Origin of the sequence: Paeniglutamicibacter gangotriensis Lz1y (assembly GCF_000348945.1) — a bacterium.
Taxonomy (GTDB): Bacteria; Actinomycetota; Actinomycetes; order Actinomycetales; family Micrococcaceae; genus Paeniglutamicibacter; species Paeniglutamicibacter gangotriensis.
The window spans coordinates 1-57,671 of the sequence record NZ_AOCK01000002.1; the positions used below are offsets into that span (position 1 = coordinate 1).

49 protein-coding genes and 3 pseudogenes (1 of these 52 running past the window's edge) are annotated in these 57,671 nt (G+C 58.6%); 33 read left to right on the forward strand and 19 right to left on the reverse strand.

The features are described 5' to 3' along the window. A pseudogene (locus ADIAG_RS03030) lies at positions 1-226 on the reverse strand (IS1634 family transposase); the annotation flags it as partial. Between the two features lie 31 nt (positions 227-257). Further along, positions 258-569, reverse strand: a pseudogene (locus tag ADIAG_RS03035) (IS3 family transposase); the annotation flags it as partial. 157 nt (positions 570-726) lie between these two features. Between ADIAG_RS03035 and ADIAG_RS03040 the strand changes: the two are divergent. From ADIAG_RS03040 to ADIAG_RS22340, 4 genes are read left to right on the forward strand one after another with little or no spacing between them, the layout of a single operon-like run. After that, a complete protein-coding gene (locus tag ADIAG_RS03040) occupies positions 727-1,929 on the forward strand; it encodes a tyrosine-type recombinase/integrase (protein ID WP_007269830.1) in 1,203 nt (400 codons plus the stop codon). A gap of 23 nt (positions 1,930-1,952) precedes the next feature. Continuing rightward, a complete protein-coding gene (locus tag ADIAG_RS03045; RefSeq protein ID WP_200859358.1) occupies positions 1,953-2,888 on the forward strand; it encodes a tyrosine-type recombinase/integrase in 936 nt (311 codons plus the stop codon). Further along, the gene (locus ADIAG_RS22335; protein WP_007269832.1) at positions 2,885-3,502 is read left to right on the forward strand and encodes a tyrosine-type recombinase/integrase; all 618 of its coding nucleotides are present in this window, start codon (positions 2,885-2,887) and stop codon (positions 3,500-3,502) included. The genes ADIAG_RS03045 and ADIAG_RS22335 overlap by 4 nt, the downstream gene beginning before the upstream one ends. Before the next feature lie 7 nt (positions 3,503-3,509). Then, entirely contained in the window at positions 3,510-3,923 is a 414-nt protein-coding gene (locus ADIAG_RS22340) for a tyrosine-type recombinase/integrase (protein ID WP_200859359.1), read from the forward strand. Here ADIAG_RS22340 and ADIAG_RS22600 read toward each other — a convergent pair. Together ADIAG_RS22600 and ADIAG_RS03070 are read right to left on the reverse strand one after the other, a co-directional pair. Continuing rightward, entirely contained in the window at positions 3,883-4,602 is a 720-nt protein-coding gene (locus ADIAG_RS22600; protein ID WP_007269834.1) for a DDE-type integrase/transposase/recombinase, read from the reverse strand. The two genes, ADIAG_RS22340 and ADIAG_RS22600, sit on opposite strands and share 41 nt — an antisense overlap. A 17-nt stretch (positions 4,603-4,619) precedes the next feature. Continuing rightward, positions 4,620-4,910, reverse strand: a complete 291-nt coding sequence (locus tag ADIAG_RS03070) for an IS3 family transposase (RefSeq protein ID WP_007269835.1) — start codon at positions 4,908-4,910, stop codon at positions 4,620-4,622. Positions 4,911-5,580: 670 nt separating this feature from the next. Between ADIAG_RS03070 and ADIAG_RS03080 the strand changes: the two genes are divergently transcribed. After that, positions 5,581-6,963: an O-antigen ligase family protein gene (locus ADIAG_RS03080; RefSeq protein WP_161623926.1), complete on the forward strand. Its 1,383-nt coding sequence runs from the start codon at positions 5,581-5,583 to the stop codon at positions 6,961-6,963. Positions 6,964-7,311: 348 nt separating this feature from the next. On the opposite strand, the gene ADIAG_RS03085 is transcribed toward ADIAG_RS03080, so the two are convergent. The 3 genes from ADIAG_RS03085 to ADIAG_RS03095 form a co-directional block, all read right to left on the reverse strand. Continuing rightward, the gene (locus ADIAG_RS03085) at positions 7,312-8,175 is read right to left on the reverse strand and encodes an ATP-grasp fold amidoligase family protein (protein ID WP_007269838.1); all 864 of its coding nucleotides are present in this window, start codon (positions 8,173-8,175) and stop codon (positions 7,312-7,314) included. A gap of 498 nt (positions 8,176-8,673) precedes the next feature. Next, positions 8,674-10,209, reverse strand: coding sequence for an NAD(P)H-hydrate dehydratase (locus tag ADIAG_RS03090; RefSeq protein ID WP_043473182.1), 1,536 nt, complete (start codon positions 10,207-10,209; stop codon positions 8,674-8,676). A gap of 75 nt (positions 10,210-10,284) precedes the next feature. Continuing rightward, a complete protein-coding gene (locus tag ADIAG_RS03095; protein WP_043473185.1) occupies positions 10,285-10,635 on the reverse strand; it encodes a holo-ACP synthase in 351 nt (116 codons plus the stop codon). Positions 10,636-10,791: 156 nt separating this feature from the next. Here ADIAG_RS03095 and ADIAG_RS03100 point away from each other — a divergent pair, with 156 nt between their 5' ends. After that, entirely contained in the window at positions 10,792-11,355 is a 564-nt protein-coding gene (locus ADIAG_RS03100; RefSeq protein WP_007269841.1) for a mycothiol transferase, read from the forward strand. 99 nt (positions 11,356-11,454) lie between these two features. On the opposite strand, the gene glmS is transcribed toward ADIAG_RS03100, so the two are convergent. Beyond that, the gene (gene glmS / locus ADIAG_RS03105; protein WP_043473187.1) at positions 11,455-13,326 is read right to left on the reverse strand and encodes a glutamine--fructose-6-phosphate transaminase (isomerizing); all 1,872 of its coding nucleotides are present in this window, start codon (positions 13,324-13,326) and stop codon (positions 11,455-11,457) included. Positions 13,327-13,475: 149 nt separating this feature from the next. On the opposite strand from glmS, the gene coaA reads away from it, so the two are divergent. The 7 genes from coaA (at position 13,476) to tsaD (ending at position 19,167) form a co-directional block, all read left to right on the forward strand. Beyond that, positions 13,476-14,435, forward strand: a complete 960-nt coding sequence (coaA, locus tag ADIAG_RS03110; protein ID WP_007269844.1) for a type I pantothenate kinase — start codon at positions 13,476-13,478, stop codon at positions 14,433-14,435. 93 nt (positions 14,436-14,528) lie between these two features. Next, on the forward strand, positions 14,529-14,927 hold the full coding sequence (mscL, locus tag ADIAG_RS03115) for a large conductance mechanosensitive channel protein MscL (protein ID WP_043473190.1): 399 nt from the start codon (positions 14,529-14,531) through the stop codon (positions 14,925-14,927). A gap of 226 nt (positions 14,928-15,153) precedes the next feature. After that, complete coding sequence (alr, locus tag ADIAG_RS03120; protein WP_007269846.1) at positions 15,154-16,299, forward strand: alanine racemase; 1,146 nt, start codon at positions 15,154-15,156, stop codon at positions 16,297-16,299. Further along, positions 16,283-16,840, forward strand: a complete 558-nt coding sequence (gene tsaE, locus ADIAG_RS03125) for a tRNA (adenosine(37)-N6)-threonylcarbamoyltransferase complex ATPase subunit type 1 TsaE (RefSeq protein WP_007269847.1) — start codon at positions 16,283-16,285, stop codon at positions 16,838-16,840. The genes alr and tsaE overlap by 17 nt, the downstream gene beginning before the upstream one ends. Before the next feature lie 16 nt (positions 16,841-16,856). Further along, positions 16,857-17,528 carry a tRNA (adenosine(37)-N6)-threonylcarbamoyltransferase complex dimerization subunit type 1 TsaB gene (gene tsaB, locus ADIAG_RS03130; RefSeq protein ID WP_007269848.1) on the forward strand — a complete coding sequence of 224 codons (672 nt, stop codon included), beginning with the start codon at positions 16,857-16,859 and terminating at the stop codon, positions 17,526-17,528. Beyond that, positions 17,525-18,046, forward strand: coding sequence for a GNAT family N-acetyltransferase (locus ADIAG_RS03135; protein ID WP_007269849.1), 522 nt, complete (start codon positions 17,525-17,527; stop codon positions 18,044-18,046). Before tsaB ends, ADIAG_RS03135 begins: the two co-directional genes overlap by 4 nt. A 47-nt stretch (positions 18,047-18,093) precedes the next feature. Continuing rightward, entirely contained in the window at positions 18,094-19,167 is a 1,074-nt protein-coding gene (tsaD, locus tag ADIAG_RS03140; protein WP_007269850.1) for a tRNA (adenosine(37)-N6)-threonylcarbamoyltransferase complex transferase subunit TsaD, read from the forward strand. Between the two features lie 94 nt (positions 19,168-19,261). On the opposite strand, the gene ADIAG_RS03145 is transcribed toward tsaD, so the two are convergent. Both ADIAG_RS03145 and ADIAG_RS03150 read right to left on the reverse strand, forming a co-directional pair. After that, a complete protein-coding gene (locus ADIAG_RS03145; RefSeq protein ID WP_007269851.1) occupies positions 19,262-20,404 on the reverse strand; it encodes a glutamate--cysteine ligase in 1,143 nt (380 codons plus the stop codon). Positions 20,405-20,566: 162 nt separating this feature from the next. Continuing rightward, positions 20,567-21,832 carry a THUMP-like domain-containing protein gene (locus tag ADIAG_RS03150; protein ID WP_007269852.1) on the reverse strand — a complete coding sequence of 422 codons (1,266 nt, stop codon included), beginning with the start codon at positions 21,830-21,832 and terminating at the stop codon, positions 20,567-20,569. 402 nt (positions 21,833-22,234) lie between these two features. Between ADIAG_RS03150 and ADIAG_RS03155 the strand changes: the two genes are divergently transcribed. The 9 genes from ADIAG_RS03155 to ADIAG_RS21285 all read left to right on the forward strand — a co-directional run bounded on the left by ADIAG_RS03155 (position 22,235) and on the right by ADIAG_RS21285 (position 33,798). Beyond that, positions 22,235-24,121, forward strand: a complete 1,887-nt coding sequence (locus ADIAG_RS03155) for a polysaccharide biosynthesis protein (RefSeq protein ID WP_152426029.1) — start codon at positions 22,235-22,237, stop codon at positions 24,119-24,121. 57 nt (positions 24,122-24,178) lie between these two features. After that, positions 24,179-26,050: a GNAT family N-acetyltransferase gene (locus ADIAG_RS20690; RefSeq protein ID WP_161623927.1), complete on the forward strand. Its 1,872-nt coding sequence runs from the start codon at positions 24,179-24,181 to the stop codon at positions 26,048-26,050. Then, a complete protein-coding gene (locus tag ADIAG_RS03170; RefSeq protein ID WP_007269855.1) occupies positions 26,050-27,213 on the forward strand; it encodes a DegT/DnrJ/EryC1/StrS family aminotransferase in 1,164 nt (387 codons plus the stop codon). Before ADIAG_RS20690 ends, ADIAG_RS03170 begins: the two co-directional genes overlap by 1 nt. Then, entirely contained in the window at positions 27,210-27,815 is a 606-nt protein-coding gene (locus ADIAG_RS20695) for a sugar transferase (protein WP_007269856.1), read from the forward strand. Before ADIAG_RS03170 ends, ADIAG_RS20695 begins: the two co-directional genes overlap by 4 nt. Before the next feature lie 7 nt (positions 27,816-27,822). Next, on the forward strand, positions 27,823-28,881 hold the full coding sequence (locus tag ADIAG_RS03175) for a polysaccharide biosynthesis protein (RefSeq protein ID WP_043473373.1): 1,059 nt from the start codon (positions 27,823-27,825) through the stop codon (positions 28,879-28,881). Continuing rightward, positions 28,878-29,978, forward strand: coding sequence for a polysaccharide biosynthesis C-terminal domain-containing protein (locus tag ADIAG_RS03180; RefSeq protein ID WP_043473376.1), 1,101 nt, complete (start codon positions 28,878-28,880; stop codon positions 29,976-29,978). Before ADIAG_RS03175 ends, ADIAG_RS03180 begins: the two co-directional genes overlap by 4 nt. Further along, positions 29,975-31,120 (forward strand): non-hydrolyzing UDP-N-acetylglucosamine 2-epimerase, encoded by a 1,146-nt coding sequence (wecB, locus tag ADIAG_RS03185; protein WP_007269859.1) that lies wholly within the window; start codon positions 29,975-29,977, stop codon positions 31,118-31,120. The genes ADIAG_RS03180 and wecB overlap by 4 nt, the downstream gene beginning before the upstream one ends. Positions 31,121-31,621: 501 nt before the next feature. Beyond that, on the forward strand, positions 31,622-32,566 hold the full coding sequence (locus tag ADIAG_RS20700) for a glycosyltransferase (protein WP_161623928.1): 945 nt from the start codon (positions 31,622-31,624) through the stop codon (positions 32,564-32,566). Positions 32,567-32,772: 206 nt separating this feature from the next. Further along, complete coding sequence (locus tag ADIAG_RS21285) at positions 32,773-33,798, forward strand: MATE family efflux transporter (protein WP_152426030.1); 1,026 nt, start codon at positions 32,773-32,775, stop codon at positions 33,796-33,798. Positions 33,799-34,275: 477 nt separating this feature from the next. On the opposite strand, the gene ADIAG_RS20705 is transcribed toward ADIAG_RS21285, so the two are convergent. The 3 genes and pseudogenes from ADIAG_RS20705 to ADIAG_RS03205 all read right to left on the reverse strand — a co-directional run bounded on the left by ADIAG_RS20705 (position 34,276) and on the right by ADIAG_RS03205 (position 36,762). Beyond that, positions 34,276-34,875: an arsenate reductase/protein-tyrosine-phosphatase family protein gene (locus tag ADIAG_RS20705; RefSeq protein ID WP_007269862.1), complete on the reverse strand. Its 600-nt coding sequence runs from the start codon at positions 34,873-34,875 to the stop codon at positions 34,276-34,278. 111 nt (positions 34,876-34,986) lie between these two features. Then, positions 34,987-36,237 (reverse strand): annotated as a pseudogene (locus ADIAG_RS20710) (IS30 family transposase). A 330-nt stretch (positions 36,238-36,567) separates the two neighbouring features. After that, on the reverse strand, positions 36,568-36,762 hold the full coding sequence (locus ADIAG_RS03205; RefSeq protein WP_007269866.1) for a helix-turn-helix domain-containing protein: 195 nt from the start codon (positions 36,760-36,762) through the stop codon (positions 36,568-36,570). A gap of 277 nt (positions 36,763-37,039) precedes the next feature. Here ADIAG_RS03205 and ADIAG_RS03215 point away from each other — a divergent pair, with 277 nt between their 5' ends. Together ADIAG_RS03215 and ADIAG_RS03220 are read left to right on the forward strand one after the other, a co-directional pair. Beyond that, complete coding sequence (locus ADIAG_RS03215) at positions 37,040-38,038, forward strand: putative transposase (RefSeq protein WP_007269867.1); 999 nt, start codon at positions 37,040-37,042, stop codon at positions 38,036-38,038. A 181-nt stretch (positions 38,039-38,219) separates the two neighbouring features. Beyond that, positions 38,220-39,857 (forward strand): polysaccharide biosynthesis tyrosine autokinase, encoded by a 1,638-nt coding sequence (locus ADIAG_RS03220; protein ID WP_007269868.1) that lies wholly within the window; start codon positions 38,220-38,222, stop codon positions 39,855-39,857. A 161-nt stretch (positions 39,858-40,018) separates the two neighbouring features. On the opposite strand, the gene ADIAG_RS03225 is transcribed toward ADIAG_RS03220, so the two are convergent. Continuing rightward, complete coding sequence (locus tag ADIAG_RS03225) at positions 40,019-40,864, reverse strand: GDSL-type esterase/lipase family protein (RefSeq protein WP_007269869.1); 846 nt, start codon at positions 40,862-40,864, stop codon at positions 40,019-40,021. Positions 40,865-41,441: 577 nt separating this feature from the next. Between ADIAG_RS03225 and ADIAG_RS03230 the strand changes: the two genes are divergently transcribed. From ADIAG_RS03230 to ADIAG_RS21290, 4 genes are all read left to right on the forward strand, one after another. Beyond that, entirely contained in the window at positions 41,442-42,314 is an 873-nt protein-coding gene (locus ADIAG_RS03230) for a hypothetical protein (protein WP_152426032.1), read from the forward strand. A gap of 362 nt (positions 42,315-42,676) precedes the next feature. Continuing rightward, on the forward strand, positions 42,677-42,994 hold the full coding sequence (locus ADIAG_RS19880) for a transposase family protein (RefSeq protein WP_007269871.1): 318 nt from the start codon (positions 42,677-42,679) through the stop codon (positions 42,992-42,994). 47 nt (positions 42,995-43,041) lie between these two features. Further along, entirely contained in the window at positions 43,042-43,818 is a 777-nt protein-coding gene (locus ADIAG_RS03235) for an ISAs1 family transposase (protein WP_152426033.1), read from the forward strand. A 67-nt stretch (positions 43,819-43,885) separates the two neighbouring features. Further along, entirely contained in the window at positions 43,886-44,899 is a 1,014-nt protein-coding gene (locus ADIAG_RS21290; RefSeq protein WP_007269873.1) for a DUF2971 domain-containing protein, read from the forward strand. A 578-nt stretch (positions 44,900-45,477) separates the two neighbouring features. Here ADIAG_RS21290 and ADIAG_RS03240 read toward each other — a convergent pair. Further along, positions 45,478-45,768, reverse strand: a complete 291-nt coding sequence (locus ADIAG_RS03240) for a hypothetical protein (protein ID WP_152426034.1) — start codon at positions 45,766-45,768, stop codon at positions 45,478-45,480. A 693-nt stretch (positions 45,769-46,461) separates the two neighbouring features. Between ADIAG_RS03240 and ADIAG_RS03245 the strand changes: the two genes are divergently transcribed. From ADIAG_RS03245 to guaB, 5 genes are all read left to right on the forward strand, one after another. After that, the gene (locus ADIAG_RS03245; RefSeq protein ID WP_235045818.1) at positions 46,462-46,665 is read left to right on the forward strand and encodes a carbon storage regulator; all 204 of its coding nucleotides are present in this window, start codon (positions 46,462-46,464) and stop codon (positions 46,663-46,665) included. 178 nt (positions 46,666-46,843) lie between these two features. After that, on the forward strand, positions 46,844-47,140 hold the full coding sequence (groES, locus tag ADIAG_RS03250; protein WP_007269876.1) for a co-chaperone GroES: 297 nt from the start codon (positions 46,844-46,846) through the stop codon (positions 47,138-47,140). A 60-nt stretch (positions 47,141-47,200) separates the two neighbouring features. Beyond that, entirely contained in the window at positions 47,201-48,814 is a 1,614-nt protein-coding gene (groL, locus tag ADIAG_RS03255; RefSeq protein ID WP_007269877.1) for a chaperonin GroEL, read from the forward strand. A gap of 235 nt (positions 48,815-49,049) precedes the next feature. Beyond that, positions 49,050-51,152 carry an acyltransferase family protein gene (locus ADIAG_RS03260; protein ID WP_007269878.1) on the forward strand — a complete coding sequence of 701 codons (2,103 nt, stop codon included), beginning with the start codon at positions 49,050-49,052 and terminating at the stop codon, positions 51,150-51,152. Positions 51,153-51,291: 139 nt separating this feature from the next. Continuing rightward, on the forward strand, positions 51,292-52,797 hold the full coding sequence (gene guaB / locus ADIAG_RS03265) for an IMP dehydrogenase (protein ID WP_007269879.1): 1,506 nt from the start codon (positions 51,292-51,294) through the stop codon (positions 52,795-52,797). 651 nt (positions 52,798-53,448) lie between these two features. Here the strand turns inward: guaB and ADIAG_RS03270 are convergent. From ADIAG_RS03270 to ADIAG_RS03285, 4 genes are all read right to left on the reverse strand, one after another. Beyond that, the gene (locus tag ADIAG_RS03270; RefSeq protein ID WP_051059809.1) at positions 53,449-53,940 is read right to left on the reverse strand and encodes a VanZ family protein; all 492 of its coding nucleotides are present in this window, start codon (positions 53,938-53,940) and stop codon (positions 53,449-53,451) included. Between the two features lie 521 nt (positions 53,941-54,461). Further along, positions 54,462-55,994, reverse strand: coding sequence for a putative bifunctional diguanylate cyclase/phosphodiesterase (locus ADIAG_RS03275; protein WP_043473220.1), 1,533 nt, complete (start codon positions 55,992-55,994; stop codon positions 54,462-54,464). Continuing rightward, entirely contained in the window at positions 55,987-56,448 is a 462-nt protein-coding gene (locus ADIAG_RS03280; protein ID WP_007269882.1) for an STAS domain-containing protein, read from the reverse strand. Before ADIAG_RS03280 ends, ADIAG_RS03275 begins: the two co-directional genes overlap by 8 nt. A gap of 2 nt (positions 56,449-56,450) precedes the next feature. Next, a protein-coding gene (locus ADIAG_RS03285; RefSeq protein WP_043473223.1) for a glycosyltransferase family 2 protein crosses the window boundary here: on the reverse strand, positions 56,451-57,671 show its 3' portion. The gene runs 1,056 nt beyond the window's last position; the window shows 1,221 of its 2,277 coding nt (coding positions 1,057-2,277); its start codon lies beyond the right edge, outside the window; its stop codon occupies positions 56,451-56,453.

Below are 57,671 nucleotides of genomic sequence, written 5' to 3' on the forward strand. Positions count from 1 at the left end.
AGATCTTCTCCACGTTGACCAGGGACTTATAGGTCCGCACGGCCTCGGGCGCGTCCATGGCATCACTGGGGAGGTTGGTGCGGACGACATAGATCCCGTCCAAGTCGGCCTCCCGTTTGATGGATTCGGTGTTGCGGGCGTAGGCGAATGTTTCGTCGGTGATGGTGAGGTTGAAGTGCTTGGCCATGTTGTAGGTACCGACGATTCTCCCGACTGCGCTCGTCAAGTTTTTGAGACAGTTTGATTGATTTTTCTTCTTACGCCGCTATCGGCGTGGGCAGGTTCTGGTATTCGGCCAGGGCCCTGGCCGGAGGCAATCCCTGGTTGTTACTGTGCGGCCGACGCCTGTTGTACCAAGACTCGATGTATTCCATGACCGCCGTCCGGGCGGACAGATGGTTCGGAAAATTGTAGTGGTGATACATCTCCGTCTTGAGGTGGGAAAAGAAATTCTCGGCCACGGAATTGTCCCAACAAACACCGGTCAATCCCATCGACTGGGTGACATTGTTCCCGGCGCACCACTTCTGGAAATCTCCGGAGGTGTATTGCGCGCCACGATCGGAATTAAGCCGAATTCGGCTTAATAGCGATTATGCCGAGGAAACCGTTAAGCCGAGTTTGGCGAGTTGTTCCTTGTGATCCCGGGGCTGGTCGCCTATTCCTCGGCTTAACGTTCCGGCCTAATCTGAGGTGTATCCATGCTCCTAACGGAAGGACAAGGCAATGGATACGACAGTTACGGCCATCGGAGATGTCGTTGTGGCAGCGTTGGAAGACGCTGGCTACATGCGCTCCACGATCGGCCAATATCGCAAGTCCATCAAGTGGCTCGGCGTCCTGGCCGAGGACCAATACGGCCAATACACACTCACCTTGGGCAAGAAGTTAGCCTCCATGACCATCAGCCCCCGGAGTGGCAAATACAGTGCCCAGCGTCATTTCGATTATGGCCGGCTGGTGTGTTTGTTCGACTCGTACATACTCACCGGCACCGTGGATCTGTCCATGCGGCCCCGTGCATTTCAGAAGGAAAAGCCCAACAGTCCGGAATTTTCAGGGCTGCTGGATTCATGGTCTCAAGACTTGGAGCAAAGGGGCCTGGCACCTGCCACGCAAACCTGTTTTGGCGGGTTGGCTTGCGAGTACTTGCTGTTTCTAGAATCTGACGGAGTCTCCTCATGGGATGCGGCCGACGGGGCCAGCGTCCTGGGATTCCTTGAATCCCTGCGTGACCGGTGGGCTGCAACGAGCATGTGGTCGGCAGTTTCAAGCTTCCGCCCATTCCTGAAATTCACGCAGCGAACCGATCTGCTCGATGCGCTGGCATTGGCCCGCACCAAACGACACCATGGCATCATTCCCATGATCGATTCCGAAGTAGAACGGCAAGTTGTTGACGCTTGCCAACACGGTTCAGTCTCGGCCCGGGATGCAGCGATTACCCTGCTCTGCCTGAGCACTGGCCTGCGCGCATGCGATATCCATAGCCTGCAGTTGACGGATATTCATTGGCGGGAGGGCACGATTGGGCTGGTGCAGCAAAAGACGGGCAACCCGTTAACGCTGCCGCTACTACCTTTGGTCCTCACCAAGCTTGCGCAATACGTGCTCGAGGATCGGCCCGATTCCGATGCCCATGAAGTGTTTTTGAGGCTGAAGGCCCCACACGTTGCCTTGAGTGATCATGCGTCGATCTACGTGATCGTCAACAAGGTATTCCACTCTTCGGGAATGGAAGATGTGAGGGTTGGAACGAGGTCCCTTCGCTACAACGCGGCGTCCAAATTGTTGCAGGCGGGAACCGCATTGCCCACGATTTCAGCGATCTTGGGCCATGCCCACAGCGACTCGACCAATGTGTATTTGAGCGTGGACACCGAACGGCTACGCTCCTGCATTCTTCCTTTGCCGGGAGCTAGATTGTGATGGGCAGGTTTGAATTCACCAGTGTGTTCTCCCCGGAACTACGGCTGTTTCTTGCGTTCAAGGAAAGCATGGGTTGCAACGGCGCATCACGCATCTACTACCTGAGAAGTTTTGATGCATACTGCACGGAACATAACGTGCGCTCTTTTGACCGGGAAGCCATCGAAAGTTGGGTGCGCTTCAAGAAGTCATCCCAACCAGGGTCCAGCCCGTCGTGGATGTCATACATCAGGGATCTCGGCCGTTGGATGCGCACCCACGAAAACCCCGACGCGTATGTGCTTGCCGAATCCTGGAAAAGCGAGTTTTACCGCCCTCATCCCTATTTGTTGAGTCGCAAGGAAATCGATGCTTTCTTCGGATCCGCTGCGGATCTTCAGATCGCTTCTCCGTGGCGGTGGCAGTCCGTAGCGTTCTTTGGGCTGATGCAGTCGTGCGGGCTACGGACCTGCGAAGCCCGAAGGCTTCAGCTCCAAGATGTCGACCTCACCGCAGGGTTCATCGACGTCTTATGGTCCAAGGGCAACCGGAGCCGGCGATTGCCACTGAATGATCAGCTCATCGATGTCCTTGCCGATTGCGACAGGATATCCCGGCAGCAATTCGGGCAACACCGTTCCGCTTTCTTTGTCTCCTTGACCGCAGCGCCGGTAGATCCGGCCACAACCGGTGTCATGTTCAACAGGATCTGGAACCAGGCAGGCTTGCCGTTACCCCTCGGTGGGAAGCAACCTCATCCATACTCTTTTCGACATCACTTTGCCTACGCGAACATCGAACGGTGGATGGCCGAGGGCCGGGATATCAACGCGATGATGCCCTACCTTTCCCGCTATATGGGGCATGCAACGCTGGACAGCACGTTTTACTACATTCACACATCACCGGACTTCATGGATGGGTACGCAACACTCGTGAAGGAAGGCCAAGGAATGATTCCCGAGGTGGGATTCGCATGAAACGCACGCCGCAAGAACCAACATCCAACTTCTGGGGCTACGCCCGGAACTACCTTCATGACTATCTGCCCAACGTGAGGGCCATGGCGCCACGCAGCATCGAGTCCTACCGCATCAGCCTGGAAAACTACGTCAACTACCTGGTCACTGAGCAACATGTTCACCGCCAAGACATCAGCTTCGATCACTTCGAGCGGCAATTCTTGAAATCATGGCTGGCCTGGATGCAACAGGCCAAGAAATACCAGCCCGCCACCATCGGATTGCGCCTGAGCGCGGTCAAAGCCTTCCTACGGTTCGCCTCCGCTGAAGACCTGACAATGGTCGCGGTTTATCAAGCAGCCAAAAACATCAAGGCCCCGGCCCAACCGCGCAAACCCATCGAATACCTGCAGGAGAACGAGACAACAGCAGTTCTCGCTGCTTTCGACGGCAAGGACTTGAAGTCACGCAGGAACCGCATGCTGCTGATCCTGCTCTACGACAGCGGCGCTCGCGTCGGTGAGATCCCGAGGCTCACCCTTGATGATCTGAAGCTGGAAAAGCCAGCCCATCTGACCTTGACCGGTAAAGGAGCCAAGAGCCGTACCGTGCCCTTGAGAGAAAACGGTTGAGCATCTCATGGTCTATCTGGATGAGTTCCATGCGCGAAGCGCAGCTCATCGCGCAAATTTCCCCTTGTTCTATAGCTGGCACCGTGGACAAGCGATTGCTCTTTCCAGCGATACGGTTGCCGCAGTGCTCAAGAAAGCCGGAACGCTTGGCCGTCAACACTGTCCCTCAATTCCAGGGAACCTTCACTGCCACATGTTGCGGAAGACCAAGGCCATGGACCTCTACAAGCAAGGTATCCCGTTGCCGCTCATCATGCAGCTGCTCGGGCACGAAAGCATGAGCACCACCTCAGCGTTCTATGCCTTTGCGACCCTCGACATGATGCGAGCAGCCATGATTGCCGCCACGCCGGCAATCAGCGAGGCAAACACCGAGCTGTTCAGCGAAGACAAGCTTCGACTGCTCTATTCGCTGAAATAGCAAAAGCGTTAAGCCGCGGAATGGGTTGGAAACCCCTGAGCCATAAGGGGTGACTTCCCAAGCTCGGCTTAACGTTTTTCTCGGCATAATCGCTATGGAAAATTACGCCGTCGGCGGCCAGCCTCCCATGCGTCCGGGCCATGGCCATCGCGTCAATGATCAACGGCGTACGCATGTTCGAGGACATGGACCAACCGACGACCATGCGCGTGGCCAAATCGATCACCGTGGCCAGATACAGCCACCCTGAGCCCGTCTTGAGGTACGTAATATCGCCCACCATCCGGGTCCCGGGAACCACGGCGGTGAAATCGCGTTTCCCGTGTTCGTCGAGCATGTGGTTCCTGATGTGTTCGGTCCGCGCCTCGGGGTCATTGACCGTGGTCGTCTTCCAGGCCCGCATCCGCCGGGATCTGAGCCCGCACTCGTTCATGATGGACCCCACGGTCCCCGCCGCGACCTTGATGCCCTGGTTGTTGAGGATCTTGGTCAGCTGGTCACGCCCGGCCATCTGCTCGCTGTTCTCGAACTCCCGCTGGACGGCCACACTGAGTTCCGCGTGCCGGGACGCGGTCGGCGTCAACCCGGCCGGCTGCGCCCACCGGTAAAACGAGGCCCGGGAAACCCCGAGCCGCTGGCACATCCACGCGATCGGAAAATTGGCCTTCTGTTGCCACATAAAAGCGAAGTAATCCGCTACAGATGCTTCGCGGCAAAGAAGGCGCTGGCTTTTCCCAAGAATTCATTTTCCTTCTTCAACGCTGCGTTCTCGGCCTGCAGGGCCCTGTATTTGGCCCACTCCACTGGGCCCGGCTCATCTGCCCCGGCGCCCGGATGCTCAGTCTTCCAAGCCCTCACCCAATTACCAAGGGTTCCATCCTTGATACCCAACTCCGCGGAAACATCTGCCAGGGAACGACCCGAGGAAATAACCAGTTCAACGGCACCGGCCTTGAACTCTTCACTGAAACTACGACGATCTGACATGAAGCAAATTCTCCTAGACCCTGTCTCAGATCACCATACGGGCGCACTACACCAGCAATGTTGCCACATCACTGGTAGTCGGAGGACCGAACATCACCGAGGGCGCGTCAAGGCCCATGCGGTTCGACACTACGCCGACCATGCTGGCGATCGCGGGGGTCAATAGGAACTTCCTCGACATTCCAGTGCCGGGAACCGGATACCTGCAATTGGATGCGGCAATCATGCTCAAGCTGCCAACATCATCCACGCCGCTATACGCCGACATCCAGGGCCAGTTTGCCATTGGACCCCGCCCCTCGGCCGGCGGTTCAGTCCCCGTCCATGGCCAATCGACGTTTGCCCAGCAAATCTCGAAGCACTCCACGGACGTTGGGTGCCGGGTGACCCTCAACCTGTCCGGCTGGTATTTCGTAGATGCACCGAAGCCTGTCAGGGTGCAAGTGCAAGTGCAATTGGCGAAGCGTGCGGGAACCTCAGCTAGGGGTCCAAGCCCAGCGGCTACACATGGCGGCTATCTGGCACCCAACCTCAGGTGTTGCCACCCGCCCGCTGGTTACGACCACCCTCTAACCAACATGTCTGCATGGGCCTCAGCAAATGGCGTGATGCCATGAGTGCCGTAGTCACGCAATGACCACGGCGGATGGGGTGGCCATATACTAAGACGGTGACTGCCAACAAGCCGCTACTGACGCTGATCATTGTAATCGCAGTGATTACTCCGATTGCCGTGGCCAATCCCTCCGCCACGATGATGGTGTTTCTCGGCATCGCCGGCATCGCCCTGCTGTATTTCTTAGGCGACTGGTGGCGGCGCGTCTGGGTGATGACGCTCATCGCGCTTATGGCTGGCGTGTCCCACATCGAGGCCATTGCTTCATACGGCAGCCTGGCTAAGATTGCTGCCCTCGGCGTTTTGGCGGTGACCACGTGGCTGACCACACGGCGGATAAGGCCCGTCAAACCGAAAAGTATCCATAAGGCCATACTCCGGGCGTTGGCATTTACCGCCGTGTTTGCGGCTGTGTCTACGGTCTGGTCCGAAAGCAAAATGGAAACCGCTATGCAGGCTGTCACCTTCGCGGTCTTTGTCTACATCATGAATCGGCTCAGTCGCAGACGGTGGCGATTTGCCGGAAAGCTCGGGCACGATATTGGAGCGACCTACGGTGTAGGGCTCTTGTTCGTCGTTATCGGACTAGCTATGGCAGCGACGAATTCCGGGGACGCGATCCTCTGGTACAACGGACGTCATCAGGGTTTCTTCAACAACCCGAACCAGCTCGCCATGATCGCTGCACTCACTTTCACTCTGGGTATCGGATACGCCGCTTACCGAAAGTCCTGGATTGTGTGGCTGACTCTCGCGGCGCCGCTGGCCGCCATCGCGTTCTCGGGGTCGCGGACCTCCCTGGTGGCCGCCGGCATTGCGGTTTTGTGGATCATCGTTCGCGGCAGCTTCCATCGAATCCTTTGGGCTTCCATACTTGGGACGGCGTCAATCTTGATCGCACTGCTGATGAGCGCGGATCCGTTCAGCGCCACGGTTGAAAGATTTTCTGAGAATGAGGGAGGTGATGTTCTCAACCAGAGGACGGACATTTGGGATCACGTTTTCGTGACCCTCGAAACTCATGGCATGGGTATTGGCTGGGCAGCGACGCCCACGTTCTTGGAAGCGGAATCCTCTGTGGGGCTGAACCCAACTGTTCTGAACTCTGCCCACAACTCCTACGTTCAAATGTTGTTCGAGCTCGGATGGCTGGCCGTGCCGCTTGCGCTGTTCTTCGTTGGGCTTCTGATCGCAGTTGCGTTCAGAACGCCCGTGCGAGGGCTGGATGTTGGCTTGACTGCAACCGCTGTCGTCGGATCTCTTATCCATTTGAGCGAGTCGGCGATCTTCGGGTTTGGGCAGCCCTACCCGTACATGTTCTGGATAGCGGTCGTTGGGGCTGTCGCCCCATTGGTCCGGCCACCAGGCGAGCTGGTCACGAAAACTGTCATAGAGCCACCGAAGCTCACTTCGCGGCTACGAGCAGAAGCCGAATAGTGGTCAATGTGAAGGCCCTCGCCGATTGGCGGGGGCCTTCATCGTACCCAGCCAACCCACCTATCTGCCGGATAAGTTTGGCGGGGAAATCGTTGGGGAAGGAATCGGGAACGGAAAATACTCTGCGGCTAGCGGACGTGCAGCAGTCATCCGCTGGGCAGGCCCGGCAGGCAAGCCCGTGTTCAAGCCCGCTGACTCCAGGCACCTGTCATTCCACAGCCTGGGCAGGCGCGGACGGCGTCGTGCCGCACCCACCCTCCTGACCACCAATGGCGGGCAAGTCCTCAGACAAACAGGGCTTGCCCGCCAGCCTTGGTGAGGGCCGGCTCCGCTAGTTAGCCTCTCGGTTCAGACCTTAGAGCTCAGTGGCAGCGTCCAAAAAGATCCAAGCCACTTGTCGAACTCGTCGTCGCTATACCGACCCATCCCGCCCGTTGGGTAGGGGGGGATCTCCCCGAAATAGATCCCATCCGGGACGTCATAGAGATCAACCCGGATGAAGTCATACCCTGCCCCGATTTCGGTGGCAATTCGAAGCATCTCTTCGAGACGGTCTGGTCGGGGGGCTGGCGGCGCAAGTTGCGCCAGCCCCTGCGTCACCTCCAGTGGCTCCCATTCGGGCGTGTAGAACCTGCGCCGAACACCATCAAATCGGGGGGTGTCAGTTTGGACTAGGCGGACGGTTCCGTCGAATACGAAGAATCGAAGGTCGTTGGGTGAATCCCCGTTCGGTGTGGGGATCCTCCTCTCCAGAAAGTAGCCTGGTTCGGATTGGCCGTAGGCCCACTCTCCCTGAACTTTATACTGATCCATTTGCTTCCACTGCGAAACCGACTCAACACTGACATTGGACGAGCGCAGGGGGCCTGACCCAAAGGCTAGGTAGCCCGAACCCTCGCGGGGCTTCAACACCCATTCGCAGCCCCAGTCAACGTCGAGAATGTCGGCGATCCCCTCGCCTTGCCAGATCGTTTCGGGGACCTTCGCCGAGCTGGCACTCGTTGCGTGCGCTTTCATCGCAAGCTTGTCACCGCCGATAGCGATGATCTGCCTTCGGTCATGCAGAACGCGCCACTGGATCTTGTCGAGGAAAGTTACCGGGTGCTTCGCGATTGGGCGGCGAAAATAGCGAAAGTACAGCAATTCGCGTCGCAGCCGAAGAGGCAACCTGGAGACGACGATGCTGCCAGCCTTCTTCACATGCCGGTTCATCGGGGCTCCACCCCAAGTAGTTGGGCCTCAACCAAGGAGGCTTCTCCAGCTTCCACTCGTAGATGAGAATGGCCCTGCCAGCGGTCAGAATGATCAAGCCAGGTGGCCAAGCGGCCCACGGCTCTTTGAATGGACGCGAGAATCCGCATGCGAGTAGTCATGGAATAACCCTACCAAGGTAACGATCTGCCTAGATTGTGCATTCAACGAGTACATGTGGATAGGCCAATGCTGGGCCGAAGTGCCCTCGATGAAGCGAGAGTGAATCGACGTCGTCAAGTTTTGAGATCGTGTCGAAGTGTTCGGGATGCCGTGCCGCACCAGCTATCGCGCGGCCTCACGTCCCACCCGACATCGAAACGGGCCGATACATAAGTTGGAGCATTGGCGCCAGTCGAGGACGGCAGGTGAGATGATTTCCGTTGGAAAGCTATGAGCGAATATTTGCCACGTCGTGCGCGGCCCAACCCGGTAGAGGTTGAACGGGGGAATAGGGCGTTAGAGTCCCAGGTCCCGTGCCGCACGTGGGAGCTCAACAAGAAGATCCACGGCGCTGATCGTTCCCTCGTCCGCGGCCAAAGCGCCGGCGTGGGCGTGGATTAATGCTGCGGCCGCGGCAAGATCGGTCAGCCTGTGCATGTGGGCGGCGATGTCGGCTGCGGCCGAGGTAGTCGGGAGGTTCGCGGCAGCCAACAAGGTGCCCAAGATTCCGGTCAGGACGTCCCCGCTGCCGGCCGTGGCCAGATCCGGGGTGGCTGCATGCACTATCAAGGCGTACCCGTCCGGCGCGGTGCAGATGGTCGCCGAGCCCTTGAGCAGGACCACGCAATCGTAGGCCACGGCCGCCCAACGGGCCCAACGGATCGGATCCGCGGCGATGTCCCGGGAGCTGACTCGCACCCCAGCCTTGGCCAACAGCGCGTTAAGTTCCCCGGCGTGTGGGGTGAGGATGCGCAGCTGGTGGTGTTCGCCGGGCTCCAGCATGGCAAGCGCACCGGCGTCGATGACGCAGGGATTGTTGGCCGAGAGGATCTGGTTGAGGTGCGTGCGGGTCTCGGCGGTGTCTTCCAGGCCGGGACCGATAGCCCAGGCCCCGATCTTGGTGGCGCCTTCGCGCTCGTTGCGGCGGTTGCGTGCCAGCAGGAGGGTGAGTTCCTCGCCCTCCAAGGGGACGGCTTCGGGAACCTGAGTGGTCAATGCCGTGGCCACGTTGGCTGGAACCATGGTGCGCAGCAGGCCCAATCCGGTGGACACTGCGGCTCTGGCGCTGAGTACCGCGGCGCCAGGGTACTTTGCTGATCCTGCCAGCAGGCCCAGCACCCCACGCTGGTACTTGTGCTTGCCCGCAGCGGACCAATCCTGGGCGCGGTCAAGCAGCAGCGACAGGTCATCGCCCTGCACCACCCAAGCCTCCGGCTCGGGCAGGTGCCCTGCAAGACCCAAATCGGTGACCTGAATGCGCCCGGAGACCAGGTGCCCGGAGCCCACGACCAAACCGGTCTTCAAGGCACCAAAGGTGACGGTCCGATCGGCAGGAATCACCGAATCGACGGCGGCCCCGGTGTCGGCGTTGACGCCGCTGGGAACATCGCAGGCCAGCACCGGGATATCGCGGGGGATGACTGGAAGCTGCACACCGGGACGCAGCCCGGTGCCGTATGCGGCATCAATGAGCAGATCGCAACCCTCGAGCAGCCCCTCTAAGCGCTTGGCGGCCGCGGTACGGCCTCCGGCGCGTGCCAGGGCCGCGAGCCCTTCTGGGTGTGCTTGGGAAGCGAGCAAGACCGCGGTGACCGCTACTCCGCGCTTGGCCAAGGCAGCCAAAGCAAATAGTCCGTCCCCGCCGTTATTTCCCGGACCGACTAAGGCCACCACCCGGGAACCATAGAGTCGCCCGGCATGTTCCTTGAGCATCAGTACCGCCTGATGCGCGAGCGCAGCGGCGGCCCGTCGCATCAAACCCAGGTCTGTGGCATCGGCCAAAAGCTGGAGCTCTGCATCTCGAACGTGGGAACCTGCATAGACGGGGATCATCTTCTCAGAATACCCAACAGGGCACGCTATTTCCTGCAGCATCGGGGGCGAGGTGCGTCCCGATCTGCCGATGACCTAGCGTTCGGCCACGACCATGGCCGTGGCCAGATCTCCGTCGTGGCTCATGGACAGGTGCCAATGCACCACGCCCTTGCGCTGTGCAGCTTCGGCCACCGATCCGTCGAGTACCACGTAGGGGTCGCCCGCGGCATCCTTCTGGATCCAGCAATGCTGCCAGTTCATCCCCGATGGAGCACCCAGTGCCTTGGCAATGGCTTCCTTGGCGGCAAAACGTGCCGCTAGGGATCGGACATGCAAGTCACGCTCGGTAGGAACAAAAAGTCGTTCACGCAGCGCCGGGGTGCGCTTCAGCTGTGCCTTGAAACGAGACACCAGAACCACATCAACACCAATTCCCACGATCATGCCTTCGAGTTTATCGTGCAATGTGTGCGCTCCCGGAGCCACCTGCCAAATAACCCCGTCATTCTGTGGTTCGGCTCTGGTCGGTGACGCGCACAGGTCGTACGATTCAAAGACCCACCCGCAGGTGTGCACTCCAGGCAGCGAAAGGCAGCAACCATGAACGAAAACCCGCCAGATGAGCGCTCATGGGCGATCGCGCTGCTGCGTGATGGCTTCACCAGGGTGCATGAAGGCATCGAAGGGCTGCTGGCTGAGGCCGATCCGCGGATGCTGGGATTCCGCACCGGTCCCAATTCCAACTCCGCGGCCTGGCTGCTCTGGCACCTGACCCGCGTCCAGGACGACCACTTCGCGCACCTGGTGCATGCGTTGGACCCCGGGTCGTCCACCGAGCAACGCTGGATCGAGGGCGACTGGGTTTCACGCTTCGACCTGCCCTACTCCCGGTTGGACACCGGTTACGGGCACACCAGTGAGCAAGTCGCGGCCATCGGGATGCCCGGGACCGGGAACCTGCGTGGCTACCATCAAGACGTCCACGAGGAAACGCTCAAGGTCTTAGGCTCGTTGTCCGAAGCAGACCTGGGCGTGGTCATCGACACGCACTGGGATCCTGCGATCACGGTGGCCATGCGGCTGATCAGCGTCTTGGAGGACACCACCTCGCACCTGGGCCAGGCCGAGTTCCTGCGTGGCGTGTATGCAGATCTCGGACACTGAAAACCCGATCTTCACTTAACTCCGAAGCGGCGCCGGTGCCCACCCGCAAAGGGGTAAGCACCGGCGCCGCCGGATGGTGAAGCGTTTGCGGGCCGGGTCCTACTCGACGGTGACCGACTTGGCTAGGTTGCGCGGCTGATCGACGTCCAGCCCCTTGGCCGTGGCCAATTCGCAGGCGAAGAGCTGCAGCGGCACGGTTGCAAGCAGCGGCATCAACAGGACCGGGGTCTCCGGAACGTAGAAAACGAACTCGGCGAACTCGCGTACCGACTCGTCGCCTTCCTCGGCGATGACCAGGGTCTTGGCGCCGCGGGCGCGGACCTCTTGGATGTTGGATACGACCTTGGAGTGCAGCGAATCGCGGCCACGCGGCGAGGGGACAACCACAAAGACGGGCTTGTCCTGTTCGATCAAGGCGATCGGTCCGTGCTTCAGCTCGCCGGCGGCAAAGCCTTCGGCGTGGATGTAGGCGATCTCCTTGAGCTTCAGGGCGCCTTCCATGGCTACCGGGTAGCCCACGTGGCGGCCCAGGAAGAGCACCGATTCGGTGTCCTTCATGGAGCGTGCAAGCTCCTTGATATCCTCGGCGCGGTCCAGGATGTCCTGGATCTTCGCAGGGATTTTACCCAGGTCCGCCAGGATGTCCTTGATCTGGCCGCTGAACAGGTTCCCGCGCAACTGACCCAGGTACAGGCCCAGGAGGTAGGTGGCGGTGATCTGTGCCAGGAATGCCTTGGTGGAGGCGACGGCGATTTCCGGACCGGCGTGGGTGTAGAGCACTGCATCGGATTCGCGCGGGATGGTGGAGCCGTTGGTGTTGCAGATGGACAGGGTCTTGGCGCCCTGTTCCTTCGCGTAGCGCACGGCCATGAGCGTGTCCATGGTTTCGCCGGACTGCGAGATCGAGACGACCAGGGTGTTGGAGTCAACGATCGGGTCGCGGTAGCGGAACTCGTGGCTCAGCTCGACCTCGACCGGGATACGGCACCAGTTCTCGATGGCGTACTTGGCAACGGATCCGCCGTAGGCAGAGGTGCCGCAGGCCAGCACAACGATCTTGGTGACCGAGGCAAGCTCCTCGGGGGTGATGCGCAGCTCGTCGAGGGTCAGGCGGCCAAAGGCGTCGGAGCGGCCAAGCAGGGTGTCTGCCACGGCGGCGGGCTGGTCGAAGATTTCCTTTTCCATGAAGGAATCGAAGCCGCCCTTTTCGGCGCTTGCTGCGTCCCAGTCGACGTGGAATTCCTTGCCCTCGGCGGGGTTGCCGTGGAAATCTGTGATGCTGTGGGCATCGGGGGTGATGGTGACGATCTGGTCTTGGCCCAGTTCCACCGCACGGCGGGTGAAGTCGATGAAGCCCGAAACATCGGAACCCAGGAAGTTTTCCCCGTCGCCCAGACCCAGGACCAGCGGAGAGTTGCGGCGGGCTGCCACAACAACGCCGGGGTGATCGGCGTGCACGGCCAGCAAGGTGAAGGCACCTTCGAGCTGGCAGGCGGTCAATTCCATGGAGCGGGTGAGGTTGCCCTCGCCGGCACCGCGGTAGATGGAGCCAAGTAGCTCCGCGGCGACCTCGGTGTCGGTATCGGAGATGAATTCAACGCCGTCGGCGCGCAGCTTGGCCTTGAGCTCGGCAAAGTTCTCGATGATGCCGTTGTGGATCATGGCCAGGTTGCCCTCGTCGGCGAGATGAGGGTGGGCGTTGGCGTCGGTTGGTCCACCGTGGGTGGCCCAACGCGTGTGTCCGATGCCGGTCAAGGCTGCGGGCAACGGATCTGATTCAAGCGCCCCGACAAGGTTGGCCAGCTTGCCGGCCTTCTTGCGCGAGTCGATGCCGGAGTCCGTGACAACAGCCAATCCGGCCGAGTCATAGCCCCGATACTCCAGACGCCGAAGCCCCTCGAGAATCACATCGAGCGCGCCATGATTGGCCGCGCGTCCAGCATTACCTACGTATCCAACAATTCCACACATGAAAAAAAGAGTACCGCGCTGCAGGGGGCCACCGATACATTATTGCCCCTCGATGGGCATAAAAATTTTGTGGGCATAAACATAGCCCCAAAGCATGGCCAAAACATGAAGTTTGGGAATATAGGTGGGTTGTTGGCACAATTCAAGACGTGAATGGACAGCGCGCGGTCGACTACAGTGCAACACCCTTTGTCGAATTGGACCGCCAGACATGGGCAAGACTGTCCAACGAGCTTAAGCAACCACTCGACGAAGCGGACCTCCGCAGGCTCAGCGGCCTCGGTGAACAGCTCAACCTTGCGGAAGTCCGCGAGGTCTATTTGCCGTTGTCGAGGCTTTTGAACTTGTACGTCCAGGGTGCAGCCTCCTTGCACCAGGCGACCAATACGTTCCTGGGTGAAAAGACCCGCAGGACTCCCTTTGTGATCGGTGTGGCAGGCTCCGTGGCGGTGGGAAAATCCACGACCGCACGCGTGCTCCAAGAGCTGCTGCGCCGCTGGCCAGACACCCCGGATGTCCAGCTGATCACCACCGATGGGTTCCTGTATCCAAATGCGGATCTGGAGAAGCGTGGCATCATGCACCGCAAGGGCTTTCCTGAATCCTATGACCGCCGCCGGTTGCTGCGCTTTGTCTCGGAGGTGAAATCCGGGGCCCCGGAGGTCCGTGCCCCCTGGTATTCGCACCTGAGCTACGACATCGTGCCGGGCAAAGAAGTGGTGGTCCGTTCGCCCCAGGTCCTGATCGTCGAGGGGCTCAATGTCCTGCAGCCGGCTCGTGCCCGGCTCGACGGCACTGCCGGTCTGGCCTTGAGCGACTTCTTTGATTTCTCCGTCTATGTCGATGCCCGCACCTCGGACATCGAGGAGTGGTACATCCGCCGCTTCATGAAGCTTCGCTCGGGCGCATTCTCTGACCCCGCGTCATATTTCCACCGCTATGCCTCCCTCAGTGATGATGAGGCCAGGGAAACCGCTCACGGAATCTGGAAGCGGATCAACGAGCCCAATTTGCGTGAAAACGTGATTCCCACCCGCGGCCGGGCCCAGCTGGTACTGAGCAAATCTGCCGACCATTCGATCCGCCGCATGCTACTGCGCAAGATCTAGAATCAAAATGCGATCGGTGAACGGTTAGAAAACTTTTTGAAAACACCGGTTCATTACCTATTGACCAGTGTCATTGTGTGCAAAGCTTGGCTCATGCTCAAAGGATTCAGAGATTTTATTATGCAGGGCAACGTTGTTGACCTTGCTGTTGCCGTTGTCATTGGTGCCGCTTTTGGTGCCGTGATCAATTCATTGGTTGAGAACATTCTCATGCCACTGATTGCAGCCCTGGTGGGTGCGCCGAACTTCGACAACTTCCTCCTGCTCACCCTCGGTGACGGAGTGGAAATCAAGTTCGGTGTATTCCTGACCGTTCTGGTGAACTTCATCCTGATCGCGGCTGCCATCTACTTCATCGTCATTGTGCCGATGAAGAAGCTCACCGAAATGCGCCAGGCACGCTTGGGCATCGAAGAGCCCGAAGAAGAAATCGACCCGCAGGTAGCCCTGCTGGCCGAGATCCGCGACGAACTGCGCAACCGCACAGTCTAATTCGCAACGCACCTTAGAGTGCGATTACCAACAGTGCCCCGGTAGCCCGATCCGATGATCGGACACCGGGGCGTTGTCATGTCCGGGGGGGGTCTTGTCGACCGCGGGACCCCGGTGTGAAGGTGTGCCAATGGGACAAGCAGCACCCAGAGGATGGGATGATGGGTGGGTGAGTGCACAATCAATCCCTCAAACCCAAACGACACCCCATATTCCGGCGGAGACAATGACGTCATCCTGGGAACGGCGTGCCGTGATCGATCTGGCCAACATCCGCGAAAACGTGAAACGGGTCGGCGAGCTCGTCGCCCCGGCAGCGATCATGGGCGTCGTCAAAGCCGATGGCTACGGGCACGGGGCAATCGCCGTGGGCCGGGCCGCTGTGCAGGCCGGTGCAACGTGGCTGGGCTGCGCCCACGTCACCGAGGCCCTGAAAATACGCGATGCCGGGATCGAGGTTCCCATGCTCGCCTGGCTGCACACCCTGGACACCCCTTTTGCCCAGGCAATCTCCGCCAACATCGATCTGGCGGTCTCGGGCTGGGAACTTGACCACGTGGCCAGGGCCGCCCAAGAAGCAGCTCAACCGGCACGTGTGCACCTGAAGATCGACACCGGCCTCGGACGCAACGGCAGTGCTCCGGCCGATTGGGAAACCCTGCTGGATCGCGCCTCGAGCTACCAGGACGAGGGCCTGATGCGTGTGGTGGGGGTGTTCTCCCACCTGGCGGTGGCCGACGAACCCGAACGCCCGGAAACGGACGAGCAGCTCGAGGCCTTCAACCAGGCGGTTGCGCTCGCCGAAGATGCCGGCTTCGACCTCGAGGTCCGACACATCGCCAATACCCCGGCGATCCTGAGCAGACCCGACTCCCACTACGACCTGGTCCGCCTGGGCCTGGGCATGTACGGGATGAGTCCCTTCGTCGGCGAAGAGCCCGAACGCTATGGACTTCGCCCGGCCATGACCCTGACCAGCCGGATTGCGAACGTGAAAAAGGTTCCCGCCGGCTCCGGGGTGGGCTATGGCCTGCGGTACCACACCAGCGAGGAGACCTATCTGGGACTGGTCCCGATGGGTTACGCCGACGGCATCCCGCGCAGCGCGCTTAATGCCCCGGTGAGCATCAACGGGAAGACCTATCTGGTGCGCGGCACCATTGCCATGGATCAGTTCGTGGTGGATCTGGGACCGGACATCGATGTCGAGGCCATGCTGGGTTCCGAGGTCATCCTCTTTGGCCAGGGCGGCCCTTCCATCACCGAATGGGCCGATGCGGCAGGGACCATCAACTACGAAATCGCCACCCGGGTATCGCCACGGGTCCCACGCCGGTGCGTGGAAGGCACCTGGGGTGAATCGGGTGAGTGAAGCCAACCTCGCCGTTGAGCTGGCGATCGAAGATATCTCCGGCACCCGTGGCTTCGCCCGACGCCTCGGCACCATCATGAAGCGCGGGGATCTGGTGGTGCTCACCGGAGAGCTCGGCGCAGGAAAAACGACCTTTACCCAGGGCCTGGGAGTGGGCCTGGGAGTGCGGGAAGGCATCATCTCGCCCACCTTCGTGATCTCCCGTATCCACCCGGCTCTGGGCGACGGTCCCGATCTGGTGCATGTGGACGCCTACCGGTTATCCAGTGCCGCCGAGCTCGAGGATCTGGACCTGGAGGCAAGCATGGGTGATTCCGTCACGGTGGTGGAATGGGGAGCCGGCAAGGTCGAGGCGTTGAGCGACTCGCGCCTCGAGATCGTGCTGCTGCGCCCCGGCGCGGTGGAAAACGACCAGGAGCTGGTCTTCGACTTCGAATCCGGCGACGACGACGAGCCACGCACCATCCAGCTCGCGGCGGTTGGCCCACGCTGGGTCAACGACCCGGCACTGGCCCAACTGCTCAACGACTTCACAAGCTAAAGGAAAAGGCACCACCATGCTGCTACTGGCCATCGACACCTCAGCCAACGCCTCCACGGCGCTGCTGCGCTCCCGTGGCACGGTGATCGAGGTGCTCGGATCCTGCACCTCCGAGCGCGGAAACGACCACTCCGAGGTCTTGGCCTCAGCCATCGAATCGCTGCTGGCCGATGCGTCAGGGCAACGGCCCGAGGCAATTGCCGTGGGCGTGGGCCCCGGCCCGTTCACCGGGCTGCGCGTGGGCCTGGCCACTGCCCGCACCCTGGGCTTCGCCTGGGACGTGCCGGTCCACGGGGTGGTGAGCCTGGATGCCATCGCCCTTGAAGCTGCGGCGGATAACCCCGAAACGGATTTCGTCGTGGCCATCGATGCACGGCGCAAGGAACTGTACTGGGCACGTTATTCCTCCTCCGGACTGCTGATGGATGGCCCGCACGTGAGCGTGGCCGAAGAACTTCCCGCCCTGCCGGTGTACGGGGCAGGCGCAGGGCTCTACGCCGAGAGGCTGGTCGCTAGCGGCGCCACGGTCGTTGCGGAATTCGCCGACGCGCACCCCGGCGCCGTGGCGCTGGGCACCCGGGCATTACGCGCCCTGGCCAGCGGCGAAGCGCTGGAAGGCACCGAACCGCTGTACCTGCGCGAATCCGATGCAAAGGTGCCAGCGGTGATGAAGGGCAAGCTGCTATGAGCCGACACGAGGCCAATCCGGCCCCCGCAGGATTCCTCGTCCGTGACATGCTGCTCTCCGACATCGATGAGGTCTGGGAGCTGGAGAAGGCATTGTTCCCGGCTGATGCGTGGCCGCGGGAGATGTTTGTGGGCGAACTGGAACTGGCCGACACCCGCAGCTATTGGGTGGTGCTGAAGGACGGCAAGACCGTGGGCTATTGCGGCTTGATGTGCGTGTTGCCGTTGGCCGATGTGCAGACCATTGCCGTGAACCCGGCGCAGGAGGGCCACGGAATCGGCACACATCTGCTGCGCCTGATGATCAATGCGGCGCAAGAGAGCAACGCCACCGACCTGTTGCTGGAGGTCAGGGAGGACAACCCCCGGGCCCGGGGCTGTATGAACGCCATGGATTCGAATCCATCCACCGCCGTGCCGGGTACTACCGCGACGGTGTGGATGCGATCATCATGCGCAAGACGCTCGCCACTGCTCAGTAGGCGGGTGTGCCGGGGAAGATGCGGGGGACCGGACTAGATCGTCCGCTTCGCCCAAACGGGGGCAGAAGCCCTAAAATTGGTTCCATGTCCCTTTCTGCACCGCTTGTTCTTGGCATTGAATCCTCCTGTGATGAAACCGGGGTGGGTATCGTGCGCGGCACCGAGCTCTTGGTCAACGCCGTGGCCTCCTCCATGGAAGAGCATGTGCGCTTTGGCGGGGTCATCCCCGAGATCGCTTCGCGGGCACATTTGGACGCCTTCGTCCCCACGCTGTCGGCCGCACTCAAAGAGGCGGGGGTGTCCCTGGCGCAGATTGATGCGATCGCGGTGACCAGCGGCCCGGGCCTCTCCGGAGCGTTGATGGTCGGAGTGTCGGCGGCCAAGGCATTGGCACTGGCCACGGGCAAGCCGCTGTACGGGATCAACCACTTGGTGGCCCACGTGGGCGTGGGCGTGCTGGATGGGGGCGCCCTGCCCGAGAACCTGGGGGCCCTGCTGGTTTCCGGCGGGCACACCGAGATCCTGCAGGTTAATTCGCTCACCTCGGATGTGCGGCTGCTGGGTGCCACCATCGACGACGCCGCGGGGGAGGCCTACGACAAGGTCGCCCGGCTGCTGGGACTGGGTTACCCGGGAGGTCCGGTGATCGATGCCCTGGCCAAGGAGGGGGACCCCAAGGCCATCCGCTTCCCGCGCGGACTGACGCTGCCCAAGTTCATCGGGACCGCGCAGGAGCCGGGCAAACACCGCCACGACTTCTCCTTCTCCGGGCTCAAGACCGCTGTGGCACGCTGCGTGGAGCAGTACCAGAAGCGTGGCGAAGAGGTGCCGGTGGCAGATATTGCCGCAAGCTTCCAAGAAGCGGTGGTGGACGTGATCACCGCCAAGGCTGTGCGCGCCTGCACCGAGCACGGATTGAATAACCTACTGCTCGGCGGCGGGGTGGCGGCCAACTCGCGGCTGCGCGAGTTGTTGGCGGCCCGCTGTGCATCGGCGGGCATCACCCTGCGGGTTCCACCGCGCAACCTGTGCACCGATAACGGTGCGATGGTTGCCGCCCTGGGCTCGCAACTCGTCTCCGCAGGCGTCGCACCGACCGGCTTGGGATTCTCCACCGACTCCGGGCAACCGGTGAGCTTGGTATCACTTCTCGCCTAGGAAAACCAAAAAAGCCTTGACGCGAAAAGGGGGGTGGACGGGATTTTTCCCCTCCACCCCCCTTTTTTTCGCTTCGGAGCTGTTGTTTGCCCCCTCAGGCTCGGTGCATGCGGCGGACGTTGTCCTTCACGATCTCGTGGAGGTTGCCGTTGTGTGCCGCGGCGATCTTGTGCTGCCACTGGTAGCCTGCACCGCCGCTGATGATGCGTTCTACATCGGCGAGTTCGGCGCTGCAACCCAACTTCTCGGCCACCGGGGCCAGACGAACGAGCTCCTGGAGTAGGTGGTCGGTGACCAGCATTTCGTCGCCCGCGGCGTTGAGGATGATGATGGCCTCCATGCCGTAGCGCGCGGCGCGCCATTTGTTCTCTGTGCGGAACCACGGCGGCATCACATCGATGGTGCCGCCGTTATCCAGGGTCGTGGACATGTCGTCGACCAGGCATTGGGTCAGCGCCGCGATCGCACCGATGTCCTGCAGCGAGGACAACCCGTCGGAGATGCGCATCTCCACGGTGCCGAAACGCGGGACCGGTCGCACATCCCACCGAATTTCGGAAATATCGTCGATGACGCCGGTATGCATCATGTCCGCCACATAGGCTTCGTAGTCCTCCCACTGCTCAAAGTGGTACGGCACCCCGGCGGTGGGCAGTTGCTGGAACATCAGGGCGCGGTGCGAGGCGTAGCCGGTGTCCTCACCGCCCCAGTAAGGGCTGGAGGCGCTGAGTGCCTGGAAGTGGGCCTGGTAATTGATCAGCCCGTCGACGATCGGCAGGGCCTTATCGCGTGAGTCGAGCCCCACGTGGACATGCACCCCGTAGATGACCATCTGCTGTCCCCACCATTGGGTCCGGTCGATCATCTTGGCGTAGCGGTCCTTGTCGGTGACCGGCTGCAACTTCGGGGGAGCGAACGGGTGGGAACCGGCGCAGTACAGGTCCACCTCCATGGGGTCGGTGACCTCGCGGACGGCAACCAGATTCTCGTGTAATTCGGCCTTGGCCTCGGCCACGGTCTCGCACACGCCGGTGACGATTTCGACGGTGTTCAGCAGCAGCTCCTGCTTCACATGAGGATGCTCATCATCAACGCCCAAGGACCCATGGTTGATATTGAGCTGGGCCAACACCTCGTTGGCCACCGATCGAAGGTCCGAAGTGTGCCGGTCAACCAGCGCGACTTCCCACTCCACACCAAGCGTGGACTGGCGTGATGATGCGAAATCAATGTGCATCAGACCTCCATGTTTCCGGCAGCAAGCCACCCCTATCAAATACTTTCAGCCAGTCTATCGAGCTAAACAAGGTCATTGGTGCCATGGGTGGGAGGCCGGGGCGCTGGCCCGTGCTGTTGCCGGAAGCCTGTGTGCCGCCCCCGGGTGCCCGCGGCCGGGGGATCAGACGACGGGTTCGACCTCGATGGCCAGGCGGGTGTCGCCCACGCGGGTGAGGATCAGAGTGGCCTTCTTTTTCGCGTCGCGTCCGTTCCCGGCCAAGAGGATCTTGCGCAACTCCTCCGGTGTGACGTCCATGCCGCGCTTCTTGATGTCAAGCACCCCGATGCCCTGGGCCTTGACCCACGAGCGCAGGTTCTTCACATGGTAGGGGTGGACCGCCACGACCCTGTAGGCCTTGGCCAGCGGTGTCTTCACCGGATCCTTGGTGCTGAAATAGGCAATGTGCGGGTCAATCAGGTGGCCGCCGGTGATTTTGAGCAGCTCATCGATGAGCCCGGAGCGGATCACCGCGCCGTCGGGCTCGTGGATGTATTCCTCGATTTTCCCCACCGGAACATCCCCGCGCAGGGCCGCGTGCGGGTCGAAATCCACGGTGCTGCTCACCTCGGTGGCCCCATGGGCTTCGATGACCAAGGCCGCACGTCGGATTCCGGGGCGGGCCAGCGGCCCGAACCACAGTGCCGCTTCAACCACATCCCCATTGATCGAGACCCATTGGATTTCGCAATTGGCAGGCAGCGCATCGTGGGGGATACCCGGACCCATCTTCACCCCGACGGCCAACCCACGGTCGGCCAGCGACTCGACGAAGGACAGCGGCGGAGAAAAAGCCTCCGGGTCGAAGATCCGCGACGTGCCGGAGGTGTCCGTGGTGCGGCGGGCCGGATCGAGCCAGACTCCATCGAAACCGGTCAAATCGAACTCGGTCGCATCCATGTTTACGACCTTGGCGGTCGGCCAAGGCATGAGGTTCAAGGTGGCGGCAGCTGCGGTGGTTTCATCCATTTCCACGGCCGTCACCTCGATCTCGGCACTGGCAAGCGCGAGCGAATCGGCGCCAATGCCGCAGCCGAGGTCGGCGACCTTCGTGATGCCCGCCCGGGTGTAGCGCTGGGCATGCAAACCGGCGAGCTTGAGGCGTGTGGCCTGTTCGAGGCCGGCCTGGGTGAAGACCATGGTGTCGGCGAAGGGGCCGAACTTGGTGCGGGCCTTGAAGCGCAGCTCGCTCTGCTGCACCACTGCTGTCACCAGATCGGTGGGGTGCCCGGCCTTGCGCAAACTGAGGTTCAGTTGCAGGGCCGCTTCCTTGGTGCCGGCCGAGGACGGATCCACGGAGTTCAACAGCGTCCAACCCGCGGGGGAGAGGATATGGGCGAGGTGTGATGTCGCGGCCGATTGGCCGGCGTCGGAAGAGGAGGAAGCCATGGGATCAAGCCTAGCCGCGGGTACGGACTTTCCGACGCATCATCTGGCTCGCGCGGGCGTTGGCTGTCGGCAAGTACGTAGGGCGGAAACATCGAGCAAAAAAGTCGCTACGCAATATTTGGGCGGGTTATCGATTGGCTCAGAATCTACACGATGAAATATATTCAGTGCGGGCTTCATGGAATGACAGCTAAATTCCAAGAAGCATTTCTGGTGAGCTATGTTGTGCGGGAGTGAAAGCACCCAACGGTGACAAAACAGATGCAAGCGTCATTTGGGCTAATTTCGACCACCCGATTTTCAAACTGACGTCACGGTTGATATTGTGACCTTGTTCGTGGGAACTACTTTCTCAGGAGCTACGACCCCACATGGGGTCGGTACTGCTGGGGGAAGATAAAAGTGGATTCAGAATCAGCGCGCGCCCGCAAGACGGCGGAGCCGGATGCAGCACGGTGGAGCCCACCACAATCGAGTCGACACCGAGATCGAAGTCGACAGGTCGTCTTTGATCTGTTGGCGTGGGTCATCGCACTCTACCTCGGGACGATCTTCCGCTATGAACTGCGGTTGAATGAAGTCGGATTCGTTCAGATACTTGTTGTTGGACTCTGCGCAGCGGCGCTGCATTTGATCCTGGCTTGGATGCTCGCGCTTTACAGCGGCAAATTCACCTACGGCACATTTGATGAGATCAGGGTGCTTGTATACGCGGTGCTACTAGGGGGCTCAATTGTCACCCTGCTAATGTTCGCATTCGGAAACTACTGGGATGTGCCGCGAAGCATCGGACTTATCGGCACGCCGATTGCGCTCCTGTTCATGTGCGGTATTCGATACGTCCAGCGCATCGCCAGTGAACGGCATATGAGGCCCGACGAGACCGCGCTTCCCACCATTATTTACGGTGCGGGTTATTTGGGCGAAACGCTGGTGCGTAGGATGCTCACGGACTCCAACACCGCGTACCGCCCCGTGGCCTTGATTGATGACGACCCTGCCAAGTCCAACCTTCAGATTCGCGGTGTACCGGTCAGGGGAGGACTTGATTCCCTGGCCGAAGTCGCTGGCAAGACCGGCGCCGTGGAACTGATCATTGCTATCAACTATGCGAATGCAGCACTTGTCCGATTGATCTCAGACACAGCGACTGAAGCCGGCCTCAACGTGATGGTGATGCCACCACTAATCGACGTATTGGCAGGTAAGACGAAGCTTTCGGATCTTCGAGACCTCTCTATCGAGGACCTCATTGGCCGGCACCCCGTTGACACCGAAGTCGAATCCATCGCAGGTTACCTGGCCGGAAAACGAGTCTTGGTCACCGGAGCCGGAGGTTCCATCGGTTCGGAACTTTGTTTGCAAATAAGCAAGTTCGCTCCTTCTGAACTGATCATGCTGGATCGCGATGAGACTGGCCTTCAAGGCGCTCAACTCAGGACCGCTGGGCACGGGCTCCTACATACGCGCGATGTGGTGCTTGCTGATATCCGTGACACAGAAGCGTTACAGAAGATTTTCGAAGAGCGCCGCCCGGATGTCGTATTTCATGCTGCTGCACTTAAGCATCTTCCGATGTTGGAGCAGTATCCGGACGAAGCTTGGAAAACGAACGTTCTCGGAACACTAAATGTTCTTCGTGCTGCACAAGCCGCAGATGTCGAGACGTTTGTAAACATCTCAACTGACAAGGCAGCGAATCCCACCAGCGTTCTTGGCCATTCGAAACGAGTCGCCGAAAAGCTAACAGCATGGATGGCCGAAGAAACCGGGAAACCTTATCTTTCGGTCAGGTTCGGGAATGTCATTGGTAGCAGGGGATCCATGTTGCCGACATTTCGTTCCCTAATCGAGGCGGGCGGACCCCTCACGGTGACTCATCCTGATATCACGCGATACTTCATGACCATTCCTGAAGCCTGTCAACTAGTGGTTCAGGCCGGAGGAATCGGGCGAGCAGGGGAAGTGCTCATCTTAGATATGGGCGAGCCAGTGAAAATTCTCGATGTAGCCCAGCGCATGATTGAAATGTCGGGCAAAGACATCGAAATTGTGTTCACTGGGATGCGGGAGGGCGAAAAGCTCCACGAGGAGCTCATTGGTTACGGGGAATCGGATAGTCGTCCCTTCCATCCGCAGATCTCCCATGCCGACGTCAGCTCGATACCTCCGGAACTGGTTACCAAGTCTTCGTGGGGGCTACGTCTTCACACGGACTATTCCACCGGAAGAGAGCCTAACGCCGACGTGGGTCGAAGCACGCTATCTGGTGTGGATGCTGGTGAGTAGCAGCGTCTGCACTACGATTTCCATCTCAACCATCCCAAATGCGACGAAAGGTTCTCGGTGAAGATCGGTATTCTGAGCCAATGGTATGACCCCGAGCCGGGCCCGGCAGCGCTACCCGGTGTCCTTGCGCGGGAGCTTGCTCGTCGCGGACACGAAGTTAAGGTGTTGACGGGATTTCCGAACTATCCCACTGGACAGCTTGCTGAGGGCTATCGAATAAAACCACGCATGGTGGAGAACTTGGATGGCGTTGAGGTGACTCGTACCGCGCTGATCCCGAACCACAGCCAGTCGGGCATCGGACGAATTTTGAATTATGGATCGTTTGGAATCACAGCGGCGATACTAGGCGATCGTGCCTTGAAGGATATCGATGTTCTGTGGGTCAATTATTCACCAATCACGGTTGCACTACCTATGTTCGTTCAAAGGGCTCGACGCACACCAGTAGTTTGCGAAGTGGCAGATTTATGGCCGGATACCATGTTGGTGGCGGGCCTGACTGGTGCCAGCCGTCTAACTACTGTCACTGAGCCTCTTTTGCATGTATGGACCAACGCTATGTACCGCGCCTCACGGTATGTGGTACATATTGCTCCAAGTGTGGGGAGCGTTCTTCAAGCACGTGGAGTACCGATCGAAAAAATCCGCTTTATTCCGAAACCTGCGGAGGAACAGCACTTCCATCGCAATGGAAAATCTTTGCGAGCTGAGATGGGAATAGATGATAAAGACATCGTAATTCTCTATGCCGGTGCAATGGGAGCCGCGCAGGATCTGTCGAGTCTAGTTTCCGCCGTAGGCCTGACTCGGGATTCTCGGCTTAGATTGATCTTGGTCGGCTCTGGGACAGAAGAAGCCACGTTGAAGACCCTTGCCGCGGACGATCCGCGTGTGATGTTCCTGGGACGTCGGCCTATGGACCAAATGGCAGATTTGCTTGCAACGGCGGATGCAGCGTACATCGGCTTGGCTGCTCACCCGCTGTCGCGCATGACAATGCCAAGCAAAACGCAAACTATCCTTGCAGCAGGGAAGGCGTCCATTGTCGCAGCTGAAGGTGATGTGGCAGATGTAATCGCAGGAGCAGGAGCAGGTTACGTTGCTGCAAGCGGGGATCCGCAAAGCATTGCATTGGCCCTCGCCGAAGCGCTTTCCGACGGACGGCAGGCCTTGGCCAGCATGGGTCTCCGGGCCCGTGAAGAGTACGATCGGCGCTATAGCGTTTCCACGACCACTAATGCGGTGGAGAAGCTACTCATGGAGGCGGCTTCCACTTCAACGATCCCACCCATCAATTCACTTGCATTTCGAAAAGACGAAATTGACACGGTTGCCGCTTTGCACATGAAGGCCTTCCCGGAATTCTTCCTTTCCAAACTTGGATTGCCCTTCCTGAGACAGTTCTACGCGGGATTCCTAGACGACCCAACAGCGGTAGCTGTCGTCGAGCGAGATACTGAGGGGCGTCCGGTAGGTGTGGCCGTCGGCAGCACGGAACCAGAAGGCTTCTTCCGCCGGCTACTGAAGAATCGTTGGCGCGGATTCGTCGGAGCAAGCATCGCTTTCGGTCTTCAAAAACCGTCCGCCATTCCCAGGCTAATCCGTGCAGTCAACTACCGGGGAGATTCACAGATAAATGAGCCAGGTGCCCTGCTCAGTTCCATTTGTGTGGATCCAGAGTCCCAGGGAACCGGAGCAGGAGCACGGTTGCTCAGCTCATGGACTTCAAATGCAAGAAGCCAAGGCGCACAGAGGGCCTTTTTGATGACCGATGCCCTGGATAATGATGATGTGCGTGCCTTCTACGAGCGCCGCGGTTGGACAGTTCACGACACGCATACCACCCGTGAGGGCAGAATTATGGTCAAGTATTTGCTTGATCTATCTGACTATGCCAATACCCAAAAAGACGAGACAGGAAAATAGTGGAACAACAGGCGTTTCTTCCGTTTGCACTGCCAGATATCACCGAGCGGGAAATTGAGGCGGTCGTTGAATCCATGCGTTCTGGATGGGTAACGACTGGGCCCAAGACCGCTGAGTTTGAAAAGACGATGGCGACCTTCCTGGGCGACTCGGAACTACACTGTGTTGCCGTGAATTCCGCGACCGCAGGTTTGCACCTCGCCGTGGAAGCGCTGGGCCTGGGCCCTGGCGACGAAGTACTAGTTCCCACTTGGACTTTCACCTCGACAGCCGAAGTGGTTCGATACGTTGGGGCAACGCCTGTCTTTGTTGACGTCGAAGAATCGACTTTGAACATAGATTTCGACGATGCAGAATCCAAGGTGAATGCCAATACCAAGGCGATCATGCCGGTCCACTTCGCAGGCCACTCGATCTCCGCAGATCGGATCGAAAAGTTCGCTTCTCGTCATGGCCTTAAAGTGGTCGAAGATGCCGCCCATGCTTTCCCGGCCACCAATGGCTCGTCTATGGTTGGAAACAGTTCCAGCGATGCCGTTGTTTTTAGCTTCTATGCAACCAAGACGATTACCACAGGTGAGGGTGGCCTCTTGGTAACTCGCAATGCGGATCTTGCCCAGCGTGCCCGGACGATGCGACTTCACGGGATTAGCCGCGATGTTTTCGCACGCTACACCTCTAAGGTTCCTGCATGGCGCTACGACGTAGTAGCTCCAGGTTTCAAATACAACATGACTGATATTGCCGCAGCTATGGGTGTCGTTCAGTTGTCTCGTGCGGAAGAGATGCGTCAGAATCGCGAAGCGATCGCAGAACGATACTTTGAGGCTTTTGCCGGTCTCCCAATCGGCCTTCCGGAATCTGGACAGGGTTTGCGACACAGCTGGCACTTGTTTGTACTGCGGGTTGGAGACGCCGCCCCCATCGATCGTGATAAATTCATTGAGGACTTGGCAGGTCTCGGAGTAGGAACGAGTGTGCACTTCATTCCACTTCACCGGCACCCATACTGGCGCGAGACCTACAACCTCTCAGCCTTCGATTTCCCCATTGCCGAACGCGCCTTCGAGCAGACCGTTAGCTTGCCGATATTCTCGAGCATGACTGAACAACAAGTGGATCGCGTGATTAACGCCGTCAAGAAGGTTTTGGCGCCAGCATGAAACGGCTTTTTGATTGTGTAGCTGCAGGTGCGGGACTGATTTTGGCTTCGCCGGTTTGCGCCATCGCGGCGATCTTAGTTCGAGCAACGTCCCCAGGGCCGATACTCTTTCGGCAAGAACGAGTCGGTCTCGACGGGAAGCATTTCAACATCCGCAAATTCAGAACCATGCAAATCGACCACGGGGGACCATCCGTTTCCACCGCGTCAGACCACCGGATCACTGGCGTGGGACGAGTATTGAGAAAATCGAAAATCGACGAACTCCCTCAGCTGCTTGACGTGTTGCAGGGAAGCATGTCGCTCGTTGGACCTCGCCCAGAAGTCCCCAAGTATGTGGACCTCTGGCCAGCTCATCTGCGCGACCAGATACTTAGCGTCCGGCCGGGAATAACAGACCCCGCCTCGATCGCTTATCGCAATGAAGCTGATGAGCTGGAAAAAGCTGTTGAGCCGGAACGCTACTATGTGGACGTAATCCTGCCTCGAAAGGTTGAGATGTATGCAAAATATGTTCGTGAACAGTCGTTTGCCAGCGACCTACGAATTTTATTAGCGACTGCTCGATCATTAGGTCCAGCAAATGATCGTCGTAAGCCTTGATATGTTGATGAATGGAGACTCAGTGAACGAGCAGAACTTGGATATAAAGGTGCCGGAATCAGTTCTGATTACCGGGGGGACCGGTAGCTTTGGCCACCGAATGGTGCGGCATCTTCTTGATACGGGATCCGGCCGGGTTCACGTACTGAGCCGAGATGAAGCCAAACAGGATCAGATGCGTCACGACCTAGGTGACGATCGCATCCGCTACTTTATCGGTGACGTCAGGGATTACGATAGCGTCGTAGCAGCGACGCGCGGGGTGAGCCACGTTTTTCATGCGGCCGCCCTAAAGCAGGTACCGTCAGCCGAGTTCTTCCCGATGCAAGCGGTCAAAACCAACGTCCTAGGCAGCCAGAACGTCATTCGTGCCGCCGAAGCAGAAGGCGTGGAATCCGTAGTTTGCCTTAGCACTGACAAAGCCGTTTATCCGGTCAATGCAATGGGAATGACGAAGGCGCTAATGGAGAAAGTGGCGCAAGCTCATGGACTCGAAAACCCCAATGCTCGCACCACTGTATCGTGCGTACGTTACGGAAACGTCCTTTATTCGCGAGGCAGCGTAGTTCCGCTCTTCATCGCCCAGCTCAAGCAGGGCAAACCGATCACGGTAACCGATCCGAACATGACTCGTTTCATGATGAGCCTGGACCAAAGCGTGGACCTGGTGACCTATGCATTCACCCACGCAGAGCAGGGAGACTTGTTCATTCGGAAAGTTCGCGCCTGCACGGTTGGTGACCTGGCCACGGCGGTCAGCGAACTGTTTGAACAGCCAACAAAACTTAAAGTCATCGGGACCCGGCATGGGGAGAAGCTTTCCGAGCAATTGGCCACGCGTGAAGAACTGGCGCGTGCCTTTGACCACGACACCTATTTCCGTGTGACCGCGGACAAGCGTCAGCTGAACTACAAGGCATTCTTTGAGCAGGGGCAAAAAGAGGTCAGCGTCTATGATGACTACGACTCTCATACGTCTAGTCGGATGAATGTTGACGAGACAAAGGAATTGTTGCTCAGTTTGCCGGAAGTACGACGTGAGTTAGAGGGATGGGCCGCGCGATGAGGATGGTACTTACAGGGGCCGGGGGGTTTCTTGGGTGGCATACGCAACTCCGCGCGTTTGCGACGAATGGCATTACCCTCGATCGCTTGAGTCTCCGCGAGAGCTTTGACGCCAGCGGCGCCAGTACCGTGCTGAATGGTGCCGACCGAGTTGTCCACATTGCTGGTGTCAACCGCGGAACAGACGAAGAAGTCGAGAATGGCAATATCCATCTCGCTGAACAGCTCGTAGCTGCGCTAAAGGCGACTCAACAAAAGCCTCGAACAGTCGTCTATGCTAATTCCATCCAGGCCACGTTGGATAATCCGTATGGCCGGGGCAAGCAAGGCGCCGCAGAGATCCTTAGAGCCGCATGCGACCAACTCGGTATCGTATTGCTGGATCTCAAGCTACCCAATTTGTTCGGGGAAGAAGGAAAGCCGAAATATAATTCAGTGGTTGCCACATTCGCTCATCAGGTGGCAACCGGTTCAACACCTGTAGTTGCCGAGGACAGGGAGTTGACGTTGATGCATTCGCAGGAAGCGGCCCGGCTCTGCCTTGAAGCAACCACCGAGCTGGAAATGGAGACCGCAGCGGTCAGAATCCTCAGCGTTTCTGAGATTGCTCAGACGTTCATGGAATTTCACAGGCACTACGTGGTCGGCGAGCTGCCCGCCCTAGCAGATACCTTTGCACGTGATCTATTCAATGTCTACCGCGCGGCCGTCTTCAAGCATCGCCCGGTGATAAAGTTCGAAACGCGAGCAGATGACCGTGGGTATTTGGTGGAAACCATGAAAAGTCACGGAGGTGAGGGCCAGACTTTTTTCTCCACCACAAAGTCGGGTATAACTCGCGGCGACCATTTCCATCTGCGCAAGATCGAGAGATTCGTCGTTCTGAGCGGTGAAGCCACTATACGACTGCGAAAAATGTTCACAACCGACGTTCTTGAGTTCGCTGTCAGCGGGTGTAAGCCGGTGGCTATCGACATGCCCGTGGGATGGGTCCACAGCATCACCAATACAGGCAAAACGGATCTTTTCACGCAGTTTTGGACTAACGAAATATTCGATTCGTCCGATCCCGACACCTTTTACGAGAAAGTTCTGTGAATACCTTGAGCACCCGTTCCAAATTGAAAGTCGTGACCGTCGTTGGGACCCGGCCAGAGATCATTCGTCTATCATGTGTCATCCAGAGGTTGGAAGAGGCTACCGAGCATGTCCTGGTCCACACTGGTCAGAACTATGACTATGAATTAAACGGTGTCTTTTTCGAGGACCTTGGGCTACGTCGTCCCGACCATTTCCTCGAAGCTGATACATCATCGCTTGGTGCGGTTCTAGGTGACGTCTTGAAAGGAACTGAACGCATCCTGATCGAGGAAAAGCCAGACGCAATGGTGGTTCTAGGAGATACCAACAGTTGCATTTCCGCACTTATAGCCAGACGTATGAAAGTGCCTGTTTACCACCTTGAAGCGGGGAACCGGTCCTTCGACCCCAACGTCCCCGAAGAAATCAACCGACATCTGGTGGATCACGTCAGTGACTATAACCTTGTCTACACCGAGCACTCGCGACGCAACCTACTTTCCGAGGGACTCCACCCGAAGAACATTCTGTTGATGGGGTCGCCGATTGCAGAAGTACTTGCGACGTATGGCGGTGCAATACGAGAATCCAGTATTCTCGAAGACCTGAGACTCACTCCCCGACGTTACCTGTTAGCAAGTGTTCACAGAGAAGAAAACGTAGACCGGGCAGATCGTTTGCGTTTAGTGCTGGATTCGCTCCAGGCTGTTGCAGAGGAACGGGACATGCCAATCCTAGTGTCAACTCATCCGCGAACGAGACAACGGATAGAGAAGTTTGGTCTCGAATATGGTTCAAGGATCAAGCTTCACAAACCGCTGGGATTCCTTGACTACAACAAGCTTCAAATGGAAGCACACTGCGTGATCTCTGATTCGGGGACGATCTCGGAAGAATCCACGATGTTGGGCTTTCCCGCCGTGACACTTCGGGATGCCATCGAGCGACCAGAAGCCCTAGATACCGGTGGGATCATAAGTACGGGTCTGACGCCGGGCGATGTGGTGGATGCGGTTCAACTGACTGTCCGCCAACATGAGGTTGACGGACCAGCAGTTGTGCCTTCTGACTATCAGATTCAGGACTCATCACGCCGTGTGGTCAATTTCATTCGTTCCACTGCTCGAACTCATCATGCTCGTCAGGGAATACGGATATAGAGTTGGGAAATAATAAAATCATAAAAACACTCTATTCAATCCATTTTTCGTAGTATCTTTATGACGTCAAAATTTCATGCAACAATGCGAGAGGTTTGTAATAACGCATTTAGAAGCACAAAAATTTTGATTCTTTATAATAACAATTATTTTATAGGACTCTAACTAAAAGACCTCCAGTTAGAATCGAAGTCGAGCATAACCATGTGGTTTGACAATATATATTCGACCGATCTTAAACGATATATGTCACTCGTTGTGTATAATGAATATTTTCATAAATAAATTATAATTTTGAAAGATTGATGAACGCAAATGAAAATTGCCATTCTGTGCACAGGATTTCCGCCAGCGTATTTGGGGGGTGGTCCTATTAGGACAATAACCGCCATGTTAACTTGGGCGGATCCGCGGCACGACGTCGTGGTTGTCACCAACAATTTTGACGTGGGCTCGCCGGAACCGCTCGTGGATCTGACTGACAGGTGGCATAAGTGGGGCATGGCTAACGTCAAATATCTGCCACGAGGGATGAAAGGTCTGATTCGAGGCATACGCACAGTATTTCGTTCTCGCCCCGATGCCATTTATGCGAATAGCTTCTTTAGTCCTCGATTTTCAATCGTATTTCAGATCCTCAATAAAGTCAATAGATATTCAGTTTTGGTAATCGCGCCGCGTGGAGAGCTTGATCCAGGTGCCCTAGCACAAAAAGCTGTCAAAAAACGTGCTTATATCGCTTTGTCTCGCGCGCTAGGAATAACACAGAACGCTATTTGGCATGCTTCATCTACTCTTGAACTAAAGAATATAGAAATGGCTTTGGGACACAAAGTTCGAAGCATAGTCCGTGAAAATGACACCCTATTACCCGAGCAGGCCTTGCCAGCTAAAGAGCCCGGAAATACTTTGAGTCTCGTAAGTCTTTCTCGAATTTCGCGGAAAAAGAATATCCATGTTCTTCTGATTGCTCTTTGCGCAGTCAGAGAAGTGGTCAGTCTTGACATCATTGGTCCGGCTGAAGACGAGAGTTACTTTGCGGAATGTCAGGAAATCGTCCAGCGGCTTCCTCCCAACATTCACGTTCGCTTCGTTGGATCAATCGAGGCCCCACTCATAGTTGATCGTCTGAACGGCTACGATCTCATGGTGTGCCCGACATCGGGTGAAAACTTTGGGCATGTCATTGCAGAGAGTCTGGCGGCTGCGTGCCCTGTCATGTGCGCCGATGTGACACCGTGGACTAAAACTCTCCGTACTGGGGGAGGCGTTATTGTAGACACCCATGACCATATTGGATGGGCGCAGAGCATTACTGAATACTCCCAGGGGGGTGCCGCATTTTGGCGGGAACGTCGTGAAGAATCAAGACGGGCCTATTCAGCTTGGACAGCGGGCCGGACTGAGCCACACTTTTTCGACTTGCTTGAGAATGAGATCTTGTGAATTCTAGAGGCGTACGAAGCATGGCGCTCCAAGTAAAACGTGGGCTTTCGAGCAGATACTTTCGGGCGATCATAGTCTCTGGATTGGCCAGCCTCGCGCCGACAATTGTGACATTGGCATTGGCCAGATCTGGGACGTTAGACCCGCTGGGACTATTTGGGGCGATGTACGCAGTCTTCTTATTGGTCCAACAGCTAATGAGGGACATGTTCGTAAACGCCTTCTTGGCTCATAAACCGTCGATTGTGGATCAGAGGCTTAAAGCAGGTGTGGTATCGCTGGCGGGATTGGTCGTCGCCGGCTTATTGCTTCTCATTTCCATGCCAATGCAATCATTGCATTTTGCGGTTCTTGGTGCTTGTCTCCACGGAATATTGCTTGGATCTTACTTTCGCACCCTTGATCTGAGCTTGGGCAACGGCCGATCAGCGTTAATGCAGGAAATGGCGGTCTTTTGCTCGGTACTAGTCGCAGGTATCGCGTCCGTTCTGTATGGAACCAGTGGATTCTCCGTTGTGATTACATGGGCGGTGTCCTACGCGCTGGTGGGTTATATCTCTAGCTGGAAGGCGAAACTCCGGGTAGTACCACGGTGGGAAATGACACCACAAGAATCCCGAACTGGCCGTGGGTTTGGGTTCCAAGGCTTAGTAGGTTCGGGTTCCGTTCACGTGTTGACATTGCTACTAACCACGGTATCGACTGCAGTGGTCGGCGTATTTCGAGTCAGCAGTACATTGCTGGGGCCCGCTAATCTGATTAGCAGTGCATTGCAACCGATCCTAATCGGTTCTCTTTCTGACGGAAACGGCCCCCGGACAATTGCTGGGGGTGCTGCAGTCGATTGGCCACGTGCAAAAGTATCCGCTGTAGTACTTCCGGTGGTTGTATCTCTAGTTTGTCTGGCACTATTGGGTGTGGGCTCTTTTTGGGGCGCCCTTCTATTCCCTGGCTTATGGGAAACGGCATCCCCAATCGTTGCTGTGATGTTTTGGGATGTCATTATTGTCGCAATTGGCTTGGTTCCTCAAACAATCCACCGAATCACGTGGGCAAGTAGGCCTGCGTTGCTGATAAGTATTCTGAGTGCTTCAATTCGTATTCCAGCTGTGCTAATTGGGGCCGTGGTTTTTGGAGCCATCGGTGCCGCATATGGATTCTTAATTGTTACAGTAATAAATACTGCTTTACTTTGGTTGTCATGTCTTCGTTTGATTAGAAATAAAATATGAAATAAAACTAAGTGTGCATTATCGTAATCTAAAGCAACGTGATTATGGCTTAAAATACTTTTTGTAGGAATTGAACTTATAATCGCATTTTAATGATAACTTGACTTGATGTTGTTATAACCGCAAGCTTCGATTGAATATCAAGAGGGATGCTTGCATTTCCATGAAGAACGGTCGAGGATCCTGCTCAGTAGTGGCGGCCAGAGCGGGTGAAACTTAAAGTGATGTCCCGAGAGAATGCATGCCAACTGCGCGGATAACCGCGGCCAAGTCGGCATATTTGACATTACATTTCGGCAAGCTTTTGGACTATAAGTCATCGATGGCGCTTCGATTGGAACAATGTTTTTCGGAACCTGGACAGATCATCGTCAGGCCGGAGCTCACTTGGTGTCGTATGAATTTTTGTATACCGCAGTCTGATGATGAGAATCGACTTCGGTTCATCAAGTGGCGTTACCGCGGAGTAGAAGACGTTCACACCTGAGTTGCATGGGCCAGTTCAAATTCGACGATTGTCCTGAGTGAAGGTAGTAATTCGTCCACCATGCGTTCGTAGACCGCATCGTTTTGCCGATAGGGATCAACGACATCCATGCTTCCGCTGAGTTTCATTCGGGCGGAGTGGCGATTTAGGGGAGCAATCTTGAGAAGTGTCACCCATCGTTCCAAAACCGCTGCAGGCCGATTGCCACTTGGGAACGATACGCTTGAATTTGCCATCAATTCAACGAGTACAGCAGCAAATTCACGGATCGTGTATGTGCGCTTTAAGAGCTTGGGACTTAGCTGAACAATTTGGCTACGGTGCGCGTCGGTCAGCGCAAGTACGAGATCGACTTCACTCGCCATATCAGACGTTAGTTGACGTGCCGAGAATCCATCGGCCGAGATTCCAATGTCTCTAAGTTTGTTTGACGCGCGATCGTCCATCTGATGTCCGGCCAATGCATGCGTTCCTGCACTTTGAATATCGAACGATCTAGGTGAGAGGCGGTTCAATTCGGATTGAAGAAATAGTTCGGCATAAGGTGATCGGCAAATGTTGCCGGTGCAGACTGTGAGGATCCTGATCATGACTTGATCTTAGCCAATCCGGCAGGCCTTTCATCGAAGGTAACGAGTGAGCCGTCGCAAAAAACGACGGCGTTTGCCCTTGGATTCTAGGGGTCGTTGCAACACCAGTGTTCAGCTAGCTATAAGTAAACCACGAAGTCGTTCGGCAGGGCTATCCCAGCCGAGCGACCTGCGCGGACGGTTGTTGAGTCGCTGCTCAACGAATTTGAGGTCCGCCGGACCGTGGACCGACAGGTCGGTGCCCTTGGGGAAGTATTGGCGCAGCAGCCCGTTGGTGTTTTCGTTGGAGCCGCGCTGCCAGGGGCTGTGCGGGTCGCAGAAGTAGACATTTATGCCGGTGGCGATGCCGAAGCCCTTGTGGTTGGCCTTTTTCACGCCTTGGTCCTAGGTCAGTGACCCGCGCAACTGCGCCGGGAGGCTGCCCATGGTTTTGATCAGCGCATCCCGCACCGTTTCGGCTGTGTGGTCCCCGTCCAGGTGGACCAGCATGACGTTGCGGGTTTTGCGTTCCACGAGGGTGACGATGGCCGATCCGCTATGGGCTCCAACCGCCAAATCCTCTTCCCAGTGCCCCGGGATTGCGCGGTCTTCGACCTCTGCGGGGCGTTCGGAGATGTTGACCATCGGGTCGCGGAATCGGCTGGCGCGTTTTTCGGGGCTCTTATGTTTTTTGCGATAGGTGCGTCCGGTGCACAGGGCTGGCTTGGCCGCACGTCAGAGCCCGCCGCGAGACGGCACATAGATGGCTTGGTAAATGGTTTCGTGGGTCGCGCGCATCCGGAGGTCATGGGGGTGGTCCTTGATGAGGCAGTTGGAAATTTGTTCCGGGGACCAGTCTTCCTTCAGCATCTTCTCCACGTAGTCCCGCAGCGGGCCGGGTTCCGCCAGCTTGCTGGACTTGAAGCGGGCCCTGCGGCCGGCCGCAGCCCGGTGGGTGCCGTGGGATATGTACCCGAGCTTCGGATGCCGGTTCCGCGCAATCTCGCGGCTGATCGATCCCGGGCAGCGGCCCAGCTCCCGAGCGATCGCCCGTTGCGAATCGCCCCGGGACAGCATATCGGCGATGGTTTCCCACTCTTGCACTGACAGGTAGCGGGAGCTGATCTCCTGTTCCACGACAGCCAACGGCGTCGGGTGTGGCGAGCCTGCAGGAATGCCGAGCGGAGCGTACGTGGACGTATTTTCTTGCTCCGTAAAAGATGTAGTCACCTCAAGGTTATACGCCAGCGGAGGCGTATCCGGGTAAACGTACCGCCCATCGATCTTCACCATGCCGTCGTCCCAGCGCTGCCCGGTCCTCGAGACCACTCCGACGCTCGTTGCCGCTTCCTGACGGCTGAGTCCCAGCGCGCGCAGACGCAGGTATTCTTCCTTCCGTCCCGGAATCACCTTCGGCTTGGACTTGCCGTGCTTGCGAGCCCAGTTGAAACACGTGCTGCGGTTCAAGCCCAGCCGGGCGGCAGTGCCGTCCACGGAGTCCAGCTCGGCCAGTACGACGAAGAACTCATCCTTCTGCGCCTGTGTGTACTTGCGCGAGGGTCCCTCTGCTCGTGGCTTTTTATCCACGGCGCCGGACTTATATGCCCAGTCGAAGGCTGTCGGCACGGGCATTCCCACTTCCCTGGCTGCCGCACTGATGTTACCCAAACGGTCTAGAGCAACCAGGAATTGATCCCTGTCATCCTGCGTGAATTACCGTTTGGTGTTTCCGGCGGAGAACCCGGCGGCACGGGCCCAATCGTAGCCGGTGGGCCGCGGTATCCCGATGTCCCGGGCAGCCTTGGTGACACTGCCCCAACGTTCCAGTGCGTCAAAGAAACGGTTCTTGTCCGCTTGCGTATAACTACGGGGCTTGGGGCCACCTACGGCGACAGGCGCGGAACCCAATTTTTTCCTTAGAGGCAATTTTTTCCTTAAGGAAAGATCTTGAATTGATTCGTCGGTCACGTTCGTTGCAACTCCCGGAGAATGGGGCGTCGGACCGATGGCTGGAACTCAAGCGCCAACGTCGATCCCTTGTTCATGGTCATGGCAGAGCCCAGCGCCTCCCTGGTTTCGGAGCTGAAGAAACTCGTCTCCCAGTTGCGGAAGATCATTGGCGATGAGCGCCGGATGCTGGTCGGGTTTCGACCGTGGCGGTTGATCCCCAACGCTCTTCGCCCACATGCACGCTGCAGGCTTTGACGTGCTCACCTGGCGCAAAGGCAGCACCCCGGACATCAACGAATCCGTCTTCTCCCCGGTGACCGACATTGATGACCATGGCACCAAGAACATGTGGCATCGGGTGGCCGATACCGAGGTAGAGGTCCTGCTGAACGCCAAGACCGGAGAGAGCTTCAGGATGAGGCAGGTCTCCCAGGGCGTTCCTTTGACCAAGGGTGAAGGAACTCGCCAGATTCATATCCTCACCACCCTCGATACCCAGAAAACGATGGATACCGCCGAGGTCTTTTATCGTATGGCGGCACGGTGGCGGCAAGAGAACTACTTCCGCTTCGGACGGGAACGCTGCGCCCTGGACGCCCATGACTCCTATGTCAGCACTGAAGTTGATCCGCTACAGTTGGTACCGAATCCTGCCAAGACGAAAGCGAAGCTGGTGCTGCAGAACGCTCGAGCGCAACGGGATGCTGTTGATAACACGGTTACGTCCACGCTGCTGACGCTCACCACTCCAGGGTCCGGCGCCAAGGGCCTCACGATCACCAACCAGATGCATAACGACATCAATGCACCCCTGTTCAAAGCTGAGAATGCACTCAACAAAGCCGAGGATGCGCATCAGCAGTTGGCTGCACGCGCGCCCTTGGGTGAAGCTCGTCCCGGTGCCCAAGTCTTGGATACCGAGATGAAGCGGTTCACGCACATCATCCGCATGGCCGCGTTCAACACCGCCGTGATCTTGGCTCGGGAAGTTCGGGTCAATACCGGCTATAAGAGGGCCGATCGGGAAGCGTATAACTTGGTGCGAAAGATTTTCACCCAGCAGGGCGATATCGATCCGAGCGTCCCTGGGTACTTGACGATCACGTTGGATCCGATGCCGACCATGCGTGAAACCGTTGCCGTGCAGGAACTATGTGAGAGTCTGACCGAGACCCAAACCCGGTACCCGGGCACCGATCTGATCCTGCGATTTGGCATCAAGGAACGGCTTTGAGTTGATCGGAATTAACTCGGGTCAAACTTTCCAGTCCAGACCCCTGAGGCTATTCAGCACAAAATGGGCATCTTGCCGCGTCAGGGGCAGAATGTCCATAAAATGCGTCAATTCCAGCTAAGATTGGAGGAAACCCCTCAGGCCTTTTCGGCTGCGCGCAAATAAACCGGGAGCACTATCAGTGGAACAGCTTGAAGAAAATGTAGCCGATGGTCCGGATTTGAGGCAGTATCTGCGTACCTTTCGCACGTTTTGGAGGAGCATCACCAGCATCGTCCTGGTAGCAGTCATCTGCGCCTTCGGTTGGACCTTGACACAGCAGCCTCTATATTCTGCGTCAGCATCCGGTCTTGTCATCGCTACTGGAGCTGACACCGCAGCCTTGGCCCTGTCAGGTGATAGTTTGGCGAAGTCGCGAGCAATTAGCTACAAGAGCATTGCTGCCACTCGCACGGTCGCAGAACGAGTCCGAGAAGAGCTGAAACTCGATGCAAGTGCCGAGCAGCTCCTGGGGCAGCTCGAAGTTGAACTTCCTACCGGAACCGCCGAGGTGCGTTTGAAGATCATCAATGCGGATCCGGTTCTGGCTCAGAAAACCGCAAACGCCTGGGTGGACGCCCTCGCGGAACAGGTCACGGAAATTGAATCCGGATTTGCCAGCGGATCGTCGAACGACGAATCAATCGTTCAACTCGTTCCACTGGTGGATGCTGAAGTTCCGACATCGCCGGTATCGCCCAACACGAAGCTCGCTCTTGCTCTAGGTGCGGTACTCGGACTGGCGCTCGGTGCCGGCTTCGCATTGCTTCGGCAGCATATGGACCGTCGGGTTCGCTCCGTGGAGGATCTTGAGAAACTGGGCACCTCGGTCATCGGCACTATCCCGCTGGACCCGCGCTTGGTGAAAAACCGCACGACCGTCGAGACCGGGGCCTTGGACCATGATGATCGTGCCTCTCACCCGTATGCAGAGGCACTGCGCGAGCTGCGTACCAACCTCACGTATGTTGATGTCGACAAGCCGGCACGGGTCATCCTCGTGACTTCTTCGGTGCCGGGCGAAGGCAAGTCTTCTGTTGCTGCGAACTTGGCCATCGCCATTGCGTCCACCGGACGGCCAACGATTCTTATAGATGCAGACTTGCGCCGCCCAGTGGTGACGGATATCTTCGGTCTGCCCGGCGGAGCGGGTCTCACCGACGTACTGAGCCAACAGGCAACACTGGACGATGTTTTGCAGCCCTACGGTCCGATCCCCACATTGTCGATTCTTGCTGGAGGGCGGATCCCCCCGAACCCGTCAGAACTCTTGGGATCTCAGGCAATGCTGTCATTGCTGGATGACTTGAGTCGTGATGCCTTGGTTCTAATCGATGCGCCCCCGCTTCTTCCTGTCACTGATGCCGCAGTCTTGGCCAACTTTGTCGATGGGGTCTTGGTCGCCGTCAAGGCGGATTCGACCTCCACGGATGAAGTAGCCAAGTCGTTGGGCAACCTAGACAAGGTGGGTGCGAATGTACTGGGGTTCGTCCTGAACCAGGTGCCGACCAAGGGTGCGGGAGCTGCCAACTACGGTTACTACGGCCAGTACTACTACGCGGCGGCGCTGCCCGAAAAGGGCAAGGGGAAGAAGCCCAAGACCAGCCGACGCCTCAAGAATGCCGTTCCGGTGGATGCGCCAAGGCGCGTGGGAGAGCGTCAGCAGTATTCCTACAATGGCGAGACCGTGCAGGACGCCGACACCACACACATTCAGGCCGATGCACATTTTGATGATGTGTTAGCGACAAGAGCTGACATGCGCCACCTACGGCGCTAGTCGGTTTGACACGAGGGCGTTCGTACCAAGAACAATATTTTCTTGGGACGAACGCCCTTTTAGTTTCAAAACTGATCTTGTGAGGAAGCCGAACGGCAGCCAGCCACCCGGCGTTGCATCGGTAACCATCTCCGATTGAACGCGGGGGAGTGCGCGCGATCTCAGATGCGCCCCTGCAGGGCCGCGTAGTAGCCATTCAGGTACCCGGTAGTGGTGGGATGCAAGTTGAATGGATCTTCGAGGTTTCCCACGTTGAAATAGATCCACGGCCTGTTCGCCCCGAGTCCGTGGTTGTTGAAGGCACCGGTGACCGAGATAAATTTCGCATCCGTATGTTTGGTTGCCTTCTTGATGGACCGGTTCAGTGCGTCACCGAGCTTGTTCAAGGCCCTGGCATGTTTGGCGGAGATCAGTGCTTGGTCTCCGTTGGAGGTGGCGAAGAGTCGCGGGTAGCCCAGGACCAGGATCTTGCCGCGGGTGGCCCTGTCGATCTTCCGCAGTGTTGCGTGTGCCGATGCACCCACAGCGGGGATGGCCTGCCGGCCCAGACGCAGGGCGGCATCGCAGTCAGCAACGGTGCCCATGGTGTTGCAGGCAAGGACGAGGCCCTTGATGTCCAGATCGTTGGCGCCGAGAGTCAAGGTCACCAGTTCCGCCTTGGCCAGGTAGGGAGCCACCAACGGCAGCGAAGCGGCGATGTCCGTGGTGGTGGCTCCGGCGCAGGCGGCATTGACCGTGAGGTTGACCCGATGACTAGCGTCCAGCATCGTGACGTGTGTGGGTCCGCTGCCTTGGAGACAGTCGGGTACGGGACCAGCGACTAGCGTCCCGGATCCGAAGCCCGCCGAGTAGGAATCACCGAGATTCACATAGTCGATGGTCCTCGAATGCGTTTTGTGTGGAGAGTGGTACGCGGTGGCCGGCGCGATGCCGGTCAAGGTGAGGGCAAGCGCGGCGGCGCCGGTGCCCAGGAGAGTGAGAAAACGGAGGGATCTGTTGCGAGCCATGGGAAAGCCCTATCTCAAGATGGCGGTGCACGCTGTGGCGCACCGGTCCAGGCCCGAATGCACGGGCGGCAAATGACGCACACGTATATCCCCGTGTACGTGGGTGGCGCACCCCCAAGGTCTTGCCACCGACCGTCCTCGAAAGAACGTGGAACGGCTCAGCTGACGGCGTGCCGGCACCCTGGCCAGCGCGTATAACCAATCGTAAGGGCCGTGGGTCGCGGAATACAGTGTTGTGGGCGATTGAGATGCGCCGGCTACTGCCAGCGGCACACCTGGTGGGCAAGGCACCACGAGGTGTCGGGTCATACGGCGTGCGTGGATCCGGCAGGTGCGGAATGGAAATCCTGTTCTGAAGTTACAATAGGGATTTGCCCCGGAACCACGGGTATAGGCACGCGTGTAGCGCCCGCTTTCAGGAACGAAAATGAGGCGAGTAAACACGGTAGCCCAAATGAGGGTCCTGACCCGACAATGTCATAAGAGATCAGTAGGGTTTGAGAGACAGAATCATTTCGAGGTCCGGAGGAAGTCAGTGGGAATCAGTTGGCCAGTAGTTAGCTCAAACGGCGGAAACATGGATGAGGCAGGCCAGCAGGAGATGCGAGCCCTTCTAGACGAGTTCGGAGATGTCATTGCCCTACAGCTCAGATATCTCGGACTTCAGCCTCACACTTCACCTGTATACAGGCCATTTTCCTTAGTTGTCCTTCGAGACAGAGAAAAGGTATTAGCGGGATTTAGCCCAGCATCTGGGGTGTCTCAACTTAGTTGGCTGGACGAGTCTAGCCAACGGTTCGCACCAGTTGCGATGGTCGAGCTCCTCAAGAACCAACTTGGCTGGGAGGTCAGTGCTGTAGTCACTCTGCCCTTACCCAATGATCCTAGACGCTCCGAAAAGATTGAAGCGGCAGCTACTGTTCACACAAAGGAGATTGAAACGTTGAACGCACTAGGGAAGCTCGGCGACATCGGGCACGTTCGTCACCTAGAGAATGATCTTATGAGATTCCTTGAGGATCACCCAGAGCCCAGCCGAAACGTCTTCATTATGATGCGATTCAGCGACACTCCGCAGATGAAGCAGATCCACGATGCAATTGTTGCTGGTCTCGCAGAACATGGAATGAACGCAGTCAGGGCCGACGACCGTGACTACACAGGGGAACTGTGGTCCAATATCGAGGTCTATCTAACCGGATGCCAGTACGGAATTGCAGTCTTTGAAGACATCGAGCTCCGTGATTTTAACCCGAACGTCTCGCTAGAGCTGGGATACCTCATGGGCCGGGGGAAACGAACTCTCCTACTCAAGGAAAAGAGACTCCCGAAGATTCCATCGGACGTTGTCCACCGGCTCTACAAGGAGTTCGACGGCTACGACATCGAGAACTCCATTCGCCGGGAAGTGGGACAGTGGATTAGCAGGGATCTCAGGTTGCAGTTCTAGGACTGCCTAACGTCATCGCAATGACGGAAGTGAACACAACGAAGGCCCCAGAAACAGCGATTAGTATAAAGGCAACACGGTTTCCCACATGCCAGATGCCACAATCCAAGATTCCAGTGGGCCATCATGAAAGGCATGACTCAACCTACGATCTACCGAACCGAACCTATGGCCACTCGTGCTTTCGCCTGAAGAGTCGTTAGAGATCTGCCCCGGAACCAGGGCGTCTGCAAAGTCGCGGATGGGCCCGCCCGTCTTAATATGTGAGACCCAAGCGGTGAATCAGGCAGCAGCTTTTAAAGGACAGGAGCTCCTGTTAAGCATGTGAATATCAGCCCACATGTTTCAACAGGAGTTCCTTCGTGCAATCTTCCCATCTGCAAGCCCTTGTTGACCAATTTTCCGCCGGCGAGCCGATCCTTGTGGATCCTTCTCGCGTGCTGGCGGCATTGGCGCAGCTGCCGGATCCCCGGGCCAGACGAGGGGTGCGTTACCAATTCGCCCACCTGGTCCTCATCATGCTGTGCTCTGTGTTCGCCGGGGCGAGGACCCTGGTGGAAATGGCTGAGTGGGCCGCAGACACCGCACGGACCGAGCTCGCTTCCTGCGGGATCGGCGCACCGCATGCCACCATCTTGGCACGGGTCTTCGAGCAGCTTGATTCGGACGCCTTCGACTAATGGTCGCCGACTGGGCGCAAGGCCTCGGCTGACCGGCAGCCATCGCGGTGGACGGGAAGAAAATGCGCGGCGCCAAGAACGGCAAGGGAAGCCGCGTCCACCTACTCTCGGCGATCGACCAGGACACCCACGCGGTGCTGGCTCAGGTAGCGGTCGGTGAGAAAAGCAACGAGATCGCGCAGTTCCCGGTACTCATGGACCATTTTCGGTCCCTGACAGATGTGGTGGTCACAGCCGACGCCCTGCACACTCAGACCTGCCACGCCCACTACCTTGCAGGACGCGGGGCACACTACATTTTCACCGTGAACGCGAATCAACCCACGCTGTTGAAACAGCTTTCCGAGACGCCTTGGGAGCAGGTTCTAACCGGAGATCGCAGCAGCGCCAAAGCCAACGGCCGTCAGATCATCCGCACCATCAAATGCGCCACCCTCAGCCCTTGCATCAAGTTCCCCCACGCGCTCCAGGCCATGCAGATCACCCGGAAATCCAGCCCCGTAGGCAGCAAGAAGTGGCATCTTGAAACCGTCTACGCGGTCACCTCGCTGCCGGCCTACCAGGCGAGTTCAGCCCAGCTGGCAAGCTGGGTTCGCGTCCACTGGGTAATTGAGAACAGTCTCCACTGGAGGCGGGACGTCCTCTTCCAAGAGGACAACCACCAGGCGCGCAACGGCGAGACGCCACGGGTGAGGGCCATCCTGCGGAACATCGCCATCACCATACTTAAATGCCTGGGCCACAAGAACCTCGCCAAGGTCACCCTGCACCTGCGGAACCACCCGGGCAAGATCCTCGACATGATCAAATTCAGCTCACGCTGACGACTTTGCAGAAGCCCTGGGGGCACCCACGCATGCCCAAACTCCCGGGCTGGGATACATTAATTTAATGGACACTCAGGATGACAACAAAAAAATTGAGAATAGCTACCTTGACGAGACTTGGACGCCGGAAGGTGATGACGATTGGAAGCCCAACGAAGGGCTGATTTGGCATTATACCAACGGTCACGCGTTGGGGAATGTTCTTGGTAAACACGAGCTATGGGCGAGTAGCACCGCATTCATGAACGACCGTGAAGAAAGGCAACTTGCAGATAAGTATCTCGTCTCTGCTAAGAAGAAGCACGGTTTGGAACTCCCATGGGAACTGGGGGAATCCGGCCATTGGGCTGAAGAACACACATTTTATGGACAGAGTAATGAGCGGTTCCTCCTAAGCGCGTCCCGCAACGGGGATTCGCTCTCAATGTGGAGAGGATATGCCGGCACTGGCAGCCAGTCGTTCGCAATTGGATTGGAGCCGTCTGCCGAACTTTGCATTTTGGATCCTTCAACAGGAGATAAGTCTGCAAGAGATTATGTGGCGCGGTTTTCGCCGTGGGCCCTAGACAAATGGTGGGGCGAGGATATTTATCCGGACGTATCAGGTTGGTTCCCCGTTGTGTATGATCAGGACAAGTCGAAGAATCTAGCCGAGAATGCAATTAAGTACTTGGCAGATGCCCTAACCGGGCATCGGGCGTTTGAATCGGATATCGACGCAGGCCATCTCTATGACGCGGCATACGACACTACTGAAAAGCTCCGTAATCGCATAAAGCACCATGGCTTTCAAGATGAGAATGAAGTGCGCATCGTTGCTTCGGCAGATACGCCTCTTCTTAAATTTCGTTCAGGACGATGGGGAATGATTCCATACATCGTATTAACCGGAGTGAAGAATATGGGTGAGAATAAGGTCGTTCAGAATCCATATAAGCTCCCAATTAGAGAAATTCGTATGTCACCTACTCCTGTGGAAGACCAGCAATCCTCACGACGAAGTCTTGAAGCGCTGCTGAAGTCAAATGGCTACCAAGATGTTAAAGTAAGCGTCTCGGAAACACCTTTTAGAGAATGAGTTAGCCTGTATTCACCGTTCCGCCTGTGGCCGCAGTTTGATCTTGGCGGTCGGAGGCGGTTTGATTTTTTGCGAGCGGGTGCGGTGCCGGCCTGCCGGCTGTTGTTCTGCGATGGTTTCGTGGATTCGCCAGGTCATTCAGGACTCTGATCCGTCCGGGGGAGGTCCAACGGCGGCGGGTTCAGGGGTCCTGACTGGTGTTTGAGTGGCGTTAATTAGCGGCAACTCAATGTTGCTCTTTGATAATGAATTACAGGATGGGGCCGGTGCGCGAGTCTCTGGGTGTCGGGTGTGGGTCGCGGCGAGGCTCTGGCAACGTTTGGACCCCGCGATGATTTCCCGACTGGTCGTCATCAGATCCCGCATGATGCGCAGGAAGCCCGGCTGGGTGCGGTCGATGTCGCCAGAATTGCGTGAAGACCTGCCTCAACAAGTTGTGTGCTTCAAAGTCAGCGCGCTTGTACCAGGACTCTGGGTATGGTCGCTTGAGTCGAGTGAATTCGTGTCGGCTTAGAGCCGTTCCTTGATGCCGAATCGTAGGACCAGGTCGGTGCCCGGATACCGGGTTTCGGTGCCGGTCAGGCTCCAGCAAAGTTCGGCCACGCCTTGGTTTCCCGCATGGTCGGCATCGGATCCAAGGTGATCGTGAGATGCCCCGGAACGCTCGGGTCAATGTCGCCGGGCTGGGTGAGGACCTGGCGGACCAGGTTGTGGGTTTCATTTTTTGCCGCCCGATATCCGGTGCTGAGCCGGACCTCCCGTGCAAGGGCCACCGCGGTGTTATAGGCTGCCATGCGCAGGATATGGGTGAAGCCTTTCATCTCCAGATCCAGAACCTGCTGGCCGGGCAGCACCTGTCCCAAAGGCAATCTTGTCTCCAACGACTGGTAGGCATCTGGCGCCACGCGGAGACCGGATGCGCCGACACCTTTAGCTTGAGCCCCTCGCATCGTAGGGGCTACCTGTGGTGAGCCTAGCGGACACGGTAATCTGGATGGCCACCCCACGTTCGCAAACCCACGCCGGCTCGAAACTCCCTGTCCTGCGATCGCGTAGCCGGCCAATCGAGGCGACCGCTCAAGCGACCAACAGCCTGCCATTGTCAGCCTGGGCCGGCCACACGGTAACCACAGGCAAGTATGAAAGGGGAAAGTGAAGGGACTCTGTGTGAGTAGTTTGAGCGTGGCTCCATGCTGTGCGTAGAAGTAACCTGCGGGATTCTTGGGCATTGAAGCGTCGGTCGGGTTGATGTTGGCCCTTGGTCGAACCCACATACGCAGGGCAGGGAGGGAGGGTCTTGTTATCGAATTTGGTGAGGGAGCATCTGTTTCCAACTCTTCTGCTCGGGGAGGGCTTGCAATCCCGGCGCTGTTCCTTGCAGATGATGATCGCTCGAAAGTGGCTGGACCCGTGGTGGGTAACTCCGTACGCACCTGCCCCCACCTTAACTGTGGCGCGAGCCCAAAGCGGTGTTGACGCCGGGTGACGGTCATGATCGTGCGGTGCTGGTACTTACTCGGAAAATCGGAAAAGGGAAGGAATAGGTCCTTGTTCGCGAGGATATGGTGCTGACTATCCTCGATGTCAAGGGCGATTCGCTCAGGATTGGATTCAAACCCCGCGGCATCAAGGGCCAGCGGGCCGAGACATTGGCAGCGGTGACCGGGGCAAACCAGCAGGCAACGGCCGCCGCTAACGAATCCGCCGAGGCCGTGCTGCATGTCCTTTTGCCGGCCGCTTCCGCTCTTGGTGCGCCGAGCGCTTAAAAAGCGACGCAATTAGCACTCGCCTTGACCGAGTGCTAATGGTTGCCTAAAGTCAGTGGTGGCGCTTGTTGATTTCAGCAGGCGTCGGAAGCCTGAGGTACACCAGCTGGCACCGCGACGACGGTTGGTATCACCCAAACGGCCCGTAAACCATTGGCACTCACGCAAAGGAGAGACGATGTCCGTCTCCATTAAGCCTCTCGAGGACCGCATTGTCGTCCAGCCGCTCGAAGCAGAAACCACCACTGCTTCCGGTCTGGTCATCCCCGATTCCGCGAAGGAAAAGCCGCAGGAAGGCAAGGTCGTGGCCATTGGCCCCGGTCGTGTCGATGACAACGGAAACCGTGTCCCGGTCGACGTAGCCGAAGGCGACGTCGTCATCTACTCCAAGTACGGCGGAACCGAAGTCAAGGTCGGCGGCGAAGAGTACCTGGTACTCTCCGCACGCGACGTCCTGGCCATCGTCGTAAAGTAGTTTTCCTCATAAAGCCCCGGCCCCTGGCCGGGGCTTTATGCAGCTTATAAGGAGCAAGACATGGCAAAGCAGCTAGCTTTCAACGAAGAGGCCCGACGCGCCCTCGAAGCGGGTATCGACAAGCTCGCAAACACCGTCAAGGTGACCCTCGGCCCGCGTGGCCGCAACGTCGTCCTGTCCAAGGCTTGGGGCGCACCGACGATCACCAACGACGGTGTCACCATTGCCCGTGAAGTCGAACTGGAAGATCCCTACGAAAACCTTGGCGCGCAGCTGGCCAAGGAAGTAGCCACCAAGACCAACGACGTGGCAGGCGACGGAACCACCACCGCCACCGTATTGGCCCAGGCCTTCGTCAAGGAAGGCCTGCGCAATGTTGCCGCGGGTGCCGCACCGGGCGAAATCAAGCGTGGCATCGAGGTCGCCGTTGAGGCGGTCGCCGCACGCTTGGCCGAGAACGCCGTACCGGTTGCCGGCAAGCAGGTCGCCAACGTGGCAGCCATTTCCGCACAGGACGAAGAAATTGGCGAGCTGTTGGCCCAGGCCTTCGAAACCGTGGGAACCGACGGTGTCATCACCATCGAAGAGTCCTCGACGACCGCCACCGAGTTGGTTGTCACCGAGGGCATGCAGTTCGACAAGGGCTACCTCTCCCCGCAGTTCGTCACCGATCTGGAGCGCCAGGAAGCAGTCCTGGAAGACGCACTGATCTTGGTCAACTCCGGCAAGATCTCCACTGTGGCCGAGTTCCTGCCGCTGTTGGAAAAGGTCCTTGCAGCAGGCAAGCCGCTGTTCATCGTTTCCGAGGACACCGAGGGCGAAGCCCTCTCCACCCTGGTCGTGAACAAGATCCGTGGCACGCTGAACGCCGTGGCCGTCAAGGCCCCGGGCTTCGGTGACCGCCGCAAGGCGATGCTGCAGGACATCGCGATCCTCACCGGTGCGCAGGTTGTTTCCCCTGACCTGGGTCTGCAGTTGGACCAGGTTGGCCTCGAGGTGTTGGGATCGGCTCGCCGCATCACCATCACCAAGGACTCGACCACCATCGTTGACGGTGCAGGCACGGCAGAGGATGTTGCAGACCGCGTCTCGCAGCTGAAGGCCGAACTGACCCGCACCGATTCCGAATGGGACCGTGAGAAGCTCTCCGAGCGTCTCGCCAAGCTCTCCGGCGGCATCGGCGTGATCAAGGTCGGCGCAGCCACCGAGGTCGAGCTGAAGGAACGCAAGGCACGCATCGAAGATGCAGTCTCCTCCACCCGTGCAGCCCTCGAAGAGGGAATTGTTGCAGGCGGCGGTACCGCATTGGTTGATGCCCTTGCCGTGCTGGATACCGATGAGAGCGTGCTCGCCCTGACCGGCGACGCCCTTGCCGGTGTCGGCATTGCCCGCCGGGCACTGGTCCAGCCGTTGCGCTGGATCGCCCAGAATGCCGGCTTCGACGGCTACGTCGTCACCGCCAAGGTTTCCGAATCGCCGGCCAACGAGGGCTTCAACGCCCTGACCGGTGTGTACGAGAACCTGATCGACGCCGGTGTCATTGACCCGGTCAAGGTCACCCGCGCGGCGCTGCGTAACGCTTCATCGATCGCTGCCCTGGTGCTGACCACCGAGACCCTGGTCGCCGAAAAGCCGGCCGAGGAATCAGGGGCACACGCAGGACACGGCCACTAGGCACGAGTCATGCGGTAGCTTCACCACGGATGGCGCCGTCGGAATCTTGGTCCAGGACCCCTCTTGGGGGCCTGGGCCCGGAGACCGGCGGCGCCCTTCGTTTGCCCCGGGCCGCTCCAGCAATAGCGACTGCCGGAACGCTGTTGTAACGAAATAATAACGCCCTTTGCTAGGCTGGGGTGCTAGGCCCGATGATCCGGGCCTACACTCGTAGCAACGTTTTCAGGATATATAGATGTCTCAGTCCACCTCTGCGCCCGTTTTGGCGGGGCGGAACCACTCGCCGAAGACTAAGCCCCCATCGAACTTCAGGCCCGAACTTCAGGGCCTGCGAGCGTTGGCGGTCGTCTTGGTGATGGTCTACCACGTCTGGTTCGGCCGGGTTTCTGGCGGCGTGGATGTCTTTTTAATGCTCTCGGCGTTCTTCCTGACCGGCGGATTCATCCGCAAGGTTGAGGCAGGGAAGCCGCTGGCGCTGGTGACCTACTGGCTCACGGTCTTTCGCAGGTTGCTGCCCGCCGCGGTGCTGGTGCTGGTTGCCGTGATCGGTGCCAGCGTGGCCCTGCTGCCCAAGGCCCGGTGGAGCTCCATCATGGAGCAGATCACCGCGAGCCTTTTCTACCGACAAAACTGGCAGCTCGCCGCGGACTCGGTGAACTACTACGCTGCGGACCACACCACTGCGAGCCCGCTGCAACACTTCTGGTCACTGTCCATCCAAGGCCAGATCTTCATTCTTTGGCCGCTGCTGCTGGCCGCGGGTCTGGTGCTGACCAAGGCTCTGGTCACCCGCTTCCCCGCAGTGAACTACCGCGGTGTGATGGGTGCGCTCTTCGGTGCGGTATTTATCTCCTCGCTGGCCTACTCGATCCATATCACTGCCACCGCCCAGGAATGGGCCTATTTCGACACCGGTGCCAGGCTGTGGGAGTTCGCACTGGGATCACTGATCGCGGTGTATCTTCCGCTATTGGCCCGGCTGCCCGCGGCACTGAGTGTGCCGCTGGGCTGGGTGGGCCTGGCCGCAATCGTCAGCTGCGGCATGCTGCTGCAGGTCGAACACGAATTCCCCGGATACCTCGCGCTGTGGCCGACGCTGGCCGCGGCATTCATCCTCATGGCCCCGCAGAACGCCTTCGGCGTGCAGCGGGTGCTCGCGCTGGCCCCGCTGGTCAAGCTCGGGGACATCTCCTACGCGCTGTATCTCTGGCACTGGCCGGTGATGATCTTCTTCCTGGTGGAAACCGGTGGAGAGGAAATCTCCTTCGGCGCAGGCCTGGGCCTCATGGCCGTCTCGCTGCTGCTGGCCTGGGCCACCACCCGCATCGTCGAATCCCCGATGCGTTCCTGGCAGTGGCTCTCGGCCAAGCGCCGCCGGGTGGGGCTCAGCATCGCCGTGCTGCTCTCGGTGGTTCTGATCCCGCTGGGCGGCTGGGAACACCAAGTAGCCGCGGAGGAAGGTCGGGCCGCCGCCCAATCGGAATCCGATAATCCCGGTGCCCAAATACTTCGTCCCGGGTTCACCGCCGAACCAAGCGCCGACGCCCTGATGATTCCGTTGACCAGCAAGCTGGAAGATGAATGGTCTAACTACGGGGACGACTGCTCGGGGTCTTGGGCTCCGAGTGCCCCGGAAATCGAACACTGCCAGCAGGGCGGGGACCCTGACGCCGAAAAGACCATCATGCTGGTGGGTGACTCGCATTCCCAACACTGGAGCGGGGCGGTGGACCTCATGGCGCAAAAGCAGGGCTGGAACTGGATCCTGCTGACCAAGCCGTCCTGCCGGTTCGGCGGTCCCTCCCCGACCCGCGGCGATGCCTGCGGAGACTTCAACCAGGCAGCGGGCCAGTACGTGGTGGAACACGACCCCGATGCGGTGCTCACCGTCGGTACCTTCACCGTCCTGGGCGAAGACGATGAGGGCCGGAGCCCCGGCGAGCAGGAGCATGTGGTGCCCGACTACCAGGCGGGGATCAAGCCCCTGCTCGAGGCCGGGATCCCGGTGGTGGCACTGCGCGACACCCCACGCTTCACCACCCCGGTGCCCGATTGCGTCGATCGCTTCGGTGCCGAGTCCGAGCAATGCAGTATCCCGGTTTCCACATTGATGGCCGAGACATCTCCGCTGGATGCCTTGGTGGCCAGCGGGGAACTGGGGGAGAATTTCTCCACCATGGACATGACCGACCAGCTTTGCCCGGATGAAACCTGCAGCCCCGGCATCGGCAATGTGCTGATCTACATGGACCGTTCCCACCTCACCAGCACCTATGTCCGGACCACCGCAGCGGTCTTTGAAAAGCGATTTCTCGCCGCCCTCGACCCGGCCAACTGACTTCTGAACCCCGTGTTGGACTCGGCTGGCAGGCGCGTAGCAAACGTTGCGTTGGACACACCGTCCACGCGGGAATGTCGCTTGGCCCCGAACCGTTCTAGGATGTAACCAATCCCCGCACCGGCGTGAAAGGTCCCCCGTGACTGAATTCAATCCCTTTGCCTTTGAAGGCCTCACCTACGACGACGTCCTGCTGCTTCCGGGCCCCACAGATGTGATCCCCTCCGAAGCAGATACGACCACGCGCCTGACCAAGCGGATTAACATCAATATCCCGCTGCTTTCCGCCGCGATGGATACCGTGACCGAAGCCCCGATGGCCATCGCACTGGCTCGTCAGGGCGGCCTGGGCATCATCCACCGCAACCTGTCGATCGACGATCAGGTCGATCAGGTTGATCAGGTTAAGCGCAGCGAATCGGGCATGATCACCAACCCGGTGACGGTGCACCCCGGTGCCTCGCTGGCCGACTGGGATGATTTGTGCGCGCACTACCGCGTCTCGGGACTGCCGGTGGTCGATGAGAACCGCAAGTTGCTGGGCATCATCACCAACCGCGACACCCGCTTCGTGCCCCGCGAGACCTATGTGACCACCAAGGTCTACGAGGTCATGACGGCGATGCCATTGATCACCGCCAAGGTTGGGGTCTCCCGCGCGGAGGTCATCAACCTGCTGGGCAAGCACCGTATCGAGAAGCTTCCGCTGGTTGACGATGAGGGCCTGCTCCAGGGCCTGATTACCGTCAAGGACTTCGACAAGGCCGAGCAGTACCCGCTAGCCACCAAGGACGACGAGGGCCGGCTGCGCGTCGGTGCGGCCATCGGCTTCTTCGGCGAGGGCTATGACCGCGCCATGAAACTGATCGAGGCAGGGGTCGACGTGCTGGTGGTCGACACCGCCAACGGGCACACCAAGGGTGTGCTGGACATGATCTCCCGGCTGAAGAAGGATCCCGCAGCGGCACATGTGGATGTCATCGGCGGCCAGGCCGCAACCCGTGAAGGTGCCCAGGCGCTGATTGATGCCGGCGCCGACGCCATCAAGGTCGGCGTGGGCCCGGGCTCGATCTGCACCACCCGCATCGTCGCAGGTGTCGGTGTTCCACAGGTCACCGCCATCTACGAGGCAGCCAAGGCAGCGATTCCGGCCGGCGTGCCGGTCATCGCCGACGGCGGCCTGCAGCACTCCGGTGACATCGGCAAGGCACTGGTAGCCGGTGCCGACTCGGTCATGCTCGGTTCCCTGCTGGCCGGCACCGCCGAGTCCCCGGGCGACCTGGTGTTCATGAACGGCAAGCAGTTCAAGGCCTACCGTGGCATGGGCTCGATCGGTGCCATGGAGACCCGAGGCAAGAACACCTCCTACTCCAAGGACCGCTACTTCCAGTCCGATGTTCCCACCAACGAGAAGCTGATCCCCGAGGGTATCGAGGGCCAGGTCCCGTACCGCGGCCCGCTCTCCGCGGTGGCACACCAGCTGGTCGGTGGCCTGCGCCAGACCATGTTCTACGTCGGCGGACCCACCATCCCCGAGCTGAAGAACCGCGGTAAGTTCGTGCGCATCACCGCCGCGGGCCTGAAGGAATCGCACCCGCACGACATCATGATGACCGTCGAGGCCCCGAACTACCGTTCGCGTTAAGACTTCCTCGTGACCCAAGGCCCCGGCCGTGCCCCGCTTGCGGAAGGTACCGGGCGGGGCCTTTGGGCCCTCTGGTGAGGACGCGGACTATACCCCTTCGGTGGGTCGAATAATCGGCTACAAACCATCGATGGATGATGGATTCCCCTCGATTGGCTTAACTTCCAATGCAATAGGTAGGCTTACGTGGTTGGTGCTGTTACCCCCAAGTACGGCATCACGATCGGAGGAAACCGGCTACCCCCAAGTGCCGGTCTCTTCCCTAGGAGTTACGCCGCAGACCCCAAGCTGCGCGTGCTTCGGGCAGGAGCCTGCTGAGTTATCGCGGGCTCCTGCCTTTTTCAGATTGATGCTTTCTGCCTCCGCCTGACGGTGCAGAGTGTTTGTCATCCGGAACACCAGATTTACTGTTATCAGGCCTTGCTTGTCCCTGGGATCATCCTCAGGACGGCGCCAGTAGCTGTCAGCGGGTCCCGGGTTCCGTGATGCGGCTGGTCGCAACAGTGGACCCCATCGGGCCAGCGACTTGACCTTGCCCGGAGGATCCCTGCCAGCGGGCGCACCCTCGCCGAGCTGAAGAGCCACTACTTGTTCGCTCGGCGCACCGCCTGATCCCAAGGATTCGAACCCTCCCGATGACACGATGACCGTCTACGGCAAGGGCGGTGGGTTGCTGCGCACATACTCTGCCGGCGCGGTGCCGGATGACGGCGCTCCCGGCGGGGCATCGCGGTGCTGATCCCACTTTCCCAGCAGCAGGAAAAGACCGGCTCCGGCTCCGGCGCCAAGGGTGTTTGCCACCACGTCGAACACCGATGAGAACCGTTCGGGCAAAAAGATTGCCTGGCCGAGCTCGATGAGCACCGAGGCACCAAGGCCTACTGCCACGGGAAGCCACCATGTCCTGCTCCAGACCCCGGCGAGGTATCCCAACGGCATGAACAGGACGATATTCGCGGCAAACTCGATCGTGTTGTATCCGATGAACCCCGGCATGCCGTGGGTCTGGAGCCACGTGATGACGGTGGTGAGGTTTCCGCTCATCGGGCGGTCCACCGGCGTCGGCCAAAAGGCGATGGCCATCAGCGCCGCGAGGTAGAGTGCGGCAACGCCTACGGCGACACGGACATGGGGTTTGGTCATCAGGCTCGAATACTCGTGACGGGTGTTGGAAGCGGGCCCCATGCCGCCGGGATGGTGCGGCCCACGGCCCAGTTTACGCCAGAGGGTGGAACCCCGGTTTCGTCAACTTTAAGTCGGCCATTAAAGCGCTAAGAATCAGGCCACCTGGGCTCGGTGTCGTGCCCTTTCAGCTTTAGTGTCTTCCGCCCCAACTGTTGATAGTCGGAACGTCAGCCATGGAGGGCCAGTTCTCGTAGCATGGACCGCTCGCCGTGCTGGCATGCCGGCTGGTCCGCGGAAAGCACCAAACCATGTTCCACGCAGGCAGAGGCGCCACCCTTGGGCTGAAGCAATTGCACCGGCATGGCTTCATGATGACCGTTGTGGCACCTAACACCGTTCGCGCAAGGCACCATCACGAGCGAGGCCCCTGCCGTGTTCCTCCGCAACGGGGGAGATGCGGACGGAGCCAATGCCATGACCAACCCATCGTTGGTGCCTGCCGGGCAGTGTCCACCCGAGAAGCGGAATGTGGCACTAGCCTATAGGCCTTGAATCAACAGCTCCGAGAATCCGGCGGAGTCCACCGGATGTGCGTAGTAGAATCCCTGTACCGTGGTGAAACCCATGGCTTTGAGCTTCGCCGATTGCCCGGCGGTCTCCACGCCCTCAACGATGCACTTGAGATTACAGGCAGCAATCAGGTCCGAGATGGCGCGAAGAAACGATTCCTGGGTCGAGTCTCCGGCAATGCCATCAACCAGTGACTTATCGATCTTGGCTCCGGCGACGGGCAACTGCCGCAGGTAGCTGATGGAGGAGTATCCGGTGCCGAAGTCGTCGATGAAGACCTCGACGCCCATTTTCTGCAGGGCCAGCAGCGTATAGCGGTGCAGGTTGTCCCCGGACATCAAGCGGTTTTCGGTGATTTCCAGGCACAGGACGCTGGCCGGCAAATCGTGGTGGCGCAACGCCGCGAGCACGGCGTCGGCAAAACGCAAGTCATGAAGTTCACGCGAGGTGACGTTGAGATGGACCTTGAAGGCGTTGGTGACGAGTCCGGCGGTGCGCCACATCTTCACGTCCTCCAAAACCCGGTCCAGCAGGTATTCGGTCAGCTCCCCGATCATGCCTGATTCTTCGGCAGTGGGCAGGAATTGGTCTGGCCGCACCAAGCCGTGGCCGGTGCGCTGCCATCTCACCAGGGCCTCGGCACCGATGATCGACTCATCCTCCAGGCAGATCACTGCCTGGTAGGCGGGGAAGAACTGCCCGGCGCCCAGGGCCTGCCTCAGGTCCGCCAGCATGTCGGCCTTTTCGCGCCGCTCAAAAAGCATGAAGGGCTCGAACTCGACCACCTTTTCGACGCTCGAGCGCTTGGCCACATACATGGCCGTGTCCGCTTCCAGCACCAAGCTGTCGGGGGAGTGGCTTTCGGTGGCCTTGGCTATGCCGAGGCTCGCGCCGGGAGTCAGATGGATGTTCTCGACGACCATATCCGTATTCATGGCTTCAACGATGCGCCGACCCACAGTGGTCGCGCTGTATTCGGGCAGGCGCACCAAGACCGCAAATTCGTCGCCGCCCAGGCGCGCCACGATGTCCTCGGTGCGCACACAACTGCGCAGCCTGTCGGCCAGCTGGCACAGCACCTTGTCGCCCACCGCATGGCCGTAGGTGTCGTTGATGCTCTTGAATGCGTCCAGGTCCAGCAGCAGCAAGATCGGGGCGGGATCACCGGCCCGGCTGGCTGCCAGTGATTTCTCGATCTCACTCATCAAGGCCGAGCGATTGGCCAGCTGGGTCAACGGGTCGGTGTAGGCCAGCAGGGCCATTTGGTCGTGGGCCGCCTCAAGCTGCCGGGTGCGTTCGGCCACTCGACAATCCAGGGTGGAATACGTCGTCTCCAGTTCGGAAGCCATGGCATTGATCCCCATGATGATGGCATCGATTTCGTCGCGCTTGTTGCTGGGGTGAAGCACCGTGTCGAAGTCCATGTCTGCGATCCTGAGGATGGCATCGACGATTTGTGGAATGCGGGGTTCATCCGGCATCGAGGGCCCGGAGTTAGGCATCTGCCAGCAGGAATGCCAAGGCGTCCTGTCGCCTCTCGGTGTAGGTGTGTCGACGCAGTGGATCGATCTTGCGTGCGAAGAACCGGGCCAGGACGCGGTCGGTAGGCCCGGCGCCCAGCAAGGCGATGCGGATGCCCCCCGTCACGGAATTGAAGATGCGGGAAACTTCTGCATCAACCCTGTCCAAGCCGCAGATGTCGATCAGCAGGTACTTGATCCTGTGTTCGAGTCGGGTGTTGGCAGTAGCCAGCAGCCCCGTGACCGTGGGGACAGTGAGTTCGGTGTGGGGCTTGAAACTGATCTCGAGCAATTCGTTGGTGTGGAACGTGAGTTCCGCGTGCTCGGATTCCTGGGTCCAAACCACGTGAGGTTCGGCGGAGGGGGTCACCGGGGCAAGGACTATGGACCCGTTCATGGTTCCAGTGCCGACGTCGAGGGAGGGGACGGTCTCCATGGTTACTTGACTCCGATTCGTTTGCGGCGATCGTCTTTTCCACGTAGGTCTCGATCTAGTCGGCGGTCGCCCTGGTACAGCAAGGTCGACCAATCGGTGTTCTCCGGTGTAGCCACAGGGTAGGGGACCTTGGCCGTTTTGGCTTTTTTGGGCGCGATGAAGAGCCAGTTGACGACACCAAGAGCCATATCGACGATCGAGTTCTTGAAACCAATGTATGCACGAATGGCGTAGAGGGCCAGCACGGAGTTCAAGGCGGCAAATGCAACATTGCCCCAGTTGCTGTCCTGGAAATCACGCCACATGGTGAAGAGCGAGAAGATGACGATCAGATAGGGGATGACCACATAAAGTCCCGGCGAGGCGGTTCGGTTGCGGACCTTGGGTGTCCTGACAAAAGGAATCTTGTCCCCGGTAAATGCCTGTTCCATCGACTTGAGGACACCTGCCATGTTCACCGGCAGGAGAATCAGGTTGAATCCGTAGATGCGGAAGATGTCGCTAAACCGATGACCGCTGTCGCGCAGGTCGCTGCCCATGGCGATGAAGTAGGGCAGTGCCGCCGCAAAGATCAGTGGGCTGAGCAGCCGACCGTCATAGGGGTAGGCCAAGAGGAAGATCAAGCCAACGCTGGCCCAAGCAATCGATGACATGTAGTTGACCCGCAGTAGCACCTCACGCAATCCAATGCGCTCATTGCGGCGTTTGCGTTCATTGATCTGCCGGCCAAACTTAGGAAGGATCAACAGCCCGCCGTTGGCCCACCGGCGACGCTGAACCACTAGGGAACCAAAATCGGGGGGAGTCGCACTGTAGCTGAGTCGCTCGGGGTAGTTGGACAAGGTCCAGCCGAAGGTTCCGAGGTCGATACTCGACTCGGTGTCCTCGATGACGGTGCGATCCTGGATGTAGGTTTGGATTTCGTAACCGCCGACGGTGGCGGTTTGGCTAATATCCAGCAAAGCCTGTTTGCGGATGACAGCATTTGCCCCGACCCAGAAGGTGGCGTTGTAATGGGTCTTTCCTTGGTGCAGGATGTGCTGGATATCCGTGGTGGCACCGGCAAGGCGTTCGATGCGGGTGGGCGCGCCGCGGAAGGAAGAATAGGGGGTTTGGGTCACGGCCACGCGGGAGTTCTCCTCGGATTCGAGAAAGTAGACCAGGCGCAGGCAATAGTCACGCAGCAACAATGAGTCGGCGTCCAACGTGAGCAGGTATTCGGA

What these genes read in the sequence shown, in the direction of transcription:
- alr (WP_007269846.1), top strand. Translation starts at nt 15,154, where the DNA reads ATGACGTCATCCTGGGAACGGCGTGCCGTGATCGATCTGGCCAACATC.
- ADIAG_RS21290 (WP_007269873.1), top strand. Translation starts at nt 43,886, where the DNA reads ATGGACACTCAGGATGACAACAAAAAAATTGAGAATAGCTACCTTGAC.
- ADIAG_RS03215 (WP_007269867.1), top strand. Translation starts at nt 37,040, where the DNA reads ATGCACGCTGCAGGCTTTGACGTGCTCACCTGGCGCAAAGGCAGCACC.
- ADIAG_RS03275 (WP_043473220.1), bottom strand. Translation starts at nt 55,994, where the DNA reads ATGCCTAACTCCGGGCCCTCGATGCCGGATGAACCCCGCATTCCACAA.
- ADIAG_RS03245 (WP_235045818.1), top strand. Translation starts at nt 46,462, where the DNA reads ATGGTGCTGACTATCCTCGATGTCAAGGGCGATTCGCTCAGGATTGGA.
- ADIAG_RS03135 (WP_007269849.1), top strand. Translation starts at nt 17,525, where the DNA reads ATGAGCCGACACGAGGCCAATCCGGCCCCCGCAGGATTCCTCGTCCGT.
- groL (WP_007269877.1), top strand. Translation starts at nt 47,201, where the DNA reads ATGGCAAAGCAGCTAGCTTTCAACGAAGAGGCCCGACGCGCCCTCGAA.
- ADIAG_RS03230 (WP_152426032.1), top strand. Translation starts at nt 41,442, where the DNA reads ATGGATGAGGCAGGCCAGCAGGAGATGCGAGCCCTTCTAGACGAGTTC.
- ADIAG_RS03150 (WP_007269852.1), bottom strand. Translation starts at nt 21,832, where the DNA reads ATGGCTTCCTCCTCTTCCGACGCCGGCCAATCGGCCGCGACATCACAC.
- ADIAG_RS20705 (WP_007269862.1), bottom strand. Translation starts at nt 34,875, where the DNA reads ATGATCAGGATCCTCACAGTCTGCACCGGCAACATTTGCCGATCACCT.
- ADIAG_RS03095 (WP_043473185.1), bottom strand. Translation starts at nt 10,635, where the DNA reads ATGATCGTGGGAATTGGTGTTGATGTGGTTCTGGTGTCTCGTTTCAAG.
- ADIAG_RS20695 (WP_007269856.1), top strand. Translation starts at nt 27,210, where the DNA reads ATGAAACGGCTTTTTGATTGTGTAGCTGCAGGTGCGGGACTGATTTTG.
- glmS (WP_043473187.1), bottom strand. Translation starts at nt 13,326, where the DNA reads ATGTGTGGAATTGTTGGATACGTAGGTAATGCTGGACGCGCGGCCAAT.
- ADIAG_RS03090 (WP_043473182.1), bottom strand. Translation starts at nt 10,209, where the DNA reads ATGATCCCCGTCTATGCAGGTTCCCACGTTCGAGATGCAGAGCTCCAG.
- ADIAG_RS22600 (WP_007269834.1), bottom strand. Translation starts at nt 4,602, where the DNA reads ATGTGGCAACAGAAGGCCAATTTTCCGATCGCGTGGATGTGCCAGCGG.
- ADIAG_RS03175 (WP_043473373.1), top strand. Translation starts at nt 27,823, where the DNA reads ATGAATGGAGACTCAGTGAACGAGCAGAACTTGGATATAAAGGTGCCG.
- ADIAG_RS03270 (WP_051059809.1), bottom strand. Translation starts at nt 53,940, where the DNA reads ATGACCAAACCCCATGTCCGTGTCGCCGTAGGCGTTGCCGCACTCTAC.
- tsaB (WP_007269848.1), top strand. Translation starts at nt 16,857, where the DNA reads ATGCTGCTACTGGCCATCGACACCTCAGCCAACGCCTCCACGGCGCTG.
- mscL (WP_043473190.1), top strand. Translation starts at nt 14,529, where the DNA reads ATGCTCAAAGGATTCAGAGATTTTATTATGCAGGGCAACGTTGTTGAC.
- ADIAG_RS03145 (WP_007269851.1), bottom strand. Translation starts at nt 20,404, where the DNA reads ATGCACATTGATTTCGCATCATCACGCCAGTCCACGCTTGGTGTGGAG.
- tsaD (WP_007269850.1), top strand. Translation starts at nt 18,094, where the DNA reads ATGTCCCTTTCTGCACCGCTTGTTCTTGGCATTGAATCCTCCTGTGAT.
- ADIAG_RS03225 (WP_007269869.1), bottom strand. Translation starts at nt 40,864, where the DNA reads ATGGCTCGCAACAGATCCCTCCGTTTTCTCACTCTCCTGGGCACCGGC.
- groES (WP_007269876.1), top strand. Translation starts at nt 46,844, where the DNA reads ATGTCCGTCTCCATTAAGCCTCTCGAGGACCGCATTGTCGTCCAGCCG.
- ADIAG_RS03280 (WP_007269882.1), bottom strand. Translation starts at nt 56,448, where the DNA reads ATGGAGACCGTCCCCTCCCTCGACGTCGGCACTGGAACCATGAACGGG.
- ADIAG_RS22340 (WP_200859359.1), top strand. Translation starts at nt 3,510, where the DNA reads ATGGTCTATCTGGATGAGTTCCATGCGCGAAGCGCAGCTCATCGCGCA.
- ADIAG_RS03085 (WP_007269838.1), bottom strand. Translation starts at nt 8,175, where the DNA reads ATGAACCGGCATGTGAAGAAGGCTGGCAGCATCGTCGTCTCCAGGTTG.
- ADIAG_RS03100 (WP_007269841.1), top strand. Translation starts at nt 10,792, where the DNA reads ATGAACGAAAACCCGCCAGATGAGCGCTCATGGGCGATCGCGCTGCTG.
- ADIAG_RS21285 (WP_152426030.1), top strand. Translation starts at nt 32,773, where the DNA reads ATGTTCGTAAACGCCTTCTTGGCTCATAAACCGTCGATTGTGGATCAG.
- ADIAG_RS03180 (WP_043473376.1), top strand. Translation starts at nt 28,878, where the DNA reads ATGAGGATGGTACTTACAGGGGCCGGGGGGTTTCTTGGGTGGCATACG.
- ADIAG_RS22335 (WP_007269832.1), top strand. Translation starts at nt 2,885, where the DNA reads ATGAAACGCACGCCGCAAGAACCAACATCCAACTTCTGGGGCTACGCC.
- ADIAG_RS20700 (WP_161623928.1), top strand. Translation starts at nt 31,622, where the DNA reads ATGGCTAACGTCAAATATCTGCCACGAGGGATGAAAGGTCTGATTCGA.
- ADIAG_RS03040 (WP_007269830.1), top strand. Translation starts at nt 727, where the DNA reads ATGGATACGACAGTTACGGCCATCGGAGATGTCGTTGTGGCAGCGTTG.
- ADIAG_RS03070 (WP_007269835.1), bottom strand. Translation starts at nt 4,910, where the DNA reads ATGTCAGATCGTCGTAGTTTCAGTGAAGAGTTCAAGGCCGGTGCCGTT.
- ADIAG_RS03260 (WP_007269878.1), top strand. Translation starts at nt 49,050, where the DNA reads ATGTCTCAGTCCACCTCTGCGCCCGTTTTGGCGGGGCGGAACCACTCG.